The 57,534-nt window shown below is 67.9% G+C and carries 51 protein-coding genes (1 of these 51 only partly in view); 36 read left to right on the forward strand and 15 right to left on the reverse strand.

The features are described from left to right. The 16 genes from AUL34_RS12080 to AUL34_RS12155 form a co-directional block, all read left to right on the forward strand. Positions 1-202 (forward strand): phage BR0599 family protein (locus tag AUL34_RS12080; RefSeq protein ID WP_192845742.1); only part of this gene is annotated, 202 nt, incomplete at its 5' end. Further along, positions 199-642, forward strand: a complete 444-nt coding sequence (locus AUL34_RS12085; protein WP_061934121.1) for an NlpC/P60 family protein — start codon at positions 199-201, stop codon at positions 640-642. The genes AUL34_RS12080 and AUL34_RS12085, both read left to right, overlap by 4 nt. Positions 643-645: 3 nt before the next feature. Then, complete coding sequence (locus AUL34_RS12090; RefSeq protein WP_061934123.1) at positions 646-4,527, forward strand: glycoside hydrolase/phage tail family protein; 3,882 nt, start codon at positions 646-648, stop codon at positions 4,525-4,527. 24 nt (positions 4,528-4,551) lie between these two features. Next, entirely contained in the window at positions 4,552-4,758 is a 207-nt protein-coding gene (locus tag AUL34_RS12095) for a hypothetical protein (RefSeq protein WP_061934125.1), read from the forward strand. A gap of 88 nt (positions 4,759-4,846) precedes the next feature. Further along, the gene (locus AUL34_RS12100) at positions 4,847-5,167 is read left to right on the forward strand and encodes a hypothetical protein (protein WP_061934127.1); all 321 of its coding nucleotides are present in this window, start codon (positions 4,847-4,849) and stop codon (positions 5,165-5,167) included. Between the two features lie 42 nt (positions 5,168-5,209). Next, positions 5,210-5,872 carry a response regulator transcription factor gene (locus AUL34_RS12105; protein WP_061934129.1) on the forward strand — a complete coding sequence of 221 codons (663 nt, stop codon included), beginning with the start codon at positions 5,210-5,212 and terminating at the stop codon, positions 5,870-5,872. 98 nt (positions 5,873-5,970) lie between these two features. Then, positions 5,971-7,311 carry an ATP-binding protein gene (locus tag AUL34_RS12110; RefSeq protein WP_061934256.1) on the forward strand — a complete coding sequence of 447 codons (1,341 nt, stop codon included), beginning with the start codon at positions 5,971-5,973 and terminating at the stop codon, positions 7,309-7,311. Between the two features lie 50 nt (positions 7,312-7,361). Continuing rightward, positions 7,362-7,760 carry a hypothetical protein gene (locus AUL34_RS12115; protein ID WP_061934132.1) on the forward strand — a complete coding sequence of 133 codons (399 nt, stop codon included), beginning with the start codon at positions 7,362-7,364 and terminating at the stop codon, positions 7,758-7,760. Positions 7,761-7,948: 188 nt separating this feature from the next. Next, positions 7,949-9,097: a c-type cytochrome biogenesis protein CcmI gene (gene ccmI / locus AUL34_RS12120; RefSeq protein WP_061934134.1), complete on the forward strand. Its 1,149-nt coding sequence runs from the start codon at positions 7,949-7,951 to the stop codon at positions 9,095-9,097. After that, complete coding sequence (ccmE, locus tag AUL34_RS12125; protein WP_061934136.1) at positions 9,094-9,573, forward strand: cytochrome c maturation protein CcmE; 480 nt, start codon at positions 9,094-9,096, stop codon at positions 9,571-9,573. The genes ccmI and ccmE overlap by 4 nt, the downstream gene beginning before the upstream one ends. Further along, positions 9,570-11,543, forward strand: coding sequence for a heme lyase CcmF/NrfE family subunit (locus AUL34_RS12130; RefSeq protein WP_061934138.1), 1,974 nt, complete (start codon positions 9,570-9,572; stop codon positions 11,541-11,543). The genes ccmE and AUL34_RS12130 overlap by 4 nt, the downstream gene beginning before the upstream one ends. 1 nt (position 11,544) lies before the next feature. Then, positions 11,545-12,036 carry a cytochrome c-type biogenesis protein gene (locus tag AUL34_RS12135; protein ID WP_061934140.1) on the forward strand — a complete coding sequence of 164 codons (492 nt, stop codon included), beginning with the start codon at positions 11,545-11,547 and terminating at the stop codon, positions 12,034-12,036. A 128-nt stretch (positions 12,037-12,164) separates the two neighbouring features. Further along, positions 12,165-13,679, forward strand: coding sequence for a Do family serine endopeptidase (locus tag AUL34_RS12140; protein WP_061934141.1), 1,515 nt, complete (start codon positions 12,165-12,167; stop codon positions 13,677-13,679). 76 nt (positions 13,680-13,755) lie between these two features. Then, positions 13,756-14,469, forward strand: a complete 714-nt coding sequence (locus tag AUL34_RS12145) for a response regulator transcription factor (protein WP_082653331.1) — start codon at positions 13,756-13,758, stop codon at positions 14,467-14,469. A 42-nt stretch (positions 14,470-14,511) separates the two neighbouring features. Then, positions 14,512-15,912: a HAMP domain-containing sensor histidine kinase gene (locus tag AUL34_RS12150; RefSeq protein WP_156420906.1), complete on the forward strand. Its 1,401-nt coding sequence runs from the start codon at positions 14,512-14,514 to the stop codon at positions 15,910-15,912. Then, positions 15,890-18,853, forward strand: coding sequence for a bifunctional [glutamine synthetase] adenylyltransferase/[glutamine synthetase]-adenylyl-L-tyrosine phosphorylase (locus AUL34_RS12155; protein WP_082653332.1), 2,964 nt, complete (start codon positions 15,890-15,892; stop codon positions 18,851-18,853). The genes AUL34_RS12150 and AUL34_RS12155 overlap by 23 nt, the downstream gene beginning before the upstream one ends. A gap of 6 nt (positions 18,854-18,859) precedes the next feature. On the opposite strand, the gene AUL34_RS12160 is transcribed toward AUL34_RS12155, so the two are convergent. Together AUL34_RS12160 and pepN are read right to left on the reverse strand one after the other, a co-directional pair. Beyond that, positions 18,860-21,151, reverse strand: coding sequence for a PAS domain-containing sensor histidine kinase (locus AUL34_RS12160; RefSeq protein WP_244492544.1), 2,292 nt, complete (start codon positions 21,149-21,151; stop codon positions 18,860-18,862). 279 nt (positions 21,152-21,430) lie between these two features. Then, positions 21,431-24,067, reverse strand: a complete 2,637-nt coding sequence (pepN, locus tag AUL34_RS12165) for an aminopeptidase N (protein WP_192845743.1) — start codon at positions 24,065-24,067, stop codon at positions 21,431-21,433. A 254-nt stretch (positions 24,068-24,321) separates the two neighbouring features. Here pepN and AUL34_RS12170 point away from each other — a divergent pair, with 254 nt between their 5' ends. Further along, on the forward strand, positions 24,322-25,272 hold the full coding sequence (locus AUL34_RS12170; RefSeq protein ID WP_061934145.1) for a DMT family transporter: 951 nt from the start codon (positions 24,322-24,324) through the stop codon (positions 25,270-25,272). Positions 25,273-25,338: 66 nt separating this feature from the next. Here AUL34_RS12170 and AUL34_RS12175 read toward each other — a convergent pair whose 3' ends face one another. Continuing rightward, positions 25,339-25,650, reverse strand: coding sequence for a hypothetical protein (locus AUL34_RS12175; protein ID WP_061934147.1), 312 nt, complete (start codon positions 25,648-25,650; stop codon positions 25,339-25,341). A gap of 138 nt (positions 25,651-25,788) precedes the next feature. After that, a complete protein-coding gene (locus AUL34_RS12180; protein WP_061934149.1) occupies positions 25,789-26,646 on the reverse strand; it encodes a uracil-DNA glycosylase in 858 nt (285 codons plus the stop codon). A 159-nt stretch (positions 26,647-26,805) separates the two neighbouring features. Between AUL34_RS12180 and AUL34_RS12185 the strand changes: the two genes are divergently transcribed. Continuing rightward, a complete protein-coding gene (locus AUL34_RS12185) occupies positions 26,806-28,464 on the forward strand; it encodes an electron transfer flavoprotein-ubiquinone oxidoreductase (RefSeq protein ID WP_061934150.1) in 1,659 nt (552 codons plus the stop codon). Between the two features lie 18 nt (positions 28,465-28,482). On the opposite strand, the gene AUL34_RS12190 is transcribed toward AUL34_RS12185, so the two are convergent. From AUL34_RS12190 to AUL34_RS22275, 3 genes are read right to left on the reverse strand one after another with little or no spacing between them, the layout of a single operon-like run. Then, positions 28,483-29,439 (reverse strand): endonuclease/exonuclease/phosphatase family protein, encoded by a 957-nt coding sequence (locus AUL34_RS12190; RefSeq protein ID WP_061934153.1) that lies wholly within the window; start codon positions 29,437-29,439, stop codon positions 28,483-28,485. Positions 29,440-29,483: 44 nt separating this feature from the next. Next, positions 29,484-30,983: an AMP nucleosidase gene (locus tag AUL34_RS12195; RefSeq protein WP_061934155.1), complete on the reverse strand. Its 1,500-nt coding sequence runs from the start codon at positions 30,981-30,983 to the stop codon at positions 29,484-29,486. A 41-nt stretch (positions 30,984-31,024) separates the two neighbouring features. Next, positions 31,025-31,174 (reverse strand): hypothetical protein, encoded by a 150-nt coding sequence (locus tag AUL34_RS22275; protein ID WP_156420904.1) that lies wholly within the window; start codon positions 31,172-31,174, stop codon positions 31,025-31,027. A gap of 182 nt (positions 31,175-31,356) precedes the next feature. Between AUL34_RS22275 and AUL34_RS12200 the strand changes: the two genes are divergently transcribed. Further along, positions 31,357-32,064: a glutathione S-transferase family protein gene (locus AUL34_RS12200; protein ID WP_061934157.1), complete on the forward strand. Its 708-nt coding sequence runs from the start codon at positions 31,357-31,359 to the stop codon at positions 32,062-32,064. Positions 32,065-32,068: 4 nt separating this feature from the next. Here the strand turns inward: AUL34_RS12200 and AUL34_RS12205 are convergent, their stop codons facing one another. From AUL34_RS12205 to AUL34_RS12220, 4 genes are all read right to left on the reverse strand, one after another. Beyond that, the gene (locus AUL34_RS12205) at positions 32,069-33,205 is read right to left on the reverse strand and encodes an acyltransferase (RefSeq protein ID WP_061934159.1); all 1,137 of its coding nucleotides are present in this window, start codon (positions 33,203-33,205) and stop codon (positions 32,069-32,071) included. Continuing rightward, entirely contained in the window at positions 33,205-33,555 is a 351-nt protein-coding gene (locus AUL34_RS12210) for a DUF2147 domain-containing protein (RefSeq protein WP_061934161.1), read from the reverse strand. The genes AUL34_RS12205 and AUL34_RS12210 overlap by 1 nt, the downstream gene beginning before the upstream one ends. A 115-nt stretch (positions 33,556-33,670) precedes the next feature. After that, positions 33,671-34,792 (reverse strand): acyltransferase, encoded by a 1,122-nt coding sequence (locus AUL34_RS12215; RefSeq protein WP_061934163.1) that lies wholly within the window; start codon positions 34,790-34,792, stop codon positions 33,671-33,673. Positions 34,793-35,188: 396 nt separating this feature from the next. Continuing rightward, the gene (locus tag AUL34_RS12220; RefSeq protein WP_244492545.1) at positions 35,189-35,524 is read right to left on the reverse strand and encodes a DUF2147 domain-containing protein; all 336 of its coding nucleotides are present in this window, start codon (positions 35,522-35,524) and stop codon (positions 35,189-35,191) included. Positions 35,525-35,866: 342 nt separating this feature from the next. Here AUL34_RS12220 and AUL34_RS12225 point away from each other — a divergent pair, with 342 nt between their 5' ends. Beyond that, entirely contained in the window at positions 35,867-36,139 is a 273-nt protein-coding gene (locus tag AUL34_RS12225; protein WP_061934167.1) for a hypothetical protein, read from the forward strand. A 9-nt stretch (positions 36,140-36,148) separates the two neighbouring features. On the opposite strand, the gene AUL34_RS12230 is transcribed toward AUL34_RS12225, so the two are convergent. Beyond that, positions 36,149-37,246: a pyridoxal phosphate-dependent aminotransferase gene (locus AUL34_RS12230; RefSeq protein WP_061934169.1), complete on the reverse strand. Its 1,098-nt coding sequence runs from the start codon at positions 37,244-37,246 to the stop codon at positions 36,149-36,151. 181 nt (positions 37,247-37,427) lie between these two features. Here AUL34_RS12230 and AUL34_RS12235 point away from each other — a divergent pair, with 181 nt between their 5' ends. From AUL34_RS12235 to AUL34_RS12245, 3 genes are all read left to right on the forward strand, one after another. Next, positions 37,428-38,552, forward strand: a complete 1,125-nt coding sequence (locus AUL34_RS12235) for a metallophosphoesterase (RefSeq protein ID WP_061934171.1) — start codon at positions 37,428-37,430, stop codon at positions 38,550-38,552. Between the two features lie 4 nt (positions 38,553-38,556). Beyond that, entirely contained in the window at positions 38,557-41,184 is a 2,628-nt protein-coding gene (locus tag AUL34_RS21905; RefSeq protein ID WP_192845744.1) for an AAA family ATPase, read from the forward strand. 391 nt (positions 41,185-41,575) lie between these two features. Next, positions 41,576-42,817, forward strand: a complete 1,242-nt coding sequence (locus tag AUL34_RS12245; protein WP_061934174.1) for a porin — start codon at positions 41,576-41,578, stop codon at positions 42,815-42,817. Positions 42,818-43,347: 530 nt separating this feature from the next. On the opposite strand, the gene AUL34_RS12250 is transcribed toward AUL34_RS12245, so the two are convergent. Then, the gene (locus tag AUL34_RS12250) at positions 43,348-45,549 is read right to left on the reverse strand and encodes a lytic transglycosylase domain-containing protein (protein WP_061934176.1); all 2,202 of its coding nucleotides are present in this window, start codon (positions 45,547-45,549) and stop codon (positions 43,348-43,350) included. A gap of 287 nt (positions 45,550-45,836) precedes the next feature. Between AUL34_RS12250 and dapA the strand changes: the two genes are divergently transcribed. The 4 genes from dapA to AUL34_RS12270 all read left to right on the forward strand — a co-directional run bounded on the left by dapA (position 45,837) and on the right by AUL34_RS12270 (position 48,768). Next, positions 45,837-46,721, forward strand: a complete 885-nt coding sequence (gene dapA / locus AUL34_RS12255; RefSeq protein ID WP_061934178.1) for a 4-hydroxy-tetrahydrodipicolinate synthase — start codon at positions 45,837-45,839, stop codon at positions 46,719-46,721. A 79-nt stretch (positions 46,722-46,800) separates the two neighbouring features. Then, positions 46,801-47,280, forward strand: a complete 480-nt coding sequence (gene smpB / locus AUL34_RS12260; RefSeq protein WP_061934180.1) for an SsrA-binding protein SmpB — start codon at positions 46,801-46,803, stop codon at positions 47,278-47,280. A gap of 62 nt (positions 47,281-47,342) precedes the next feature. Continuing rightward, entirely contained in the window at positions 47,343-47,930 is a 588-nt protein-coding gene (locus AUL34_RS12265; protein ID WP_061934182.1) for a peroxiredoxin, read from the forward strand. Positions 47,931-48,084: 154 nt separating this feature from the next. After that, positions 48,085-48,768 carry a CHASE3 domain-containing protein gene (locus AUL34_RS12270; RefSeq protein WP_061934184.1) on the forward strand — a complete coding sequence of 228 codons (684 nt, stop codon included), beginning with the start codon at positions 48,085-48,087 and terminating at the stop codon, positions 48,766-48,768. A 9-nt stretch (positions 48,769-48,777) separates the two neighbouring features. On the opposite strand, the gene AUL34_RS12275 is transcribed toward AUL34_RS12270, so the two are convergent. Then, positions 48,778-49,452, reverse strand: a complete 675-nt coding sequence (locus tag AUL34_RS12275; protein WP_061934186.1) for a uracil-DNA glycosylase — start codon at positions 49,450-49,452, stop codon at positions 48,778-48,780. After that, the gene (locus AUL34_RS12280; RefSeq protein WP_061934188.1) at positions 49,449-50,045 is read right to left on the reverse strand and encodes an NYN domain-containing protein; all 597 of its coding nucleotides are present in this window, start codon (positions 50,043-50,045) and stop codon (positions 49,449-49,451) included. The genes AUL34_RS12275 and AUL34_RS12280 overlap by 4 nt, the downstream gene beginning before the upstream one ends. Before the next feature lie 219 nt (positions 50,046-50,264). Between AUL34_RS12280 and rpoZ the strand changes: the two genes are divergently transcribed. The 9 genes from rpoZ to recO all read left to right on the forward strand — a co-directional run. Next, complete coding sequence (gene rpoZ / locus AUL34_RS12285; protein WP_061934190.1) at positions 50,265-50,681, forward strand: DNA-directed RNA polymerase subunit omega; 417 nt, start codon at positions 50,265-50,267, stop codon at positions 50,679-50,681. A 115-nt stretch (positions 50,682-50,796) separates the two neighbouring features. Next, positions 50,797-52,992, forward strand: a complete 2,196-nt coding sequence (locus AUL34_RS12290; protein ID WP_061934192.1) for a bifunctional (p)ppGpp synthetase/guanosine-3',5'-bis(diphosphate) 3'-pyrophosphohydrolase — start codon at positions 50,797-50,799, stop codon at positions 52,990-52,992. 38 nt (positions 52,993-53,030) lie between these two features. After that, complete coding sequence (pyrE, locus tag AUL34_RS12295; RefSeq protein ID WP_061934194.1) at positions 53,031-53,609, forward strand: orotate phosphoribosyltransferase; 579 nt, start codon at positions 53,031-53,033, stop codon at positions 53,607-53,609. Positions 53,610-53,687: 78 nt separating this feature from the next. Then, positions 53,688-54,251, forward strand: coding sequence for a DUF2062 domain-containing protein (locus AUL34_RS12300; RefSeq protein WP_061934196.1), 564 nt, complete (start codon positions 53,688-53,690; stop codon positions 54,249-54,251). Beyond that, entirely contained in the window at positions 54,248-54,652 is a 405-nt protein-coding gene (gene acpS, locus AUL34_RS12305) for a holo-ACP synthase (RefSeq protein WP_061934198.1), read from the forward strand. Before AUL34_RS12300 ends, acpS begins: the two co-directional genes overlap by 4 nt. A gap of 90 nt (positions 54,653-54,742) precedes the next feature. Beyond that, a complete protein-coding gene (gene lepB, locus AUL34_RS12310) occupies positions 54,743-55,477 on the forward strand; it encodes a signal peptidase I (RefSeq protein ID WP_061934200.1) in 735 nt (244 codons plus the stop codon). Continuing rightward, on the forward strand, positions 55,465-56,178 hold the full coding sequence (gene rnc, locus AUL34_RS12315) for a ribonuclease III (RefSeq protein ID WP_061934202.1): 714 nt from the start codon (positions 55,465-55,467) through the stop codon (positions 56,176-56,178). The genes lepB and rnc overlap by 13 nt, the downstream gene beginning before the upstream one ends. Positions 56,179-56,254: 76 nt before the next feature. Continuing rightward, complete coding sequence (gene era / locus AUL34_RS12320; protein WP_061934267.1) at positions 56,255-57,187, forward strand: GTPase Era; 933 nt, start codon at positions 56,255-56,257, stop codon at positions 57,185-57,187. Positions 57,188-57,258: 71 nt separating this feature from the next. Beyond that, positions 57,259-57,534, forward strand: partial view of a DNA repair protein RecO gene (gene recO, locus AUL34_RS12325; RefSeq protein WP_061934204.1) — the 5' end (the start) only. The gene runs 474 nt beyond the window's last position; only the first 276 of its 750 coding nucleotides appear in the window; it begins with the start codon at positions 57,259-57,261; its stop codon lies beyond the right edge, outside the window.

Genomic DNA, 57,534 nt, shown 5'->3' on the forward strand with positions numbered 1-57,534 from the left:
CCTCGAGCCGCTGCCGCCGGGTTGGGCGGCGGGCGACGAGGCGCGGCTGACGGCGGGGTGTGACCGAAGCTTCGCCACCTGCCGCGAGCGGTTCGCGAACGGCCTGAACTTCCGGGGGTTTCCGCATATCCCGGGAGCGGACGCGGCGCTGGCGGTGGCCAAGAGCGACGGGTTGCACGACGGATCGGCGGTGGTGCCGTGAGCGCGCGCGTACGGGCGCTCCACGCCGCGCGCGCATTTCTCGGCACGCCATACCGCCATCAGGGCCATCGCCGGGGGATCGGCTGCGACTGTCTCGGCCTCGTGCGCGGCGTGTGGCGCGAGCTCTATGGCGGAGAGCCGGAGGTGCCGGGGCCCTATTCGGCGGATTGGGCGGAGACGGGAGGCGGCGATCCTTTGCTCGAAGCCGCGCGTCGGCACTTTCTGACCGTCTCGCAGGGCGGCGGTCTGCCGGGCGATCTCGTGCTGTTTCGCTGGCGCGATGTCGGCCCCGCACGCCACTGCGGCATTTTGGACGAACCCGGCGAGGCGGGCCCGAGATTGATCCATGCCTACGAGAGAGCTGCGGTGGTTTCTTCGCCGCTGACGCCCGGCTGGGCTGGACGGATCGCCGCCGCGTTTCGATTTCCCGACGAGGTCTGAGCCATGGCGACCATTCTTCTGCAGGCGGCTGGCGGGGCGCTTGGCGGGCTGATCGGCGGTCCGTTCGGAGCCGTGGCCGGCCGGGCGATCGGCGCGCTGGGCGGCTACGCGATCGATAACCGGCTGATGGCCGGCGGCGCGCGACGCGACAGCGGGCGCTTGCGCACGAGCCGTGTGATGGAGGCCGACGAGGGAGCGGGCGTTGCCCGCGTCTACGGCACCGCGAGGGTGGCGGGCCAGGTGATCTGGACGACGCGCTTCGAAGAGGCGAGCCGGACGGAGCGCCAGGGCGGCAAGGGCGGCGCGCCGCAGGGCACGTCGACGACGACATACAGCTATTTCGGCAATGTCGCGGTGGCGCTCTGCGAGGGGCCGATCGCCTGCGTGCGCCGCATCTGGGCCGACGGGGAGGAACTCGACCTCGCCGCCATCCAGTGGCGCCTCCACCACGGCGATGAGAGGCAGGCGCCCGATCCGCTGATCGAGGCGAAGCAGGGTTTGGGACAGGCACCGGCCTACCGCGGGCTGGCCTATCTCGTGTTCGAACGGCTGCCGCTGGAACGCTGGGGCAACCGGATCCCGCAGATATCCTGCGAGGTCGTTCGCCCGGTTGGTGACTTGGAGAAGCGCATCCGGGCGATCACGATCATTCCTGGCGCGACGGAGCATGGGCTCGATCCGATCGTGGTGCGAGAGCGCGTCGGAGCGGGACAGGATCGGCTGCTGAACCGCAACGTCCTGCATGGAGCCAGCGATTTCGCGGCCTCGCTGGACGAGCTGACGGCGCTATGTCCGAGGCTCGAGCGGGCGGCGCTGGTCGTGTCCTGGTTTGCCGACGATCTCCGGGCGGGGCGTGCGACCTGCCGCCCCGGTGTCGAAACCAACGCGCGCGACGAAACCGAGGTCTGGAGCGTCGGCGGGCTGGCGCGCGCGAACGCAAGGGCGGTGAGCGAGGTCGAGGGTGGACCGGCCTATGGCGGCACGCCATCGGATGCGGGGGTGCGCCGGTCGATCCAGGCGCTGCATGCAAAAGGGTTAAAGGTCACCTTCTATCCCTTCCTTCTGATGGACGTTCCGCCGGGGAACGGGCTGGCCGATCCTTATGGCGGAACAGCTCAGGCACCTTTTCCCTGGCGCGGGCGGATGACGCTGGACGTGGCCGAAACGCGTGCCGGAACCACCGACCGGACACCGGATGCGCGGGCGGAGATCGGGCGCTTCGTCGGGGCGGCTGCGGTGTCGGACTTTTCCGTCGATGCGCAAGGCGTGCGTTACGCGGGACTCGCGGAATGGTCGTATCGCCGGATGATCCTGCAGCAGGCTCACCTCGCCCGATCGGCCGGCGGCGTGGACGCCTTCGTGATCGGCTCGGAGATGCGCGGCCTGACCCGACTGCGCGACGAGGCAGGACGCTTTCCGTTCGTCGAGGCGCTGATGGTGCTGGCGCGGGACGTGAAGGCGATCCTGCCGGATGCGCTCGTGACCTACGCGGCGGACTGGAGCGAGTACTTCGGCTACCAGCCCGAGGACGGCAGCGGCGACGTCTTCTACAATCTCGATCCGATCTGGGCCGATCCGGCAGTTGGGGCTGTCGGCATCGACAACTACCTACCGCTCTCGGACTGGCGGGACGACGAGGCGACGGAGTCGCGCGACGGGATGGTCTCGCCCTACGACCTCGACGGGCTCGTCCGAGCCATCACGGGCGGCGAGCACGCCGATTGGTTCTACCCGAGCGAGGGCGCTCGGCGCGTTGGCGAGCGCAGCAGCATCACGGATGGGTTGGGCAAGCCGTGGGTCTTCCGCGCGAAGGACATCCTGTCGTGGTGGTGCGAGCCGCATGTCGAACGGCGGGGCGGGGTCGAGGCGTTGACGCCCACGGCGTGGATGCCCCGATCGAAGCCGGTCTGGTTCACCGAACTCGGCTGCCCGGCGATCGACAAGGGCGCGAACCAGCCCAACGTCTTCGTGGACCCGAAGTCGGCCGAGAGTGCGTTTCCGCATTTCTCGACTGGGACGCGGGACGATCTCATGCAGCGGCGTTTCCTGGAGGCGCACCAGCGGCATTGGGACGACGAGGCCGCAGGCTTCGACGCGGCGCGCAATCCGGTCTCGCCGATCTATGGCGGGCGCATGGTGCCGGCGAACGCCATTCACCTCTGGACCTGGGACGTGCGGCCCTTTCCGGCCTTCCCGGAACGCGCCTCGCTCTGGCGCGATGGCGACAACTGGCAGCGCGGCCACTGGCTGAACGGGCGCCTCGGACGTGCCTCGATGGACGCGCTGATCGCGGCCCTCCTGCGCGACCGCGGGTTCGAACGCTTCGACGTTTCGGCCGTCGACGGGCTCGTCGGTGGCTTCGTCGTGTCGGGTCCGGGAACGGCGCGTGGGGAACTGGAAGAGCTGATGCGGCTGACCGGGATCGAGGCTTTCGCGAGCGGGGGTGTGCTCCGGTTCCGTTCGGTCGCACGGCGGAGCGAACGTCGAGAGGCCATGGCTCTCGTGGACCCGTCGGACGAGGCGCCGTTCGAGGTGCGCCGCGTCGAGGACGGCGAAGCGCCGGGCGAGGTCGTGGTCGGCTTCAGTGACGGGGACCGCGCCTATCGCTCGACGGCCGCCGAGGCGACACTTCCCGGCCGGTCGCAGCCGGGCCAGGCAACAGTGGAACTGCCCGTGGTGCTGACGGAGGGCGAGGCGCGGGGACTGGCGCGGGGTCTCCTCGAACGGGAAACGAGTGAGCGGGAAGCGGCGCGCTTCGCGCTTTCGCCGTCCGAGATCGAGGTGGGCGTGGGCGACCTCCTGACGCTCGCGGATCGGCCTGGGCTCTGGCAGGTGGAGCGGATCGAGGATGGTTCGTCCCGCCGGGTGGAGGCGCGGCGGGTGGGCCACCGCAGCGGAGCGCAAGCCGTCGGCGCGCCTGCCTTTGCCGCCCAACCGACAGGCCCAATGTTCGCCTCGCGCCCGCTGGTCGCGCTTCTCGATCTGCCGAAGCTCGGCGCTGGCGGCGGCGGCGCGCTCGTGGCCGTCTCGGCGAGGCCGTGGATGCCCTATGTCGTCACGGCTTCCGCCTCGGTCTCGGGGCATGCGGTTCGAACGGTTGCCGCAGCCTGCGCGACGGTGGGGCATCTGGTGGTGCCGCTCGAACCGGGCCGGGAGGAGATCCTCGATCGCACGCACACGATCGTGGTGGATCTGGCGACCGGCAGCCTCGCCTCGCTCGATCCCGCGCTGGTCGATGCCGGCGCGAACACGGCGGCGGTGCGCGCCGGCAATGGCGCATGGGAAGTGGTGCGGTTTCGCGAGGCCGAGGAGATCGGTCCCGCGCGCTATCGCTTGCGTGGACTTCAGCGAGGCATCGGGGGGACCGGGGAGGAAGCCGGCTCGGGAGCGCCGGCGGGTGCGCCCTTCGTGCTTCTGGACCAGGCGGTCTCGCAAGTGCCGCTCGAAGAGGACGAGGCGGGCGTGCCGATCGACTGGCGGACGGTTCCGGCCGGGCGGGCGCTCGACGACGGGGCGGCGGACAGGCGTACGGCGGCGCTCGGCCGGCGCGTCCTGCGGCCGTTGTCCCCGGTCCATCTTCGCGGCCGCTACGATTCGGGCGGACTTGCGCTCGCCTGGATCCGGCGGACGCGATCGGTCGATCCGGCCTGGGAGGGAACGGATGTGCCGCTGGACGAGGAGGGCGAAACCTACCGCGTTAGCGTGAGTGGCGGCGAACACCGACCTTGGACCGAGACGGTCGGGGTGTCCGGATTGCAATTGTCTGCCGATGACCTCGGCGGCCGGATGGGTGGGCTGCCGGGGGAACTCGTCGTGCACGTCGCACAGGTCAGCCAGAGCTATGGGGCAGGGGCCGCGGCGCGGCTGTGCCTGACCCGGCGCTGATATCTCTCAACGAAAGGAACGGACATGGACGAGATCAAGAACTGGTACGAATCGCGCTCGGTCTGGGGCGGCGTCCTGGCGCTGGCGGCTTCGCTGACAGGGTTGTTCGGGGTCGAGGTGGTCGGGCTGGCGAGCGACGAGGCCGTGACCGCGCTGACGGCGGCAGCGGGCGCGATCGGTGCGGCGGTGGCCATCTTCGGCCGCTTCGACGCCCGCACCCGCATCCGGTGAGCGGGCGGGCGCCCGTCCACGGGCGCCCGTTCATTCGACATTCAGCACGCGGTCTCTAGTGTTGCGGACAACAGACCCTGGATGAGACATGATCCGACCTGCCCTACGCCGCATCGCTGCGTCCTCGCTTCTCGGTTTCGCTCTGATCGGCTCGGCCGCCGCGGCCATGCCGATGCGCCCGACCGGGAGGGCCGCGATTCCGACGACGGACGCATCCAAGGAAGTTCGTCTGGCGCAAAGGGGCGGATGCTCGTCCGCCGCCGCGCAGGCCGCTGCTCAGACGGGTGGGCAGGTCCTGTCCGTTCGCATGTCGCAGCAAGGCGACCGGACCGTCTGCGTCGTGACCGTGTTGATCCCGGCGAGCGATGGAAACCGCCCCCGCCGTCAGACGATCACGATCGAGCAGTAAGCGCATGCGCAGGGCAAAACGAGAAGCCGGGACGAGACTGCCATGCGCATCCTGATCGTCGAGGACGACACGAACCTCCGGCGGCAGCTGATGGAGGCTCTGACCGGGGCGGGCTATGTCGTGGACCAGGCTTCCGACGGCGAGGACGGACATTTCCTCGGCGACACGGAGAGCTACGACGCGGTGATCCTCGACGTCGGCCTGCCCAAGATGGACGGAATCAGCGTCCTGGAGCGCTGGCGGCGGGAAGGGCGGGCGATGCCGGTGCTGCTCCTGACCGCGCGCGACCGCTGGAGCGACAAGGTGGCGGGGATCGATGCCGGCGCGGACGACTACGTCGCCAAGCCCTTCCACATGGAGGAGGTGCTGGCGCGGGTGCGCGCCCTGATCCGCCGCGCTGCGGGACACGCTTCCTCGGAGATCCACTGCGGGCCGCTGCGTCTGGATACGAAGGCCTCCAAGGCGAGCCTCGACGGGACTCCGCTCAAGCTGACCTCGCACGAGTTTCGCCTCCTGTCCTACCTGATGCATCACCAGGATGAGCTGGTCTCGCGGACCGAGCTGATCGAGCACATGTACGATCAGGACTTCGACAGGGATTCCAATACGATCGAGGTCTTCGTCGGCCGGCTCCGCCGCAAGATCGGCGTCGACATGATCGAGACGGTGCGCGGTCTCGGCTACCGCATGCGGCACGGCGGCTAACCTTGAACGGAGCCGACGCAGAGGCATCGGAGGAAAGGCCGCCGGCCGAGGCGAACCGGCCGCGGCTGACGGAGAGCCTGACCTTTCGGGTGGTTTCTTTGTCGAGCGTCTGGGTCGTCGCGGCGTTTCTTGTGGTCGCCGGTCTGATCTCCGGTCTCTACGAGCGCACCGCGCAGTCGGGCTTCGAAGCCGTCGTGCGGGCGCAGCTCTACAACCTCATCAATTCTGTGACGGTGGACGAGACGGGGACCTTGTCCGGGGTCCCGAACCTCGGGGACCTGCGCTATTCGCAGCCGCTTTCCGGCTGGTACTGGGAGGTGCTTCCCGCCAGTGCCAACACGCAAGGGCGGCTGGCCTCGTTCTCCCTGGGGCCGCGCAAGATCGCGGACGAGCCGACCGAGCTTGCGCCCTTCGACATGCAGTATCGCCGCGACTATCGAACGGAGGGGCTCGACGGCGAGACGCTCTACGTCGAGGAGGCGGAAGTCGTCCTGGACCAGGACAACCACGCCGCACGCTTCCGCGTGATGGGCAATGCCAGCGTGGTGGAATCCGACATCGACGCCTTCGACCGCAAGATGGCGCTCTATCTCGGCTTCTTCGGTCTCGGCTCGATCGTCGTCAATGCGCTGGCCATCCTCTACGGCCTGCGTCCGCTGGCGGGCGTGCGCCGCGCGCTGGCCGACGTGCGTGCCGGACGCGCCGAGCGCTTGAAGGGCAACCTTCCCGCCGAGATCCGACCGCTGGCGCTGGAGATGAACGCGCTGATCGACAGCAACCGCCGCATCGTGGAGCGGGCGCGCACGCAAGTCGGAAATCTCGCCCATGCGCTGAAGACGCCGGTTGCCGTGCTCCTGAACGAGGCTTCGGCGATCGGTGGTCAGAAGGGGCGGATCGTCGGCGAGCAGAGCGAGATCATGCGCCGTCAGGTCCAGCATTATCTCGATCGCGCACGGGTAGCCGCCACCGACGGCGCCATCGTGCGCACGCCGGTCGTGCCCGTTCTGGACCGGCTTCTGAAGGTTCTGCGACGGCTCGACCCCAACACCACGTTCGAACAGCATCGGTCGGAGGATGCGGCCGGCATCGTCTTCGCCGGCGAGCAGCAGGACCTCGAGGAGACAATCGGCAATCTTCTCGAGAACGCCTCGAAGTATGGCCGGGGCCGCGTCGCGCTTTCGCTCGAGGCGAGCGGCGCGGAGAGCTTGCGGATCGTGGTCGAGGACAACGGGCCGGGGTTGTCGGAAGAGGACATGGCGGAGGCGCTGAAGCGGGGCCGGCGCTTCGACGAGCAGCGTGCCGGCAGCGGGCTCGGACTGTCGATCGTCGCTGATACCGTTTTGCAATACCGCGGATCTTTTCGGCTCGCGCGCTCCGAAATCGGAGGATTGCGTGCGGAGGTGATCTTGCCTCGTGCCCCCGGCGCGCCGATGTCCTGACACGACAACTTGTTGTGGCCGCATGGGCCGCTCGAGCGGCGGACGGACGAATGCCGAAAATCTGGACCACCTGCCTCGTCGCCGCGGCCCTGCCTTTTCTGTCGGGTTGCCTGACCAGCGCCGCGCGCAACGCGCCGGAGCCGCTGTCCGACCGGGCCGCAGCGCTGCGCGGCAGCATCACCCCGACGAACAGCGTGAAGCTCAGCCCAACCGCCGAGCAGCGCGCCTTGCTGGCGCAGTATCAGGCGCTGCAATTCGGAAGCGTCGGGCAAGCCGTGCCCTGGGAGTCGGACGGTTTCAAGGGCGAGATCACGCCGACGCAGCTCTATCGCATCGGCTCGCAGGACTGTCGCGGCTACACGCATGTGATCACGCGCGGCTCCTCGAAAGTTCGGCAGGTCGGAAGCGCGTGCCGCACCGGCGCCGACCTGTGGACCCCCGTCGCCTGACCTCGTCGACGGTCCTGATGCCGATTTGAATGGGCTTTCCGGCGCGGGGTTGTTAGAGCAATTCCAGACCGGAGACGGGGCGGTTCCGCGTTGCTCGCGCCCAGCGGGGGAGCGATGGCGCACGACGCTCGCCGTTCTCCCCATGTGCCTCGATCGGCGGCGCGAGCCGCCGTCCCCCGGGATCCTTGATGCTGTTCTGGCTCATCGCCTTCGTCCTTGCCGCCACCGCGACGCTCGTGATCGTCCTGCCGCTCCTGGTGCGCCCGGCGCGAACCGCAGTCGCCCGCGAGACCTATGACGAAGAGGTCTACCGCGCCCAGCTGAACGAGTTGCGCGAGGACGAGGCGAGGGGCAGCATCGGATCGGAGGAGGCGACAGCCTCTCGCGCGGAGATCGGACGGCGCTTGCTCCGCGCGCGCGAGGCCGCCGAGGCGGCACCCGACGCCCGCCCGCAGGCGCGATCCGCCGTCGTGGCAGGGCTGGCCGTGGCGCTGTTGCTGCCGATCGGAACGTTTCTCTTCTACGACCGGTGGGGATCGCCGGACGCACCGGATCAGCCGCTGGCCTCCCGGGAAGCAGCCGGCGACACGTTGGACGTCGACGCCGCGGTCGCCGAAATCGAGCGGCGTCTTGCCGCCCAGCCCGACGACGCCGCGGGCTGGAACGTCGTCGCTCCCGTCTATCTCCGACTGGGGCAGGGCGAGAAGGCCGTGACGGCGTTTCGCAACGTGCTGCGTCTTTCGCCTCCCACAGCGCAAACGGTTTCGGGGCTCGGCGAAGCTCTCGTCCAAGCGGCGGACGGAAAGGTCACGCCGGAAGCGGAAACCGAATTTCGTCGCGCCCTGTCGCTCGACGCGCAATGGGTGCCCGCGCGGTTCTTCCTGGCTCTCTCGCTCTCGCAGCAGGGACGGGCTCCGGAGGCGGCCGAGGCCTGGAGCGAACTCCTGCGGACGGGCCCGCCGGATGGTCCGTGGCGTCCGGTGGCGGAAGCGGCCCTCGCCGATGCGCGCTCCGGTGCGGGCGTCGCATCCACGCCGCAGGCTCCCGGACCGACGGCGGACGACATCAGGAACGCCGAAACCCTGTCCGACACGGATCGGCTGGCGATGGTTCAGGGAATGGTCTCGGGCCTTGCGGAGCGGCTACGCGTTCAGCCGAAGGATGCGGAGGGGTGGAAGCGGCTCCTGCGCTCCTACCTCGTTCTAAAGCAGCCTGACGAGGCGCTTGCGGCATTGCGGCAGGTGCGGGCCGTATTCCCGGAAGCCTCACCGGAGCTTATGGATATCATGAGCTTCGCACGAGAGCTCGGACTGCAGCCGGATACCGCAACACCATGACGCGTAAGCAGAAGCGCCTTGCCAGCCTGTTCGGCATCCTGGCCGTCGTCGCGACGGCCGCGGGGCTCGTGCTGACGGCGCTGTCGGACAGTGTCGCCTTCTTCAATTCCCCGACCGACCTGGCTGCCCGCGCCCCTAGCGACGAGCAGCGCATCCGCCTGGGCGGGATCGTCGAGGCGGGTACCGTGCACCGCGACGGCGCGCAGCGGGTCTCGTTCCGCGTGACGGACACGGTGGAAAGCGTGCCGGTCACCTATGCCGGCCTGCTGCCCGATCTGTTCCGCGAGGGGCAGGGGGTGGTGGCGGAGGGGCATCTGGGCAATGACCGGGTGTTCGTCGCGGACACGGTTCTGGCCAAGCACGACGAGACCTACATGCCGAAGGAAGTCGTCGACGACCTCAAGGCGCGCGGCCTCTGGAAGGACGGCGCCATCGTCTCGGCCACGGAAACACAGCCTGCGGGAGCCGGCTTGTGATCGTCGAACTCGGGCATTTCGCGCTGGTGCTGGCGCTTGGCACGGCGCTCGTTCAATCCGTGCTTCCGCTCCTGGGCGCGCGCACCGGCGACGCGCGGCTGATGGAAGCCGGGTCGGCGACGTCCGTGACAGGACTCGCGCTGCTTGCCCTGGCGTTCGGGGCGTTGACGGCAGCCTACGCGACCTCGGACTTCTCCGTGCTCAATGTCGTGGAGAATTCCCACTCCGCCAAGCCGATGATCTACAAGATCACGGGCGTCTGGGGGAACCACGAGGGGTCGATGCTCCTGTGGGTGCTGATCCTATCGCTGTTCGGAGCGCTGGTGGCTCTGTTCGGCCGCGACCTTCCGCCGAGCCTGAAGGCGACGGTGCTCTCGGTCCAGGGCTGGATTCTGACCGCCTTCCTGCTGTTCATCCTCCTGACCTCGAACCCGTTCACGCGCGTGATCCCGGCGCCGTTCGAGGGCAACGATCTCAATCCGATCCTTCAGGACATCGGCCTCGCGATCCATCCGCCGCTCCTCTATCTCGGCTATGTCGGCTTCTCGATCGCCTTCTCGTTCGCGGTGGCCGCCCTGATCGAGGGGCAGATCGATGCTGCCTGGGCGCGCTGGGTGCGCCCCTGGACGCTGCTCGCGTGGCTGTTCCTCACCGGAGGGATCGCGATGGGCTCGTACTGGGCCTACTACGAACTCGGCTGGGGCGGCTGGTGGTTCTGGGACCCGGTGGAGAACGCCTCCTTCATGCCGTGGCTCTCGGGCACGGCGCTCCTTCATTCGGCCGCCGTAATGGAGAAGCGTTCCGCGTTGAAGGTCTGGACGGTGCTGCTGGCCATCTTGACCTTCTCGCTTTCGCTGCTCGGAACCTTCCTGGTTCGCTCGGGGGTCCTGACCTCGGTTCACGCCTTCGCTGTCGATCCGGAACGCGGCGTCTTCATCCTGGCGATCCTGTGCATCTTCATCGGCGGCTCGCTGGCGCTCTTCGCCTTCCGGGCGAGCGAGCTGGAGAGCGGTGGGCTCTTTGCGCCGATCTCTCGCGAAGGCGCGCTGGTCTTCAACAACCTGTTCCTCACCACGGCAACGGCCACGGTGCTCGTGGGAACGCTGTACCCCTTGTTTCTGGAAGTGTTCACCGGCACGAAGATTTCGGTCGGCGCGCCCTTCTTCGACCTGACCTTCGGGCCGCTGATGGTGCCGCTTCTGTTTGCGGTGCCGTTCGGTCCCCTGCTCGCATGGAAGCGGGGGGACCTCCTGGGTGCAGCCCAGCGGCTCTACGCAGCGGTGGGCGCCGCCCTGTTCGTGACGATCGTGGTGCTCGCGGTGAACGAGGGAACCAAGATCCTGGCGTCCCTCGGCATCGGCCTTGCGGTCTGGGTGATGGTCGGCGCGCTCGTGGATCTGGCGGGACGGGCAGGCCTGCCGAAAGCCGGATTGCGCATCGCCTTCGCCCGACTGGTGGGGCTACCCCGATCGGCCTTCGGCACGGCTCTCGCCCATTTCGGGGTCGGCGTGACGCTGCTCGGCGTCGTGTGCGTCAGCACCTTCGATACCGAGACCGTCACCACGATGCAGCCGGGGCAGACGGTGGCGGTCGGCGGGTTCGATTTGCGTTACGACGGGCAGACGTTCCGGCAGGGACCGAACTATCGTGAGGACGTCGGTCGTTTCACGCTGCTTGATGGCGGCAACGAAACGGGGGTCATCGACAGCGCCAAGCGCTTCTATCCGGCACGCCAGATGCCGACGACCGAAGCGGGCATCCACACGCTGGTGTTCAGCCAGATCTATGTTTCTCTGGGAGATGCGACGGCCAACGACGGGTCGATCGTGGTTCGCATCTGGTGGAAGCCGCTGGTGACGCTCATCTGGCTCGGCGCCGTCGCGATGGCGATCGGGGGCGCGGTCTCCCTCAGCGACCGTCGTCTTCGGGTCGGAGCGCCGGCAAGGCGTCGCGCCGCCAGGGTGGCCTGATATGGTGCGTCGATCACGAACGCGAGCGATCGCCTTGGTGTGCCTCATGGGCTGGGCCTTTCCGGCGCTGGCGGTGCAGCCGGACGAGGTCCTGCCGAACGCGTCGCTCGAGCAGCGGGCCCGCGACCTGTCGGCGGGGCTTCGCTGCATGGTGTGCCAGAACCAGTCGATCGACGATTCCGACGCGCCTCTGGCGCGCGACCTCCGGCTCCTGGTACGCGAGCGCATCACGGCCGGCGATAGCGACGAGGACGTCATCGACTATTTGGTATCGCGCTACGGCGACTTCGTGCTGCTGCGTCCCCGCGTGCGCTGGGATACGGCACTTCTGTGGGGCGCGCCGATCCTGCTTCTGGGTATCGGCATCGTCGTGCTGCGGCGGTCGGGTCGACCGGCCGTTCAGTTTCCTCCCGCAGGCGACCTTTCGGCGGCGGAAGAGGCGCAACTGGCGCAGATCCTGGACGACGGACCCGGCCGGGGCGATGGGCGCTAACTGCCCGACCTTACGAAGCTTTCATCCTCGCGAAAACTTGCCGTAACGTTGCGACCCCTACTTTCCCACCATCGGACGGGCCAAATGGCTCCCGTCGGCGGATCGGGAATTCAACGAGGGTCCTTCGCATGAACACGAACTTCAACAAGACAACACGTCGCCTTTCCACCGCGGTCTTGGCGGCGGGCGTCGCAGGCGTCGTCCTCGCGGGCGGCGTCGTTTCCAACGTGGTGCCGAGCTTCGCCCAGGCAGTGGCGGTTCAGCCGACGGGTGAGAACCCGGGCTTCGCCGACGTGGTTGAAAAGGTCTCCCCCGCGGTCGTCTCCGTGCGCGTGAAGGAGCAGGTGCGGCCGGCGAGCGACGACGGCAATGCCGAGTCGCCCTTCGACAACCTGCCGGAAAATCACCCGCTCCGGCGCTTCTTCGAGTTCGGCAATCCCGGCATGCCGGGTTCGCCCGATGGCCGTCAGGCGCCGCGCCGCAGCCCGCGCCAGGGCATGGCGCAGGGGTCCGGCTTCTTCATCTCGGACGACGGCTACCTTGTGACCAACAATCACGTGGTCGAGGGCGGCAGCGACTACACGGTCGTTCTGGACGACGGCACGGAGCTGAAGGCGGAACTGATCGGCACCGACTCGCGCACCGACCTCGCGCTGCTGAAGGTGGACGGTGGTCAGCGCAAGTTCACCTATGTCGATTTCGCGGACGACTCCAAGGTCCGGGTCGGCGAGTGGGTGGTGGCTGTCGGCAATCCGTTCGGTCTCGGCGGCTCGGTGACGGCGGGCATCGTCTCGGCGCGCGGCCGCGATATCGGCGCCGGCCCCTACGACGACTTCATCCAGATCGACGCGGCGGTGAACCGCGGAAACTCGGGCGGCCCCGCCTTCAACCTCGAAGGTCAGGTGATCGGCGTCAACACTGCGATCTTCTCGCCATCGGGCGGCAATGTCGGCATCGCCTTCGCCATTCCGGCTTCGACGGCCAAGAGTGTCGTGCAGTCCCTGCGCGAGAACGGCAACGTCCAGCGCGGCTGGCTCGGCGTGCAGATCGCGCCGGTGACGCAAGATATCGCCGAGGCGCTGGGGCTGAACGCGGAAGAGGGCGCCATCGTCACGCTGCCCGATACCGACACCCCGGCGGTGAAGGCGGGCATCCAGACCGGTGACGTGATCACGGCGGTGAACGGGCAAACGGTCAAGGGTCCGCGCGAATTGGCTCGCAAGGTCGCCGAATATCGTCCCGGTGCGACCATCGACGTCAAGATCTGGCGCAACGGCGAGGCGCGCGACATCAAGGTCGAGCTCGGCAACCTGTCCAGCCTCGACGAAGCGTCGAACACCAGCGGCAACAGCAACGTGCCGGTCAATCCGTCCTCGCTGCGCGGCTACGGCCTGACGCTCACTCCGTCGGACCAGGGTGACGGCGTCGTCATCACCGAGGTCGACCCCGACTCCGAGGCCGCCAACCGCGGCGTCTCGGCGGGCGACACGATCGTGGCGGTGAACGGCAGCTCGGTGAAGTCGCAGCGCGAGGTCGAGGACGCGATCAAGAAGGCCGCGACCTCGGGCCGGAAGGCGGCGCTGTTCCAGCTTCGCAGCGGCGATCAGAACCGCTTCGTGGCCCTGCCGATCAGCGGAAGCTGATCGCGATCCACTCGCCGGAAATCCGGGGGCGGCGTCCGCCGCCCCTGTTCGCCCGCTTCATCGAAGGATATTCACGATGACGATGTCCGCGCCGTCCTCTAAATCGGATCACATGCGCATCCTCATCATCGAAGACGACCGGGAGGCCGCCTCCTACCTTGCGAAGGCCCTGCGGGAGTCCGGCCATGTGCCGGACCATGCGGCGGACGGCGAGATGGGATTGCACATGGCGCTGACGCAGGCCTACGACGTTCTCGTCGTGGACCGCATGTTGCCGCAGCGCGACGGCCTGTCGGTCGTCTCCGCGCTGCGCGAGAAAGGCAATGCCACGCCGATCCTCATCTTGTCCGCGCTGGGCCAGGTGGACGACCGGGTGAAGGGCCTTCGTGCCGGCGGCGACGACTATCTCCCCAAGCCCTACGCCTTCTCCGAGCTTCTGGCCCGCATCGAGATCTTGGGCCGGCGACGCGGGACCAAGGACGTCGAGACGGTGTATCGCGTCGGCGATCTGGAGCTCGACCGCCTGTCGCACGAGGTGCGTCGCGCCGGCAAACCGATCACCCTTCAGCCGCGCGAGTTCCGCCTCCTGGAATATCTGATGAAGCATGCCGGCCAGGTTGTGACGCGAACCATGCTTCTCGAGAATGTCTGGGACTACCATTTCGACCCACAGACCAACGTGATCGACGTTCATATCTCGCGCCTCCGCTCGAAGATCGAGCGCGAGTTCGGCGAGCCCCTCCTGCATACGGTTCGCGGGTCCGGATACATCATCCGCGCCGGGGACTGAGGGTCCTTGCGCCGGCCGACGATCCTGCGCGTTCGCGAGCTGATGCGTGTCACCGCCGTGCGGCTTTCGGCGGTCTATCTCGCGCTCTTCGCGCTCTTTGCCGCGATCCTTCTCGTCTACGTGACGGAAACGGCGTCTTCCATCCTGCAGTCGCAGAGCCAGGATGCGATCGACGACGAGATCGAGGTTCTCGACCGCATCTACCAGACCACGGGCATCTCGGGCATCGTGCGCGCGATCGACCGCCGCGCGCGCCAGCCGGGCGCGCCGCTCTATCTCGTGACCGACGGGACCGGCCTGATCCTCGCTGGCAACGTGCAGAGTCTCGAAGCGGGCGTCCTGGACGAGCCGGGCTTCAAGACCAAGCCCTTCCGCTACGCGCGCTTCACCGAGACCGACCAGGATCGTTATCACACGGCCGTCGCCGAGGTCGTGCAGCTTCCCAACGGGATGCGGCTCCTCGTGGGGCGAGATCAGAGCGATCAGGAACGGATCCGGTTGATCGTCCGCAACGCCCTGATCCTGGCGCTGCTCCTGATGAGCTTCGGGGCACTCCTCGCCTGGTTCCTGGTCGGCCGCACCGCGTTGCATCGGCTCGACCGCATGTCCGCGGCGACCGCCCGCATCATGGGAGGTGACCTGTCCGAGCGGCTACCCGTGACCGGGACCGGCGACGAGTTCGATCGACTGTCCGAGAAGCTGAACGTGCTTCTCGCGCGCATCGCTCTGCTGCAGGAAGGGCTCCGGCAAGTGTCGGACAACATCGCCCACGATTTGAAGACGCCGTTGACGCGGTTGCGCAACCGTGTGGAGGCCGCGCTCGGGGACGCCGATCCCGAGCGCAACGGACGAAACGCGCTGGAGGCTGTGCTCGCGGAAGCCGATGGGATGATCCGCACCTTCGACGCGCTGCTGATGATCAGCCGCGTCGAGGCGGGCTCCCACCCCGCGTTGAAGAGCGAGGTCGACCTGTCCTCGATCGTCTCGGATGTCGCAGAACTCTACGAGCCCTTGGCCGAGGATGCCGGCGGGCGGCTCGTCCTCGAGGCGCCCGAGCCCGTCGTCGCGCCGGTCAGCCGCGAGCTGATCTCCCAGGCCGTTTCCAACCTTCTGGACAACGCGCTGAAATACGGTCTGTCCGAGCGGCCGCTGGAGATCCGCGTCGTCGTCGAACGGCGGGGCGACCATTGCCTCGTCTCGGTCGCCGACAACGGAAGCGGCGTGCCGGCCGACAAGCGCGAGCGCGTGCTGGAGCGCTTCTACCGGTTGGACGAGAGCCGCTCGAAGCCCGGCTCGGGCCTCGGTCTTTCCCTGGTCCAGGCCGTCGCCACCATCCACGGCGGCACACTCTCGCTTGACGATGCGGCGCCGGGCCTCAAAGTCACGCTGGAGATTCCTCTGGAAAGGGTTGTTCAGCCGCATGACGGAGCCCGCGCGCCTTGAGCTGAAGATCGGCGGGACCGCCACGCTGCACCCCTACGATGATCAGGAGTTCGCCAAGCGCCGTCAGGAGCTCGCCGCGCGCGCGCGCGATGCGGGCATGGACCGTCTGGCCGGATGGCTCGAGACCGAAGGCTGCTCCGACGCCGGGCGGCTGATCGCGGCGTTTTCCCTCTCGCCACATCTGGCCACCGTCGCGGAACGGTCCCCAAGTTGGATCGACCGCCTGTTCGACGAGGACGCCGGGGAGCGCGTTCGCTCGATCATCGACGAACTCGGGCAGGGCATACCGGCCGACGTCTCGGAGGCGTCGGAAATGGCGTTCCTGCGGCAGGCCAAGGCCGAAGCGTCGCTGCTGATCGCCCTGCGCGATCTGTTCGGCGCCGCTGACGCGAAACGGACGACGGCCGACCTGTCGGACCTTGCCGAGGCCGCCATCCGCCGGGCGCTTCGCTTCTGCCTCGCGGACCTGCAACGGCGCGGCCAGCTGGCGCTTCCGGACCCCGCCGATCCCGAAACCGGATGCGGGCTGACGGTGCTGGGCATGGGCAAGCTCGGGGGTCGCGAGCTGAACTACTCCAGCGACATCGACATCATCCTGTTCTTCGAACCCGAGACATCAGCCATCCTCGACCAGAGCGAGAGCGTCGAGATGTTCTCGCGCCTCGGCCGGCGACTGGTTCGGATGATCGGGGAGCGCACGCGCGACGGATATGTCTTCCGCACCGACCTGCGGCTGCGCCCGGACCCCTCCGCCATGCCGCTCGCGATCCCGATCCCGTCCGCGCTGATCTACTACGAGGGTGCGGGGCGGGACTGGGAGCGGGCCGCGATGATCAAGGCGCGACCGGTTGCCGGCGACCCGGCGGTCGGCGCCGGTTTCCAGCGCGAGATCGCCCCGTTCGTCTGGCGCCGTTATCTCGACTTCGTGGCCATCGCCGACATCCAGGCGATGAAGTCCAAGATCGACCGCCATCGCGGATTCGAGGGAATCGCCACGGCCGGGCACAACGTCAAGCTCGGGCAGGGCGGTATCCGCGAGGTGGAGTTTTTCGCGCAGGCGCAGCAGCTCATCGCCGGCGGCCGTTTGCCCCAGTTGCGGACCCGGCGGACCGACGAGGCACTGGAGCGGTTGGCGGCGGAAGGCTGGGTCGCGCCGGGCGTCGCGGCCGAGCTGACGGAAGCCTACTGGTTCCTGCGCCGGGTCGAGCATGCGATCCAGATGGTCGCCGACGAGCAGAGCCACACGCTCCCGACCGCGAGGGAGGACCTCGTGCGGATCGCACGGCTTTGCAACTTCGAGGGCCTGGAGGATTTCGAAGCCGCGCTCCTTCGGCGTCTGCGGAGCGTTCAGGCGCGGTTCTCGGCCCTGTTCTCCGACGGCCGCGCCGCGCGTGACGACGAGACCGGCGTCGATGCCCTCCTGGAGGACGAAGCCGACGCGGCGGCGCTCGGCTGGCTTGCGGAGCGTGGCTACAACCGGCCGGCCGACATCGGACGGATCGTCCACCGCTGGGGATCGGGACGCTATCGCGCCATGCGCTCGGAGGCCGCGCGCGAGCAGTTCGTCGCCGTTCTGCCGTCCCTGCTCCAGGCCTTCGCCGGCGGTGCCGACCCGGACGGTGCGCTCGCCGCATTCGACCGCTTTCTGGAAGGCCTTCCGTCGGGCCTCCAGTTCTTCTCGCTCATCGCTTCCAACCCGCGGCTACTGGAACTCCTGGCGCGCATCATCACCGCCTCTCCGCGCCTCGCCGACACGATCGCTCGCCGTCCGCACGTCTTCGACGCCCTTCTCGATCCCGCCTTCTTTTCGGAACTCCCGACGCGCGATCTCATCCGCGAGCGGCTCACCGCCTTCCTTGCCGACGCTCGTTTCTTCGAGGAGCGGCTCGACCGTCTGCGCATCTTCGCATCGGAGCAGCGCTTTCTCGTCGGCGTGCGGCTTCTCTCGGGCGCCCTGGAAGGGGAAGCGGCGGGGCTCGCCTTCTCCGATCTCGCGGAGGCGGTGCTGGGCGAAGTGCTGGGTGCGGTCGAAGGTGAGTTCGTGCGCACCCATGGGCGGGTCGCGGGCGGCCGGATCGCGGTTCTTGGTCTGGGGCGTCTCGGCTCGCGCGAGCTGACGGCCACGTCCGACATCGACCTGATGCTGCTCTACGACCACGATGCGGAGGCGGAAAGCTCGGACGGCACCCGGCCGCTGCCGGTTTCGACCTACTACGCCCGCCTGACGCAGCGCCTGATCTCGGCCTTGACCTCGCCGACGGCGGAAGGGGTGCTCTACGAAGTCGACTTCCGTCTGCGCCCGTCGGGAAACAAGGGGCCGCTGGCCACCCAGATCGGCGCGTTCCGCAAGTACCAGGCCGAGGCCTGGACCTGGGAGCGAATGGCGCTGACGCGCTCGCGCCCGATGGCGGGGGACGAGCGACTGTGCGACGAGATCCGCGAGGCCGTGCACGAGGCGATCCGTTCGCACGAGGCCGATCCGCTCCTGTCCGACGACGTCGCCGATATGCGCGCCCGGCTGGATGGCCAGAAGCCCGCGCGCGGAGCGCTCGATCTGAAGCGCATCGCCGGCGGGCTGACCGACCTCGAGTTCCTGGCGCAATGGAGCATCCTGACCGGGATCGTGCCGCTCGACTTCATCGGCGAGCCGACCGGCACGGTGATCGAGGTTCTGCGTCAACGGCTGCGCGATCGCGACGTCACCGGCGATCATCTTCCCAAGGCGATGCGCGAGATGACGCGCGTCATGCAGATCCTGCGCCTCGGTGGAGACCGCGCGTTCAATGTCGCGGACGTGCCGGGACCGCTGGCCGATCGTATCGCCGCCTCGCTCGATCTCGCCGACCGGTCCGGCATCGAGCCGCAGATCGCTCAAGCCGCGCGGGAGGTCCGCCATGTCTTCGAGGCGACGATCCCCTATCGCGGCGCCACCGGCGCCTGATCGCGTTCAGGCCGCGCGCGGCAGAACGGCAGGCTTCTCGCCCGCGGCCTCGGCGCAGCCGGGGCAGGGCAGGCGGAAGCTGACGGCGGTGCCGCGGCCCGGCCGCGAGGTGATCGACATCGTGCCGCCTTGCAGCTCGATGAGAGAGCGCGCGATGGCAAGCCCGAGGCCGGTGCCCTTGTGGGTACGGGTCAATTCGTTCTCGACCTGCTCGAACGGCTTGCCGAGGCTCTTGAGCGCCTCGCGCGGGATGCCGATGCCGTTGTCGACGATCGTGATGACCGCGTGCGTGCCGCGCAGGCGGGTGCGCACCCGCACGTCGCCGCCGGGCGCCGTGAACTTCACCGCGTTGGCGAGAAGGTTGAGAAGGATCTGCTTGGTGGCGCGGCGGTCGCCGCTCAGCGGGAGCACGCCCGGCATCTCCACGCCGATGCGCAGCGATTTCGAGTTCGCCGGAACCTGCACGATGCGCACCGCCTCGTCGAGGATCGACGCGAGGTCGATATCCTCGTGGGCCAGCGCGAGGCGGCCGGCTTCGATCTTGGACATGTCAAGGATGTCGTTGATCAGCTTCAGGAGATAGTGGCCGCTCTGGTGGATGTCGGCGGCGTACTCCGTGTACTTGCCGTTGCCGATGGGACCGAAGCTTTCCTCGCGCATGATCTCGGAGAAACCGATGATGGCGTTCAGCGGCGTGCGCAGCTCGTGGCTCATGTTGGCGAGGAAGGTGGTCTTCGCCTGGTTGGCGCTCTCGGCCCGCTCCTTCTCGATCATGTAGTTGCGATTGAGCTCGGCGAGCTGCTTGGCCTTCGCCTCCGCGTCGCGGCGTGCGGTCGACAGGTCGTTGATGGTCGCCATGAGGCGGCGCTCGGAATCGGACAGGCGCTCCTGGTGCACCTTCAACTGCGTCACGTCCGTGCCGATCGACACGTGGCTTCCGTCGCCCGTCACGCGCTCGGAGACCTGAAGCCAGCGTCCGTCGGCGAGCAGTGTCTCGGTGGCGCGCTCGCCGTAGACGAAGCTCGGGCTGGTCAGCTTGCGCTCCTCGATGGGCCGGCGCGCCTTGGCGCGCACGGTCTCGAACGGCGTGCCGGGACGCACGTCCTGATCCGAAAGGCCGAAGACCTCCTGATACTTGGTGTTGCACAGGACGAGGCGATGGTCGGCGTCCCACAGGACGAACGTCTCGGAGATGTTCTCCACCGCGTTCTGCAGCCGCAGGTTGGCCTCGTCGGTCATCTGCGCGAGGAGATGGTTCTCGCTGATGTCCACGGCGACGCCGATCAGGTGGATGTCGTTGTCCGGGTTGCGCACGATCTCGGCGCGGGCGCGCAGCCAGAGGTACTGGCCGTCGACGTGACGCATGCGGAACGAGCGTTCGATGTTGCCGACGCTTCCCGAAGCGATCTGGCGGGCGAACTCGAAGAAGGATCCGTCATCCGGGTGCAGGAGGTTGGAGACCTCCGCGAAGGACAGGACGCCGTCGCGCGGCGGCAGGCCGAGCATCTCGTACATGGAGCGCGACCAGAACATGCGCCCGCGCGACAGGTCCCAGTCCCACAATCCGCAGCGCCCGCGCGACAGCGCCGTCTCGACCCGGTGGTGTTGTTCGTTGAGCAGCCGGTCGGCCGCGACGGCGCGCGTCGCCTGACGGAAATAGGCGACGAGGATGGCCAGAAGCACGAGCGCGGTCACGCAGAACAGCGTGACGCTGAGCGAGACCGACCGGCGCCAGTCGGCGAAGACATGCGCGTCCTCGCGCAGGAGCACGACGCTGCCGAGCGGCCCGGACAGGAGGGCGGACGAGGCCATCGCGTCGTTTGCGCCCCAGTGGACGTCGAGAACGCCCGCGCGTTCCCCGAACACGAGAAGCGGCTGGCCGCCGTCGATCAGCGTATCGATTTCGTGGCCGAGAGCGACCTCGTGCCCCGGCGTCGTGGCAACCACGCGTCCGGTCTTGTCGGTCACCATCGCGATCAGCCCGTTCGCCTTGACGTAAAGGGGCAGGGCGCTGTTCACGAGGATCTGGGCGCGCGTGGCCGGGTCGTCGGTGCGAGCGTCGAGCGCCGCGTCCTCGGCGCGCAGAAGGCTGGATGCGATCTGGAGGTCTTCGCTGGCGCGCTGCTCCATCGCATCGCGCTCCTCGATCAGCGCGGCGAGCCGCACCGCGGCGATGAGCACCAGGAAGCCGACGACGAAGACGGGAATCGATCGGCGAAGCACGGGTTCCAGTTCGGCGATCCGATCGAGGCTCGTCTGTGGAATACGGCGGCGCGCGCGCTCAATGAAGGTCGTCAACTTCTCCGGAGCAAGGGATGAGTCATTCCCTGCCGGAGCGCTTGTCGCGTCCGAACCCATTGATCCATCCCTCGTCGCTGCATGCGATCCGGGCGCCGCAAGCCCGAATCCCACAAGCAATGAATCAGACGGGGACTCGCTTGTCCAGAAGCGCGGGGCGAACGGCGAGGCGCTGTGCAATCCTGATTTCTCATTGTTGCACAGGATCAACAGGGCTTTTCCGCAGCTTTCGCCAGCTGTGGTTAACGAGACATTTTTGCGGAAATTTTCATCGCGGCGTCACGTCAGTGTGCGGTCGAGGATGTCGCTGAGATCGCGCGAGAGACCGGGGCGACCGGCAAGGTCCGCCAGTGCCAGGCGGGCTTGTTCCCGGCGTCCGGGCTCGAACGAGCGCCAGGAGCGGAACGAGGTGGCCAGCCGCGCTGCGGTCTGCGGGTTCAGCCGGTCCAGCTCTTCCAGACGCTCCGCGGTCCACCGGTATCCCTCGCCGTCGGCTCGGTGGAAGACGCGCTGGTTGCCCGTGGCGAAGCCGCCGATCAGCGCACGGGCCCGATTGGGGTTGGCGAGCGTGAATTTCGGGTGGCGGGCGAGCTCGCGCACCGTGTCGAGGGTCGCCGGGTGCGGCACGGTCGCCTGCAGGGTGAACCACTTGTCGAGGACGAGCGGGTCGGCCTCGAAGGCGCGGTAGAAGCGATCGAGCGCCTCCGCCGTTTCCGGCGCATCCGGGAAACGATGGGCGAGGATCGTCGCCGCCGCCATCCGGTCGGTCATGTTGTCCGCAGCGAGGAAGGCCTCGAAGGTCGAGGCGGGATCCTCGTCGGCGGCGCTGAGGAACATCAGGAGCGCGTTGCGCAGGGCGCGCCTTCCGGCGCTTGCGGCATCCGCGCCGAAGGTCTCGCCCGGCCGTGCCAGCGCGTCGCGCACCGCACGGAACGCTCGCTCGCCTGCCTTCGCGACGCAACGGATCGCGTCCTCCCTCGCACCGTGCACGGCTTCCGGATCGACGTTCGTGCCGACCAGCCGTCCGATCTCGGATTCTCCGGGGACAGCGATCATCTGCGCGCGGAGCGCGGGCTCGAGCGCCTCTTCCGCCGCGCAATCAACCAGCGCCTCGACGAGGCGCGGGTCGAGCGGAGCGGAGCTGCCCGCGACGGACGCGTCGCGCAGGGCTTCGCCCAGGAGGTCGGTCAGTGCACGCCAGCGCCCGAACCCGTTGGGGTCGAGCCGCGCCAGCGCCAGACGGTCCTCGCGGCTCTGCTCGTGGCGAAGGGTGACGGGGGCCGAGAAGTCCCGGAGGATCGACAGGCGAGGGCGCTCGGACAGACCCGCGAACACGACGTCCGCCTCGGCGGTGACGAGATGGATCACGTCGCCCTCGACCTCGGCAGCGCCGGCGAGAGGGTTCGCATCCATGTCCGCGCCGTTGCCGCCGACCAGCCCGAAGCGGATCGGGATGTGCATCGGCTCCGTGCCCGTCCCCGCCGCACCCTTCGCAAGGTTCTGACGCAGCGACACGGTCAAGCGCCCGTCCGCATAGCTTTCGCGCACCTCGAGGTCCGGCGTGCCGGCCTGCTCGTACCAGAGCGCGAACTGCTGGAGGTCGGTGTCCGTCGCGTCGGCGAAGCAGCGCAGGAAGTCCTCGATCGTCGCCGCATCGCCGTCGTGCCGCGCGAAGTAGAGGTCCATTCCGGCGCGAAAACCGTTCTCGCCGAGGATCGTCGCCAGCATGCGGACGAGCTCGGCGCCTTTCTCGTAGATCGTCGCCGTGTAGAAGTTGTTGATCTCGCGGTATTGCGTCGGGCGCACGGGGTGCTGCAGCGGTCCCTGGTCTTCGGGAAACTGCTGCGCTTTGAGGCCGTGGACGGAGGCGATGCGCTTGACGGTCCGCGAGCGCTCGTCGGCACTGAACTCCTGGTCGCGGTAGACCGTCAGCCCTTCCTTGAGGCACAGCTGGAACCAGTCGCGGCAGGTGATGCGATTGCCCGTCCAGTTGTGGAAGTATTCGTGGGCGATCACGGTCTCGACGCCCGCATAGTCGCCGTCCGTCGCGGTGTCGGGCGCGAGCAGAACATACTTGTGGTTGAAGACGTTGAGGCCCTTGTTCTCCATCGCGCCCATGTTGAAGTCCGAGATCGCGACGATGTTGAAGACGTCGAGGTCGTATTCGCACCCGAAGCGGCGCTCGTCCCAGACCATCGAGCGCTTGAGGGCGTCCATCGCGTAGGCCGCGCGATCGGCGAGGCCGGGCTCGGTGTAGATCGCAAGGTCGACCGGGCGCCCGCTCGCCGTCCGGAACGTGTCCTCCAGGACGTCGAGACGCCCCGCCACAAGGGCGAAGAGATAGGACGGCTTGGGGTGCGGGTCGTCCCAGACCGCGAAATGCCGTCCGCCGCCGAGATCGCCGCTTTCCCCCGGGTTGCCGTTCGACAGGAGGATCGGCGCCGCGTCCCGGTCGGCCTCCAGGCGCACGCGGTAGGTCGCCAGCACGTCCGGCCGGTCGAGGAAGTAGGTGATGCGGCGAAAGCCCTCCGCCTCGCACTGGGTGCACCAGATGCCGTTGGAGCGGTAGAGCCCCATGAGTTCGGTGTTCTTCTCCGGCTCGAGCCGGGTCGAGATCCGCAACGCGAAGGGGACGGCGGGCAGATCGCGCACCGTCAGGCGATCAGGGGAGACCTCGAAGCGGGCGGGGTCGACCGCGGCATCGTCGAGGTGGAGCGAGACCAGGCGCAACGCGTCGCCGTCGAGGACCAGCGGCTCGGCCGGATCGGCACCCTCGGCGCGCTCGGCATGGATCGTGGTCTCGACGTCGGCGTGCCCGTCGTGGAGCGCGATCCGCATCTCGACGTGCCGGATCCGGAAGGCGGGCGGACGGTAGTCCGAAAGGCGGATCACTTGGCCGTCGTCGGTGCGCAGCATGGCGGAGGCGTCTCCCATATCGATCGCAACGGGATAATCGTCGCCGGTGCGCTTGCCAACGGCAATCCGCGCTCACGTATCGGCAGCCGCCGTCGCGAAAGGTGAGGCGGAGCGACGGTTTCCCGCCTCGACGCTCGGAAGGAGGCAGCCTAAAGAGGACCCTGGCGCTCGCCCGAGTCCGCCGGCCGGTGGCTGCGTCGCATTCCGTCCGAAGGCGTGGCCGCGCCGTCCTCAGCCGAAGCCGATCCGCCGTCATGAATGCCTCGCCTCCCCATGCGCTCGCCCTCAGGCCCATGCTCGGCATCGGCCTCAAGGTCGTGTCCGTCACCGTGTTCGTGGGCATGCAGACCACGCTGAAGGCACTCGGTCCGGAGATCCCGGCCGGCCAGCTCGTGTTCTTCCGCTCCTTCTTCGCGCTCGTGCCGGTGCTCGCCTACCTCTGCTGGTTGGGAACGCTTCGCACCGCCTTCCATACGCGCGACATCGGCGGCCACTTCATCCGCGGCGCGATCGGCGTCACGTCCATGGCGTTCGGGTTCTATGCGATCGGGCGGCTGCCCTACCCCGAGTGGATCACGATCTCCTACGCATCGCCGCTCCTGACGGTGGTGTTCGCCGCGATCTTCCTGCGCGAACACGTCGGGCGCTTCCGCTGGACGGCGGTGCTGGTCGGTCTGTGCGGCATCGTCGTCGTGATCGCGCCCAACCTGTCGCTCGACGTCGGCACGCTCTCCGGGGCCCAGCGCCTCGGCATGATCGCCTCGCTCGCCGGCGCCGCCTTCGCGGCGGTAGCCATGATCCAGGTGCGCCGTCTCGTGCGCACGGAGCCGACCACGACGATCGTCGTCTACTTCTCCATCTGTTGCAGCGTGATCGCCCTTGTGAGCCTACCCTTCGGATGGGTTTGGCCCAGCCCGTGGCAGGCCTCGCTTCTGGTGCTCGCCGGCATCTTCGGCGGGATCGGGCAGTTGCTTCTCACGGCCTGTTATCGCTACGCGGAAGCGTCCACCATCGCGCCCTTCGAATACACGTCCATGCTCATGGCGGTGGCGATCGGCGCGGCACTGTTCGGCGAGGTGGCGAGCCCGACCACGCTTCTCGGCGGCGCCATCGTGGTGTCGGCGGGTGTGTTCATCATCTTGCGCGAGCATCGGCTCGGTATCGAACGCAAGCGGGCGCGAAGCGTCTCCCCGCCCCAGAACTGAAGAGGGGCGCGGACCCCAGTCGGTCCACGCCCCATCTTTGGTTCGTTTCGGCGATCAGCCGAAGGCTCAGTCCTTCGGCGGGGTGTAGTTGTAGAACGCCGCCCCGGAACCGGGGACGCCGAACGACGACGGTGCCGCTTCCTCCTGCGCCCGCTCGCGACCGAATGTCTGGCGATTGGGTGCGCCGAACGTCGCGCTCTCGGTCGTGCGGCCGTGGTTCAGGCGCTGGTCGTTCCAGGCCTTCTCCTGCTGATCGTGATGGTAGCGAACGGTCTTTTCCTGACCCGTCAGCGCCGGTCTCGTCTGCTGCGCCAGCGCTGCGGTTCCAAAGCCCGTGGAGGCGATCAGGGCTGCTGCGATCATGGTCTTGGTCTTCATGATCGAAACTCCTCATCCTGGGATCGGGCGCCGCTCACCCCGTCCGGTGGTCGACTTCACCCGTGTTTCGTCCTCCTAACGCCCCTTCGGCGATCCGGTTTCATCGACTTAGTAAGTTTCTCTTATTGGTTGGCGGCGTCAGGCAGTCTCGCCCAGCCGCTCCCGCAGCGACTGGAAGTCGCGCCACGCGAGGCGCTTTTGCGCCGGCTGGCGAAGCAGGAACGCCGGGTGGAGCATCGGCATCGCCGCGATGTCCATGCCGCCGGGTGTCGTCAGCGAAAGCCATCGCCCCCGCAGTCGCGTAATGCCTTCGTCCGAGCGCAGGAGCGCCCGGCACGACGAGGAACCGACGCAAACCAGAACGCGGGGCCGGACCAGCTCGATATGCCGGAGCGTGAACGGCAGGCAGGCTTCGGTCTCGGCGGGCGTCGGAGCGCGGTTCCCCGGTGGGCGCCAGGGCACGGTGTTGGTGACGCGCACCGCATCGCGCTCGATCCCGATCGCGGCGAGCATCCGGTTGAGGAGCTGGCCCGACTTGCCGACGAAAGGCTCGCCGGCCAGATCCTCGTCGCGGCCCGGCGCCTCGCCGACGAACATGACGTCGGCATCCTCCGCGCCGTTTCCGAACACGAGATGCTTGGCCGTCTGGCGCAGGCCACATCCGGTGAAGGCGGCGAGCATGTCGCGAAGCTCGGCAAGGGACGCGGCCTGCGCCGCCTTCGCGCGCGCGTCCGCCGCCGAGGTCGCATCGGCATCCGGCGGGATCGCTGCCGGCCGAGCCACGACGGTGGCCGGTTTGGGCGCGGGCGTGCTGGACTTCGCTTCCGCGGGACGCGGCGTCGTCGTCGGCGCACGGCGTCGGCCTGCCTCCGCTTCCGTCTCCGCGAAGCGATCGCGCGGCGTCTCACCGACGAAGGTCGAAACACCCGCCAGCTCATACCAGGCGAGCAAGGCGGTCCATTCTTCCGGGAAGGTTGTCGCGTCGGTTATAGACATGCTCCCTCATACCGGTCATCCGATCGAAACGCACGTTCGCACGGATGCCGATGACGTTTACGTAAGAACAGCGAGTGTCACCGCTCGGAAAATTCCTATATGAGCGGCACTTACGATTTGGACCCGTTCCAGACTGAACAAAGACGGAGGAACTTGCCCGTGTCAGAGACAGCCGCCATCCGCGAGTCGATGGAATTCGACGTCGTGATCGTGGGAGCGGGGCCGGCGGGCCTGTCGGCGGCGATACGTCTGAAGCAAGTGAACCCCGATCTCTCCGTCGTGGTGCTGGAGAAGGGCTCCGAAGTCGGCGCCCATATCCTGTCCGGCTGCGTACTCGACCCGTCCTCGCTGGACGTGCTCCTGCCGGAATGGCGCTCCGAGGAAACGCCGATCCGCCAGCGCGTGACGGGCGACAAGTTCTACGTCTATGGGCCCCACGGCTCGGTTCGCCTGCCGAACTTCGGTCTGCCGAAGCTCATGGACAATCACGACAACTACGTCGTGTCGCTCGGCCTCGTCTGCAAATGGCTGGCCGAGAAGGCGGAAGCGCTCGGCGTCGAGATCTATCCGGGCTTCGCCGCCACCGAACTTCTGTTCGACGCGGCCGGTGCGCTGCGGGGCGTCGCCACCGGCGACATGGGCATCGAGCGCTCGGGCGAGCCGGGGCCGAACTACCAGCCGGGTATGGAACTGATCGGCAAGTACGTGCTGATCGGGGAAGGCGTGCGCGGCTCGCTCGCCAAGGACCTGATCGGCCGCTTCGGTCTCGCCAAGGACGCCGATGCACCGAAGTTCGGCATCGGCATCAAGGAACTGTGGCAGGTCGACCCGGCCAAGGCGAAGCCCGGCCTGATCCAGCATTCCTTCGGCTGGCCGCTCGACATGAAGACCGGTGGCGGCTCGTTCCTGTATCACCTGGAAAACAATCAGGTTTACGTCGGCTTCGTCGTTCACCTGAACTACGCCAACCCGTATCTCAACCCGTTCGAGGAGTTCCAGCGCTTCAAGACGCATCCCGACATCGCCGAACTCCTTCAGGGGGCGAAGCGGCTGTCTTATGGCGCGCGGGCGATCTCGGAAGGCGGCTATCAGTCGGTACCGAAGCTCGTGTTCCCGGGCGGCGCGCTGATCGGCTGCTCGGCGGGCTTCGTCAACGTGCCGCGCATCAAGGGCGTGCACAACGCGATCTCTTCGGGCATGCAGGCCGCGGAAGCCGCCGCCGACGCCATCGCCGCCGGCCGGGCGCAGGACGAACTCGCGCCCTACGAGGCCGGCTGGCGTGCCTCGCCGATCGGCCGCGACCTGTTCCGCGTGCGCAACGTCAAGCCGCTCTGGTCGAAGTACGGTACGGCCCTCGGCGTCGTGCTCGGCGGCCTCGACATGTGGGCGCATCAGGTGATCGGCCGCTCGCTGATCGGCACGCTGCGCCACGGCAAGACCGACGCCGCCTCGACCGAGCCTGCCGCCAAGCACAAGCCGATCGCCTATCCGAAGGCGGACGGGGTGCTCACGTTCGACAAGACGTCGTCGGTGTTCCTGTCGAACACGAACCATGAGGAAGACCAGCCGGTCCATCTCAAGGTGAAGGACATGAGCCTCCAGAAGACGTCGGAGCACGACGTCTATGCCGGGCTGTCGCAGCGTTACTGCCCGGCCGGCGTCTACGAATGGATCGAGGAAGGTGCGGACGCGCCGCGCTACCAGATCAACGCGCAGAACTGCGTCCACTGCAAGACCTGCGACATCAAGGACCCCAACGGCAATATCACCTGGGTCCCGCCCCAGGGCGCCGAGGGGCCGGTCTACGGAACGATGTGACGAAGCCTGCCGCGTGCGCTACCCGCGCGCGGCGACCGCCGTCTGCGGCTCCCGCTCCGGAGGCGCGACGGTGAAGCGCACGAGCACCGGCAGGTGGTCCGAATCCGTCGCCGGCAGCCGCTCGATGCTCTGGATCGTGATGGCGGGCGAGGCGAGGATGTTGTCGATGCCGAGCCCGAAGAACCGTGCCGCCTCCGTCGGCCATCGCTCCAGGATCCAAGTTGCCCCGACACCGCGCACGACGCGCGTACCGGTCGCCTTCGCGTAGGCGCCGAGGAATGCGCTCCAGCCGACCGCGTTGAAGTCACCGGCGAGAAGCAGCGGCGCGGGCAGGGCGGCGAGCTTATCCCGGACGCTCGCGAAACGACGCCATTGACCGCGCGGCCACGGCCAGAGCTGGTGGTGCGCGGCCACCGTCACCGCCACGCCGTTCAGATCGATCCGCGCGACGGCGAGCGAGTCGGCGACGTCGCATCGCGGCTCCGAGCCCTGAACGAAGGGCCGACGCGACAGAAGGGCGGAGTCGCCGTGGTATCCGTCGGCTTCCAGGCAGATCGCCTGATAGGGGTAGGTGGCTTCGAGCGCCTGAAGCGACGCGCGCCATTCACCCGTCAGTTCCTGTACCGTCACGATGTCGGGCCGGGTATCGGCGATGCGGCGGATCGTTTCCGTGTGGTCCCCGGCATTCCAGAGGAGGTTCATCTGGAGCAGCGTGTAGCTCGGCGCTCCGGGAACCACGTCGGGCTTCATCGGCACGATGAACGGCGCCACCGTATAGAGCGCCACGCCCACCACGATCGCACCCATCGCGCCGCTCGACCAGTGGCCGAGGAACAGCGCCAGTCCCGCCAGGACGAGAAGGCCGACCGCCAGATGTGCCCGGAAATGCGACAGGGCGTCGAGCGGCTCCGACCAGCGGCCGCCGAAGCCCAGCACCAGTGGGAGAGCGATCAGGAGGATCAGCGCGGTCAGCATGCGGTGCCTCCGATGCGGAAACGAGCGATCGGTCATCGAAGGTGCTACTGGAACGCCGTCTCGAAGAAGGAGCGCAGCTTGCGGGAATGAAGGCGCTCGACCGGCATGTCGGCGAGACTCTGCATCGCGCGGATGCCGATCTCCAGATGCTGCGCCACCTGCCGCTTGTAGAACTCCGTCGCCATGCCGGGCAGCTTCAGCTCGCCGTGCAGCGGCTTGTCGGATACGCAAAGGAGGGTGCCGTAGGGCACGCGCAGCCGGTATCCGTTGGCCGCGATCGTGGCCGACTCCATGTCGAGCGCGACCGCACGCGATTTCGACAGGCGCTCCACCGGCTCTGTCTGGTCGCGTAGCTCCCAGTTGCGGTTGTCGATGGTCGCCACCGTTCCGGTCCGCATGATGCGTTTGAGATCGTAGCCTTCGAGGCCCGTCACGTCCGCCACCGCCTGCTCAAGCGCCACCTGCACCTCGGCGAGCGGCGGGATCGGCACCCAGGCCGGCAGATCGGCGTCGAGCACGTGGTCCTCGCGCACATAGGCATGCGCCAGCACGTAATCGCCGAGCGCCTGCGTGTTGCGCAGCCCGGCGCAGTGGCCGAGCATCAGCCAAGCGTGCGGGCGCAGGACGGCCACATGATCGGTGATCGTCTTGGCGTTGGACGGGCCAACGCCGATATTGACCATGGTGATGCCGTTCGAGCCGGCCCGGGTCAGGTGATAGGCCGGCATCTGTGGCAGGCGCGGGGGCGCAAGGCCCCGCTCGGGCTTGCTGTCGCCGGCACGGGTGACGACGTTGCCCGGCTCGACGAAACTCTCGTAGCCCCGCCCGCCGTCTTCCATCAGCAGACGGGCCATGGCGCAGAACTCGTCCACGTAGAACTGGTAGTTCGTGAAGAGCACGAAGTTCTGGAAATGCTGCGGGCTCGTCGCCGTGTAGTGCGCGAGGCGCAGGAGCGAGTAGTCGACGCGCTGGGCGGTGAACGGCGCCAGCGGCAGCGGCTCGCCGGGCTTGGGCACGTAGTTGCCGTTGACGATGCGATCGTCCGTCGCCTCGAGGTCCGGCACGTCGAAGATGTCGCGCAGCGGCTTGTTCAGCTTCTCCGCCCGCGCGCCGTCGACATGGGTGCCTTCGGGAAGGGCGAAGTGCAGCGGGATCGGCGTCTTCGACACGCCGACCTCGATGGGTTGCCCGTGGTTCTTCAGGAGCTGCTCGAACTGTTGGACGAGGTAGCCGCCGAAGAGTTCGGGCCGGGTGATCGTGGTGGCGTAGTGGCCAGGGCCCGGCACGAAGCCGAAGGACAGGCGCGAATCGACGCGGGCATGGCCCGCCGTGCGGATCGCGACCTGCGGATAGAAGGCCCGATAGCGTCGCGACGTGTCGCTCGTCTCCAGCACTTCGTCGAAGCTGTCGCACAGGAAGTCGGCCGAAGCGGCATAGATCCGCTTCAGCGCCTCGACCGCAGCCTCAGCATCGGTGAAGGCCTGCGTCGCGATGGGCGCGGGTGTCAGGGGTTCGGAAGCGGGATGCGCGAAACGGTCGGTCATGAACCCTGTTTAGCGGAGGTCCGTGACGGGCGAAATGGGCTCTAGCGAACGCAGACCGCGCCCCGGTCGTAGCAGCCCTGCGTGGCCGTCGCGAGCGGACCGTGGGACTGGCGATCCTGCTCCACCAGCGTGGAGAAGCTGATCGCGAAGAGGGCCATGAGCGATGTGACGATGGACAGGCGGACGATCACGGCGGTCTCCTCTTCTCTCGTTCCCGATCATTGCTGACGGAAGCTGAATTCGGGCTGGAGCCGTCGTTCAGCCTGCGTTCACGCAGCGTTCGCCGATCGCGGCTCGTTTCGGCTGCCTCGCGCCGCTGCCAGTCGACCCGCGTCGCACTAGTTTGAAGCCCAACGCAGCGCTCGGAGGCAGCATGGCCGATCAGACGAAGCCCATCGAATTGCACTACTGGCCGACGCCGAACGGCTGGAAGGTCTCGATCCTTCTGGAGGAACTGGGCGTCCCATACGACCTGAAGCTCGTCAACATCGGCGCCGGCGACCAGTTCAAGCCGGAGTTCCTGGCGATCTCGCCCAACAACCGCATGCCCGCCATCGTTGATCCCGAAGGACCGGGCGGCCAGCCGATCTCGGTCTTCGAGTCGGGCGCCATCCTGCAATATCTCGCCCGCAAGTTCGGCCGCTTCTATCCCGCCGACGAGCGCAAGCGCGTCGCAGTCGACGAGTGGCTGTTCTGGCAGGTCGGTGGCCTCGGGCCGATGGCCGGCCAGGCCCACCATTTCCGCCAGTACGCGCCGGAGAAGATCTCCTACGGCATCGACCGATACACCAACGAGGTCAACCGTTTGTACGGGGTCATGAACAAGCGGCTTCAGGGGCGCGACTTCCTGGCCGACGAATACTCGATCGCCGACATGGCCTGCGTCGGCTGGATCGTGCCGCACAAGAACCAGGGGCAGGACCTCGACGACTTCCCCCATCTCAAGCGCTGGTTCGAGACGCTGAACGCGCGGCCTGCCGTGGAGCGGGGCCTGGCGGTGGGCAAGGAGGAGCGCGAGAAGCTCAACCTCGCCCAGGACAAGAACGCCCAGAGCGTCCTGTTCGGCCAAAGGGCGCGCTAAGTCCTCAGTCCTTGAACAGGAAGATCACCGCGACGATCGCGTAGACGCCGACATAGATCCACGCCCAGCGGCGGAAGCTCTCGGGCGTGGATCGGTCCGACCGCTTGCGCAGCCAGGCATAGAGCCGCAGATCCAGGATGCCGAGCGGGATCGAGAGCAGGACTGCCCCGACGACGGCCGTTGTCCAGGCGGCTGCGCCGGTGAGCGGCAGGTGGTTGTAGACGAACGAGACCACCGGCATGTGGCAGAGGTAGAGCGCATAGCTCCAGTCGCCGAGCTTCGTGGCGGCGCGCTCCATCGTCGAATGGTCCGACCGGCGCGCCTCGAACGAGACGGCGAGGCCGACGAGGATCACGGCTGCGACGGCCGCGAGGAGCCGGCCCGCGCCGACCGAACTCGTGCCGGGAATGGCGATCGCGGCAGCCACGGCGAGCCCCGCGAACGCCGGATGGAAGAGGTTCCGGCGCACCAGCCAGGGAATGAGCAGCCCGCCCGCGAAGGCCGCGGTCGCCGACATGATGGGGATTTCGAGGAAACTCACCGCGATGCGGGCCTGCCCGTCGGGGGCGATCAGCGTGCCGGCGATCGACAGGAGGAGGGCGACGACGGCGACGGCCTCCAGGCGCCGCGCCAGCCCCACAGCCGCCACGAGGAAAAGCGCGACGTAGAAGAAGAGCTCGAAGACGAGCGTCCACTCCACCATCAGTCGGTAGTTGCCGTTCTGGCCGATCGCCACGAGCGAGAGCGCCCGCATGTCCACTCCGGGGTCGCCGAAGAGGACGACGGGAAGCACCAGCGAGGCGACGATGAAGATCGGATAGATGCGCAGGATGCGGTGGATCAGGAAGTTCGGTGCCGGCGTCGTCTTCAGGATATCCGCCATCAGCGCACCGGAGATGGCGAAGAAGATCGCGACACCGAGGATGCCGAACCGATGGTTGAAGACGGCTGCGAAGCGCTCGTCGCCGAACTCGGCCGCCAGATGGCCGGACGCGTGGTAGAACACGACGAACAGCGCAGCCACCGCCCGCAGCCATTGGAGGTTGCGGTTGCGCGAGCGTCGCTGGAACACCGGCTCGTGGACGGCCTCGACGGAGCGAGGCGCTATGTGCGCGGTCTCGGCCGTGCTGGCGCCGGCCATCAGCCGGACTTTCCGGCGCGCGTCCATGTCTGCGACCGGCAGAACACCTTCGCGACGCAGCCGGTCAGGACCAGCTTGTCGCCGGTGATCTCGACGCGCCCGTCGTAGCTCTTGTCGCTGCTGGGATCGACCACGGTCCCGGTGTAGCGGGTGCCGCTACCCTCGACCGTGCCCACCGTCTTGCCCTTGTAGGCCCCGGAATTGACGGTGGAGCAGAACTTCGCGCCGCAGGGTTTGTAGTCGACCGTCTCGCCGTTCGTGAGGCGCCAGGTGCCGACGATCGGCTCGGCCGCAAGGGCCGGCGTGCAGAGGACGGCCAGAAGGGTCGCGGCGGCGAACGGTTTGAACATGGGTCGGCTCCCGGTTGTGCGAGCGCGAGCGATCCCCCGAAACCGCTCGTCGCGTCAAGACGGCTGTGCTCTCACCCGCGCCCCAACGCCGCGCAGCGACGACCGATACAGGGCGTCAGCTCTTGAAGATGAAGACGAACGCCATGATCAGATAGACGCAGACATAGATCCAGGCCCAGCGCCGGATGGTTTGGGGGTTGGCCCCGTTGGAGCGTCGCCGGAGCCATCCGTAGAGGCGGATATCGATCATGCCGAGCGGAATGGCGACCAGGATCGCGGCACCCATCGCCAGGATCCATTCGACGACAGGCGGTGCCGATATCGACGTGAAGACGAATGTCAGCACCGACATGTGGCAGAGGTAGATCGCGTAGCTCCAGTCGCCGAGCTTCGTGGCGGCGCGACACAGGAGGTTGGCGTCGTCCGCATGCTGGTCGTGGGAGATCACGATGCCGACGACGAGAACCGCCGACAGCGCTCCGAGCAGGCGACAGACACCGATATCGTCGATCGTCGAGGCCAGCATGGCGCAGGCCATGGCGACGCCGGTAAGCCCGGGCTGGAAAGCCTTCATCTCGATCAGCCTCGGGATCAGCAGTCCTCCCGCGAAGGCAGCCGTCGCCGACAGCAGCGGAATCTCGTAAATCTTGACGAAGATCGCCCCCTGGATTTCGGGGCGAACGATCACGCCGATCACCGTCAGCACGATGGCGCCGACCGCGATCGCTTCGAGCTTGCGGACGTATCCGAGGATCGAGACGAAGAAGATCACCACGTAGAAGAAGAGCTCGAAGATCAGCGTCCATTCGACGGTGCCGAGGCGGAAGTTCCCCTTGTCGCCGATCGGCACCAGCGACAGCGCCCGCAGGTCGATCCCGTAAATGCCGAAGAAGACCACCGGCAAGACGATCGAACAGACGATGAGAAGCGGATAGATCCGAATGATGCGGTGGATCAGGAACTCGTAGGGCGACGTCGTCTTGATGATGTCGGCCATCAGGGCGCCGGAGATCGCGAAGAAGACCGCGACGCCGAGGACCGCGAACCCGTGGTTGAACGACCGGGTGAGGGCCGGAAAGTCGAACAGGAACGACGCCTGGTGCGACGCGTGCGAGAGCAGCACGAACAGGGCTGCGGCACCGCGGAGCCACTGCAGGTTGCGGTTGCGTGCGCGCCGCTGGAAGACCGATTGGTGGATCACCGGCTCGGCGACGTCGGGGGCGCTCATCACCGCCATGCTTGTTTTCCTCGGTTCATCGGACCCATCGGCCCATCGGGCGGGCGCGCGGCACGCCGAACGGCCGCAAGGGCTTGCCTGGCGTTGGGGCCTGGTTGGATCGGTCACACTCGATGAGGGTTGCATGAGCCTGGTCCACCTTCCGGCCAACCCACATCACGCCCCCGACGCTTCGCCGACCGCAGCCCGCGACTCCCCCGACGTCCTGCCCATACACACGCCGAAGTGGCAGGTCGAGAGGACCCACGGCGCGGAGCGAAGAAGGACGGGCAACCGATCAGGAGATCCGAGCCCGCGAACGTCGTGGCAAGATGCGGGTCCGCAACACGGCGGCTCTGTGCCTCACGCGTCGAGGCGGACGCGCTGGAACGGTCGATCGGACCGCGGCTACCGCGCCTAGAGGCGTGTCAGGGACTGCGACCGGCAGATCAGTCCGCCGAGGACGCAGCCGGAGACCGACAGCGTGTCCCCGGTGAGCTTGCCCTTGCCGGAATACTCCTTGCCGCCCTTGGTATAGTCGGTGACGGTTCCCTGGTAGGCGCCCGCGCCCGACGGCGTCATCTTGCCGAAGGTCTTGCCCTTGTTCGGACCGTTCACGTAGGTCAGGCAGAAGTCGCCCCCGCAGGGAGCGATCCGCGCGTCGTTGCCGGACGGCATCCGCCACGTTCCCTCGATCGGGTCTGCTGCCGCCGCGCTGGTCAGCGCCGCCAGCGCCAGGAATGTCAAAGCCAATCGTTTCATCAGGTCCTCCCGGCCGCCCCGTCTTGCTCGCGGGCCTTGCGGCTTACGCAAACGTAAACGGGAAGGCGCGCATCGCCAAGAGCACGAGTTTCGGATGCGATCGCGAGACATGCTGAACGGATGGCAAGGAAAGATGCTGAAGCAAGTTTGAACCGAATCGCCGCAAAGCCCTGAATGCAGGGGGTTCGCGGGATAAGACATCAAGACTTGCCGACAGATGAATCCTGAATTCAACTTCAATTAGGCAAGCATTTTAAGCACCGGTTCAACGGCCGCTGGCAATCTCGTCTCAGGCACCCCGATGGGGCGCAACGGGGATAGAGGACAGGAATCATGGCACGCTTCGACCTTCAGGATGGGGACTTCGGCACCGCGCTCGGGCTTGCGGCGCCGATCGGCGAGACGCTTTTCGCGATGGGCCTGCGCTACGCGTCGGGCCGCGAGGGCGAGACGGACCTCGTGTCGGCACACATGTACTTCAACCTTGCCGACCAGATGGGCTCCGACGACGCGGCGTCGCACCGCCAGGACCTCGCGGCCATGATGACCAAGGCCGAGATCGGCCGCGCGCTGCGCCTTGCCCGCGAATGGCTCGCCCGCAACTGAGCCGTGCCGTCAGCCTTCGGCTCGGCTCAGAGACGCGTCCAGAGCGAGCGCGAAGCGGTCGAGTTCGTCGTCCCGGCCGACCGTCACGCGGATGGTGCGATCCAGCGGCGCCACGCCCGGCATGCGGATGAAGACTTGGTGCTCGAGCACGCCTTCGAGGATCCGCCGCGCATAGGTGCCGTCCCGGCCGCAGTCGATGGCCACGAAATTGGTAGCCGAGGGCAGGGCGCGCAGACCTGCGGTCGCCGCGATCTCTTCCAGGCGCGAGCGGGCCCGCACGATCCGTCCCACGACGTCGGCGAGATAAGCCTGATCCCCGAGCGCGGCGAGCGCGCCCGCCTGGGCCATGCGCGATACCCCGAAGTGATTGCGCACCTTGTGGAAATGCGCGACCGTTTCGGCGGCACCGAACACGAATGCCACGCGTACGCCCGCCATGCCGTAGGCTTTGGAGAAGGTGCGAAAGCGCAGGACGTTCGGCCGGATCTCGGACGCCGCCGGCAGCGCCGACGCCGGCGCGAGATCGCTATAGGCCTCGTCCAGCACCAGAAGCGTTCCCTCCGGCACGGCGTCCATCAGGCGCCGAACGGCGTCCGCCTCGTGCCAGCTTCCCGTCGGATTGTCCGGATTGGCGAAGTAGACGAGCTTCGGGCGCACCTCCCGCATCCGTTCGATCAGCGCGTCGATGTCCTCGCGATCGTCGCGGTACGGCACGAAATCGAGCGTGCCGCCGTGTCCGGTGACATGGTAGTTGAAGGTCGGATAGGCACCCAGCGACGTGACGACGCGGTCGCCCGGCTCGAGCACGATCTGCGTCAGCAGGCCGAACAGGCCGTCGATCCCCTCTCCGACCACCACCTCCTCGAAGCGGATGCCGACATGCGCCGCGATGGCTTCGCGCAGGGCGTGATGCTCCGGGTCGCCATAGGCCCAGCTGTCCCGCGCCGCACGGCTCATTGCCTCGACCACGAGCGGCGAGGGGCCGAAGGTGCTTTCGTTGGCGCCGAGCCGCGCCAGGAACGGGCGACCGAGCCGGCGCTCCAGGGCTTCGGGGCCGACAAATGGGATCGTGGCGGGAAGGGCCAGGGTACGCGCGTTGAACGGCATTCGGGATCTCGCAGCGGGTCGGTCCTGCCGTTTTAGAGACTCAGGCGTCTGCTGGACAGATGTCTTGCCGTTGCGCCAAAAACCCGTTGATAAACGAAGGCTTGCGGCTGCCCGTCCTTGAAACCGACCGGGCGCCCGCCCACGCTTCGGTCATGCGCGCGCAGTTTGATTTCCCCGTCCGATGATCCGCTTCCTCCACACGGCCGACTGGCAGATCGGCAAGCCCTTCGGCGGCTATCCCGAGGAAACACGGGCCGAACTGCGCGCCGAGCGCTTCAACGCCGTGCGCCGCGTGGCGGCACTGGCCGAGGCACGTGGCGCCGCGTTCGCGGTCGTGGCGGGCGACGCCTTCGACGGCAACACGGTGTCCGACCGCGACATCCAGCGCACACTGGACGCCATGTCCGGCTTCACCGGCACCTGGATCATGCTCCCGGGCAACCACGATCCCGCGGTCAGCGTCTCGGTCTGGTCGCGGCTTGCCCGCTTCGATACCCGCGCGCGCGTCATCGTCGCCGACCGGCCGGAGCCGATCGAACTTTGCGAGGGGCGTGCCGTGGTCCTGCCGGCGCCGCTGCTGCGCCATCACGAAGGCGCCGATCTCACCGAGTGGTTCGACGCGGCCGTCTCTTCGTCGCATGTCGTGCGCGTCGGCCTGGCGCACGGGGCCGTCGCCAACCGGCTGCCGGCGGCGGCCGAAAGCGGCAATCCCATCGCAGACGACCGTGCGGACCGTGCCCGCCTCGACTATCTGGCGCTGGGAGACTGGCACGGTTTCCTCGAGATCGCGCCGCGCACATTCTATAGCGGCACGCCCGAGGCCGATCGCTATCCCGCCAACGAGCCGGGTTTCGCGGCCCTTGTTGATATCGACGGGCCGGGCGCGTCCCCCCGGGTCGAAAGGGTGCGCACCGCGCGCTTCGAATGGTGCGCCATGGCGATCGACATCCATGGCGATGCCGGCGCGCTCGACCATGCCCTCGCGGCGCTTCCTGCACCGGGCGAGACGCTGGTCGACCTCACGCTGCGCGGAACGCTCTCCCTGCGCGAGCGGATCGCTCTCGACGAAGCGCTCGCGAACTGGCAACCGCGCCTCTTCGACCTGCGTCTTCGCGACGACGGTCTTCTGGACGAGCCGGACGAGGAGGACCTCGACCGCATCGACGCGGCCGGCTTCGTGCGCACCGCGGTGGACCGGCTCCGCGCCAAGGCCGCCAGCCGCGAGGACCCCGAGCGTGCCGCCGCCGCGCTCGCGCTTCGCATGATGTTTGCCGAGCACGCCCGTCTCGGGCGGCGGGAGGGCTGAAACCGTGTATCTGCGCACCCTGACGCTCCGCGAGTTCGCCGGCGTGTCGTCCCTCGCCCTCGACCGGTTCGAGGACGGGCTGAACGTGATCGTGGGCGACAACGAGGCCGGCAAGTCCACCGTTCTCACAGCGCTGCGGGCTGCCTTCTTCCAGAAGCATCGGTCCACCGGAGAAGCGACGCGGGCTCTGGTGCCCTATGGCCGGCAGGTCCGTCCGGAGATCGAGATCGCCTTCTCGCTCGGCGGCACGGACTATGAGCTGCGCAAGGCCTTCCTGCAGAAGCCGGAGGCCGAACTCAGCTGGCCCGGCGGCCGGCTTCAAGGCGACGCGGTGGAGGAGCGGCTCGCCGAACTCCTGCGCTTCACCCATTCGGGCGCGCGCAAGCCGAAGGACGGTGACTTCGTCGGCACGTTCGGCCTGCTTTGGGTCGACCAGGGACGCTCCACCGAGGGCCTGGATCTCGGCGCGGGGCGCGACGCCGTCACCGCGTCGCTGGAGGGCGAGGTCAGTCAGGTCCTCGGCGGCGAACGGGGGCGGGCCCTGATCGCGGCCTCTCGCGCCCGGCAGGACCGGTTCTTCACCGAGACCCTGCGGGTCAAGGCGAACTCGCCGCTCCGCGAGGCCGAGGACACGCTGGAGCGGCTGCGCGAGGCTCTGGGTCAGCGTCGCGCGGCCCTTGCCGACTATCGCACCAAGCTGCAGCGCCTGTCCGACCGGCGCTCGGTGCTACGCTCCTATGAGAAGGACGATGCGGTCGGCGTGGCCGCCGCCGGTCTCGCCCGCGCCGAGGCGCAGCAAAGGGCGCTCGGGGATCTTCGGCGCGACTGCACCGAGGCCGAGCGCGACCTCAGACACGCGCTGACGGCCCGCGAGCACGCGGGCGAGCGCTTGCGCGTTCGCGAGGCGCTGCTGGCCGCCGCCGCCAAGGCCGTGGGGCAGGAGGAAGAAGAACGCCTTCGCCTTGCCGAGCACCGCGAGGCAGCCGAGCGGGAACGCCGGCACCTGTCCGAACTCGAAGGCGCTCTCGTGGCGGCTCGTGCCGCGCTGGAGGAGGCCGAGCGCCGCGCCGAGACCGCTCGCATCGCCGGCGAACGCGCCCGTCTCGCCCGGGAGATCGAGCGGCTCGATGCGCAGTTGACCGAGGGCCGCCGTCTGGCCGCCGCGCTCGACGCCCTGTCCGGCGCGGTCGCGCAACGCACCGCGACCCGCCGCGACATCGGGGAGCTGGAGGAGATCGAGCGGGCGTGCCGCGAGGCGGAGATCCGCCTGTCGGCCGCCTCGCCGACCGTGACGTTCGCGCCGGAAACGGCGGGGGGCGCCGTGCTTGTCGACGGCAAGCCCCTGACGAACGTGTCGGGCCACACGGTTTCGGCGCGAACCGCGTTTCACCTGCCGGGCTTCGGCACGGTCACGATCGAGCCGGGGGGCGGATCGGCGTCGCTTGCCGACGAGGCCGCTCGCAGTCGGGCCCGATTGGCGGCGCGACTCGCCGAACTCGGAGGGCCAAGCGTGGAGGAGGTGCGGCGCTCGGTGCGGGCCGGTGAGGAGCGGGCGATCGAGACGAAGCGGCTCCGCGAACTTCTCGCCGCGAGGCTGCCGTCGGGCCTTCAGGCCGCCGAAGTCGAGTTGCGGGCCCTGCGCGAAGCGGCAGCCGCGCTGCCGCCGGAGGATGGTCGATCCGACGTCGGCGATCTCGCGGCCGTCCGCGCCGAAGCACAGGCCGCGCGCGAACGCGTGTCGCGCGCCGAAGGCAGCCTCGACGCGGCAAGGCGTGATCTGCGTGCGGCCGAATCGGACCTTGTGGGCCGCGAGGCCCGGGCCGCTCATCTGCTCGCGGAGGCCCGGCGGCTGCGGACGGAGGCGGACGACGCCGAAGCGGCGCGCGCGATGGCGGCGCTGCGCGAGGACATGGCCGCCGCCGAGCTGGAGCGTGCCGCGCGCGAGGCGGTGTACGACGCGCGGCGCCGGGCGCTTGCGGAAGGCGATCCCGAAACCGTGGAGCGGACGGTGGCCGCCAAGCGTCGCGCGCGCGACGAGATCGAACGCACGCTGGTCGCGCTCCGAGGCGAGGTCGCCAGTCTCGAGGGAGAGTTGCGCGTTCAGGGCGCGAACGCGCTCGACGAGGAGATCGCAAGGCTCGAAGGCGAGGTGGAGCACGCCGAGCGCCTTCGCACCCGGCTGGCCCTGGAGGCGGAGGCCTCGCGGCTTCTCCATCAGACGCTGCTGCAGGCCCAGCGCGAGGCCCACGAGTCGTGGCTTGCCCCGATCAAGTCTCACGTCGCGCCCTATCTCCGGCTGATCCATCCCGATTCCGACATCGCGCTCGACGAGGCGACGCTGGAACTCACCGGGCTTCGCCGCCGGGGCGTGGACGAAGACTTCCGCCGTCTCTCTGCTGGTGCGCGCGAACAAGTGGCCGTGGTCACGCGTCTGGCGCTTGCCGAAGTGATCAAGAAAGGCGGGCATCCCGCCACGGTGATACTGGACGATGCTCTGGTGAATACCGACGAGCGGCGGCTGGAGCGCATGCACCATGTGTTGCGCAAGGCGGCCGAAGGACTCCAGGTTATCATCCTGACCTGCCGCGAACGCGACTTCCGCGACATCGGAGCGCCCATCTTTCGCCTCTGACGCGGCGGCGATGCGGCGCCGCGTCCGACCGCAGAACGAACCCGAAGGCCGGTTCGGCCCGGGTTGCGGCCCGGCCTTGGGCGTTGCCCGAAGCTGGCAAAGTGTTGCGGCACAGCGGTTTGGTCAGGTTTGCGCAGGCTTCGGCGCGAAACGGCCGCAATCCTTAACAGGGCGTCAACGAGATCGTGGCGCGTGTGCAACAGCAGTGTGGCCAACACGCCTTGGAGGCGGTGGCATGGCGTTTCCGTGATTGCATCCAAAGCGAGCCTGACTATTCTCACGATCAGAAGAGCGGGGGACGACCCGGACTTCTACAGGGGATGGGGCAGGGAAGGCTGTCCTTCGAAACAAAAGCCCAACCCTAACCTATAACTTGACTGGAGGTCAGGACATGAACATCAAGAGCCTTCTTCTCGGCTCCGCTGCCGCCCTCGTGGCAGTTTCCGGCGCTCGCGCCGCCGACGCCATCGTTGCCGTCGAGCCCGAGCCGGTCGACTACGTCCGCGTTTGCGACGTCTACGGCAAGGGCTTCTACTACATCCCGGGCACCGAGACCTGCCTTTCGGTCGGCGGTTACGTCCGCTTCCAGGTGAACGTCGCCGGTGACCCGGCCCAGAACCTCGAAGGCGACGACTACGACCTGCGCAGCCGCGTCCGCGCCCGTCTGAACTTCGACGCCCGCGAAGAGACCGAACTCGGCACCTTGCGCGCCTTCGTCCGTCTCCAGGCGACCAACCTGTCGGGCGCCAACAACGGCGTTGCGGTCGACCAGGCCTACGCTCAACTCGGCGGCCTGCTCGTTGGTTACCGCGACTCCATGTGGTCGTCGGACATCGGCGGTCTCGAGGACGGCCTTCTGACCGACACCGACCTCATCGTCGGTGACTTCAACACCAACCAGATCTCCTACACCTTCGCCGCGGGCGGCTTCTCGGCCTCGATCGGCCTCGAAGACGACGGCACCGGCGACGTGGTTCCGGACATCCACGGCAAGCTGGTCTATTCCGGCGCCTGGGGCGGTGCCTTCCTGTCGGCCGTCTACGACGAGACCTTCAACCTGGAAGACGTCAACGACCTGTTCGACAACGACGGTCTCTTCACGCTGAGCGGCAACTACCCGACGCTCCTCGAAGACGGCAACAACGGCGCCTTCGCTCTGAAGGGCGGCGTGCTGCTGAAGGACCTCATCGCGCCTGAGTCGCAGCTGAAGATCGAGGGTCACTACGCCTTCGACCCGACCGTCTACGCTGTCACCGACGGTCTGACCACGGCCGGTACCTTCGCCGCCAACAACCCGAACATCCTGAACCCGGTCCCGGGCTCGGTTCCGATCGTCCTCGAGTGGGCCGCCGGTGCGGGCTACGCCCAGGCGTTCGGCAAGGTCGGCGTCGCGGTGTCGGGCCAGTACGGCGAGACCTTCGACACGCGCTTCTTCGTGCGGAACGCTGCAGGTCAGATCCTGCCGCTCGTCTCCTCGGGCGACTACTACGCGCTCGTCGGCAACGTCGGCTACCAGATCACGAACAACTTCGCGACGCTGGCCGAAGTCTCCTACCGGAACGTCGACTTCGGCGGCCCGATCGGCGACACCGATCAGGTCTCGGGCTTCCTGCGCTTCCAGCGCAACTTCTAATCCGAATTCTCGGATCGATAACGAAAGGCCCGGCGCAAGCCGGGCCTTTTGCGTTGGGGGAAGGGCTGCGACGGTGACAGAGGGCTATCGCGGCAATGCGAGGCTCGAAAGCTTCTGTAGCGGTTCCCAGCAAGTCCCCGAGCGCTTACGCCGCGGGAGCCCGCAGACATTTCACGGCCTGGGGAGACCTAACGAGCGTTGCCCCCACAGTTTGTGGCTGCCATGACCGAAAGCTCGCGTTCAGCAGGCTAAAGCGCTCGGCGGTCCTTCCAGGGTATCGCGGTTCGAGATACTCGCGTTCGCCTTTGGCATTGCCCCGGGATCGACGCATTCCAGAGCGCCGGCATCGCCGACCCCTTGAGCCGCGGCCCTCGAAACCAAGTCTCCAAGGCTCCGCACATCGCGTCTGGAGATCAGACCGCCCGCCTTCGATCCGCCGAACAGCCAATCCGTGCCCCATACGAAAATGCCCCGGCGCCTTGGGAGCCGGGGCATTCGATGGAGAATCCGAAGAGGTGAAGCCCCGAGGTTCAGCCTCGGCGGCCGAGGGTCAGGTCGCGCTCGATGTCGAAGCCGGCACCGAGCCGCATCTTGTAGACCTGATAGTTCTCCATCACGCGCTGCACGTAGTTGCGGGTCTCGGTGAAGGGGATCAGTTCGACCCAGTCCACCACTTCGTCGATCGACTTGCGGCGCGGGTCGCCGAACCGGTCGATCCATTCGCGCGCCCGGCGAGGGCCGGCGTTGTAGGCCGCGAAGGTCAGGATGTACGATCCGTCGAAGTTCGAGATCTGCTGGCCGAGATACTGCGTGCCGAGCAGGGTGTTGAACGACACGTCGTTCTGCAGCTTGGTGTCGGAATAGGACAGGCCCGCGTTCTTGGCCAGGCTCCGTCCCGTTGCCGGCATGACCTGGAGTAGACCGAGTGCGCCGACCGGCGACTTGGCGGTCGGGTTGAACGCGCTTTCCTGACGCGCGATCGCATAGGCCAGCGCCTTGCCGGACGCCGAGATGTTGGCGCTCGCCGGGATGACACCGACGGGGAAGGCGAGGGCCGGGGCATCGACGCCGCGCGCATAGGCCGCCTTGCCGACGCCGAGCGCCAGGCTGTGGTCGCCCCGCCTCTCCGCCATCGAGGCGAGGATGGCCAGTTCGCCGGGGCTGTTGAGCTCGTCGGCAAGGGCACGGTAGAGGCTGTCGGCGCGCCAGGCGGAGCCGATCGATTCCAGCCGCTTGATCGCTTGCACCGCCTCGCGGTTCTCGAAGGAACGGCGCTCGCCGGCCGAGGGGCTGGGATAGTTGATTTCGCCCGGTGCGCGGCCGAGCTTGGCTGCGGCGAGCTGTCCGTAATAGGTCGCTCCAAAGCGTGCGGCCCGCCCGTAATATTCGCGCGCGCTGCCCGCGCCGCCGGCTTCCGCCGCCCGGCCCATCCAGTAGAAGGCGCGGGACTGGGTGAGGGGCCGGGAGGAAATCTGGCTGATGCGGGAGAAATGCTTGGAAGCGGTCGCCGCGTCGTTGAGATAGCGGAGCGCGTACCAGCCCGAATGGAACTCGGCTTCCACGGCCTCGGTCACGCCCTCCGCGGAGTGCGCGGCGACGAGGCGATAGGCCGCCTTGCGTTCGCCCTTCTCCAGAAGCATGCGCGAGACGATGCGGCGCTCGTTCCACCAGGCGTCGGGATCCACCAGCGCGTTGCGATCGCGCGGCGCCTTTTCCATGATCGCGGCCGCCTCGAGGATGCGGTCCTTCTTGCGCAGGTTCTCGGCCGCCGTGAACAGGTAGCTCGGGTCCGACTTGAGGCTCGGGTGAACGTTGGCGAGAAGCTGGTCGGCGTTGCCCGCTCCTTGAATGGAGGCGGCGCGCGCCTTGAACAGCGATTCCGCGCCCGCCATCGTCGCGACGCGCGAGGCATCGCCCACCCGGTCGGCGTAGAGCAGCTTGTCCATGCGGAACTTGTGGTCGGCCCGGGTCAGGAGCGCGCCGAAGGTCGAGAGCATGCGGCTCTCCAGCGACTTGTCGAGACGGTCGTTGCGCCAGGAGCGCACGATCAGCTCCTTCGCCTTTACGGCCTGGCCGAGCGCCAGATAGGCCTGCGCCAGCGCCATGGCGCCTTCCGGCGTGCGCGGCGCGTCGCCCGCGAAGGCGGCGACGACGTCGCGCGCCGGCATCGGATCGCGCAGGAGCGCGCGCTCCAGGTTGGCGCGGATGGTGGACATGCCCGGCCAGGCGCGCAGTTCGAGCGCGGTATGGGCGATCTCGGCGGCCGGCACGTCGCTCGTGCCGCGCAGTGCGATCGCCCAGGACAGGATGTGCCGGTCGAGCGAGCCGGGCGCCATGCCCTCGCGGATGGCGAGCGCGCGCCGGATGTCGCGATGCGTGGCGTCGAGCCCGGCCTGAAGGTCGCCCCGGATCGGCGTGACGCTGGAGCTGCGCGATCCCATTGCGGCAATCGACGAGGTGAAGGCCATCGCGTCGGACGGCGGCGCGCCGGCGGGCGCGGCCGGGGCGGGCGCGCGGCGCGCCAGCGGGTTGGCCGAGGGTGCCGGGGCGGGAGGCGCGCCGAAACGGCCGGGATCGGGCTGCGCTTCCTTGCGGCCGAAGAGCTTCGGCATCATGATCTCGGGCAGGCCGAGGCGCGGCATCTCGAACGAATTCACCGGCGCCGTGCCCGTCAGGAGCACCGACAGGAGGACGGGCGCGAGCAACACCTTGGCGCGGGTCGAATGTGTCATCTGGCCTCCTGCTGCAATGCTGCCACACGCGCGTGGGTTCGGCGCGCATGGTTGATCAAAGCTTGCCTCAACGCGGTGAAGAAGGCGTAAACCCTCATCCGATCCCGTCATGCCCTTCGCTTGTTTCGGCGTGATGGCTTCTTTATGGTGCGCCCGTCCGCGCGGACGATCGGCCACATCGCCCGGCCGTCCGGCGAGCGGCGGGGGACGCTCGAACCCACCGCCCGACCCGAGCACGCCCGCCGTCGCTTCGGCACCATCATCCGCACGTCGACGGGAGTGACGACATGACCTTCAAGGGTTCGATGACGGCCCTGGTAACGCCGTTCGCCGAGGACGGCAGCCTCGACGAGGCCGGCTTTCGCGCCCTGGTCGAATGGCAGATCGCCGAGGGAACGCACGGCCTCGTTCCCGTCGGCACCACGGGCGAGAGCCCGACGCTGACCCATGCCGAACACAAGCGCATCGTCGAAATCTGCATCGAGACGGCGGCCGGTCGCGTTCCGGTGATCGCGGGCGCGGGTTCCAACAACACGGTGGAGGCGATCGACCTCGCGAGATCCGCCGAAAAGGCCGGCGCCGACGGCGTTCTGGTGGTGACGCCCTACTACAACCGGCCGACGCAGCGCGGGCTCTACGAGCATTACGCCGCGATCGCCCGCTCGGTCCGCACGCCCATCATCATCTACAATATTCCGCCGCGCTCCGTGGTCGACATGACGCCGGAGACGATGGGGCGCCTCGCGCACGACTTCCCCAACATCGTCGGGGTCAAGGATGCGACGGCCAAGCTCGATCGCGTGCCGGAGCAGCGGATCACCTGCGGCAAGGACTTCGTGCAGCTTTCCGGAGAGGACGCGACGGCACTCGGCCACATCGCCCACGGCGGGCGCGGCTGCATCTCGGTGACGGCGAATGTCGCCCCGCGCCTGTGCGCCGAATTCCAGGAAGCGTGCCTTGCCGGCGATTTCGCCAAGGGTTTGGACTATCTCGACCGCCTGATGCCGCTCCACAAGGCGATCTTCACGGAGCCCGGCGTATCGGGCACGAAATACGCGCTCTCGCGCATCGGCAAGGGGCGCAACGTCATGCGCCTGCCGCTGGTGCCGGTGGAGGCCTCGACGCAAGCGCTGATCGACGATGCGCTCCGGCATGCCGGCCTTCTGAATTGATCGAGGGGTCGTCCCGACCCATCTAGGGGATGCGGCGGTCCCGCCGTGTCCTCCTCCTGTCTCCGAGCTTTTCCGTTTCATGGCCAAGCCGCCCAAATCCAAATCCAACATCGCCGCGGAAAACCGCAAGGCGCGCTTCCACTATGAGATCGTCGACACGCTGGAGGCCGGCCTCGTCCTGACCGGTACGGAGGTGAAGTCCCTTCGTCTCGGCAAGGCGACGATCGCCGAGTCCTACGCGACGGAGGAGGACGGCGAAATCTGGCTGATCAACTCCTATGTGCCGGAGTATCTCCAGGCCAACCGCTTCAACCACGAGCCCAAGCGCCGTCGGAAGCTGCTCGTGCACAAGACGCAGCGCAACCGGCTGGCCGGCGCGGTGCAGCGCGACGGCATGACCCTCGTGCCGCTGAAGCTCTACTTCAACGAACAGGGCCGCGCGAAGCTGGAACTTGCCGTCGCCCGGGGCAAGAACGCGCCGGACAAGCGGGAATCCATGAAGGAACGCGACTGGAACCGCCAGAAGCAGCGTGTGATGAAGGAAGCCGGGCGCGACTGACGCCGCCTCTTGGCGCTTGCGCCCTTGCGGTCTAACCTCTCCCGAAAAGGGAGGGCCGCTCGATGACCGATCTCACCACCCTGCCGGAAGGCTTGGAGCCGCCGATAGACGACGGCGCGGCCTCCCATCTCACGGGGCGCCGTCTTCCCTCGCTCGCCCTCGCGTCGACGGCGGGAGGGCATGTGGATCTCTCGCAGATCAGGGGGCTCTGCGTCGTCTACGCCTATCCGATGACCGGCCGTCCCGGTGCGCCGCTGCCCGGCGGGTGGAACGAGATCCCCGGCGCCCGCGGCTGCACCCCACAGGCCTGTTCCTTCCGCGACCACTGGCAGGAGTTGCGCGACCTCGGCGTCGCGGCCGTCTATGGGGTTTCCACTCAGACCACGGCCTACCAGCGCGAGGCGGCCGAGCGGCTGAAGCTGCCGTTTCCGCTTCTGTCCGACGCGGCGCTCGAGCTTCAGGAGATGCTGGAACTGCCGACCTTCGAGGTGGACGGCGACACGCTCCTGAAGCGGCTGACGATGATCGCCCGTGACGGCGAGATCGTCGCGGCCCTCTACCCCGTCTTCCCGCCCGATCGCAGTGCCGCCGATGTGGTGGACTGGCTGCGGCGCGCGGCTGCCGGTGCAAGGCACCGCACGGCTCACTAGCGGATCGCAAGGCGGGCGGTCCGCGCATGGGGCCGACGGCTCACATGGCACCGGCTCGCCCACCGCAGGAACTGCCGGCGATCCCTTGCTTGCACGTCCGGTCGCCCATGTATCCCCTGCGCCATCCAGGCATCGCAGCAGGAGGTCGAGGGACATGGCTCACCCGTCTTGGGCGCGTATCAGACCGCGGTGGCTGACGCGCGCGCTGATCCTGCGGTCGGTGCCGGTCGGCATCGTGATCCTTGCCGGTGTCGTGGCGACGACATGGACGCACGCGCTCCTCGACGATCATCGCGATCTCGTCGTCCATACCTATCAGGTGATCGACGCCACCAAGGACGTTCTGATCGCGCTCGACGATGCCGAAACGGGCGAGCGCGGCTACCTGATCAGCGGCGATCGCCGGTTCCTCGACCCTTACGAGAAGGCTCTCGGGCGGCTGCAGCCGACGCGGGGTCAACTGCGCGCCCTCATCTCCGACAATCCCGATCAGATCGCGCGGACCGATCGTCTCGACCAGCTGATCGACACCAAGCTCGGCGAGATCGCGGAGTCCGTGGTGCTGTATGATCGCGATGGGTTTCCGGCGGCCCGGGCGCAGGCCGTCGCCATGATGGAACGCGCGACCATGGACGAGATCCGCCGGGTCGTCGGCGAGATCACCGAGACGGAAAAGTCGCTGCTTGCGAGGCGCGACGCACTGGTGGACCGCGACGAGAACCGTGTGAGGATCGTCGCGCTGTGCATCGCGCTGGCCTCGCTCGTGGTGCGCACGGCGGTCGAGGTGCATCTCGCCCGGCGGGAGCGCCGCATGCGCCGGGCGGCGGAGCTCACCTGAGGCAACGGGTCAGCCGAGGTGGTCGCGCACCTTGCGGAAGACGTCCTCGAACATCGGCGTCGTGAGAACGCCGGTGTTCGTGTTGTAGCGCGAGCAGTGATAGCTGGACACGACACGCAGTCCCCCAAGATCGTGCTCGCCGCCGTGCCGGAAGGGGGCGTCCTTCAGCCGGACGCCGAGCGCCCGCAGCGTCGAGTCGTGCGCGATGCGGCCGAGCGTCACAAGCGCGCGCAGGTGCGGCAGCGCCGTCAGCGTCGGGGCGAGGAAGCGGCGGCAGGTGTTGATCTCGGGGCCGGTCGGCTTGTTCTCGGGCGGCACGCAACGCACGGCGTTGGTGATCGCCGCGCCGACGAGCTGAAGGCTGTCGTCCGGCCGCGCCTCGAATTCGCCGGCGGCAAAGCCGAACTTCTTGAGCGTGGCGTAGAGGAGGTCGCCGGCGTAGTCGCCCGTGAACGGACGGCCCGTCCGGTTGGCGCCGCGCACACCGGGCGCGAGACCGACGACGAGGAGTTCCACCGTCTCCGCGCCGGCCCGCGGCAGGAACGTGTCCACCGGCGCGTTGTACCAGCCGGGCTCCTTGGCACGCCACTCGTGCCGGAAGGCGGCAAGCCTCGGGCAGAGCGGGCAGTCCTCCGGCGGCGTGGCGTCCGGAAGGGGCGGGGAGTGCTTGGGGGCCGAGCTCACGCCTCGTTCTCGTCCGGCGCGTCGGTCTCGGCCTCCGCACGCCGCGCGAGGCGCGCGTCGCGCTCGGCCTGGCTGCGGCCGATCTCCGGCTGCAGCGTGCGCAGGTCGATGAAGTGGTCGGCCTGGCGGCGCAGGTCGTCGGCGATCATCGGCGGCTGCGTGGACAGCGTCGAAACGACGGAAACCTTGCGTCCCTTCCGCTGCAGCGCCTCGACCAGCGAGCGGAAGTCGCCGTCGCCCGAGAAGAGCACGAAATGGTCCACTGTGTCGGCAAGCTCCAGCGCATCGACCGCGAGCTCGATGTCCATGTTGCCCTTGATCCGACGGCGGCCGAGCTGGTCGGTGAACTCCTTGGCGGGCTTGGTCACGACCCGGTAGCCGTTGTAGTCGAGCCAATCGACGAGCGGGCGGATGGACGAGTATTCCTGATCCTCGATCAAGGCCGTGTAGTAGTAGGCGCGCAGGAGATAACCCCGCTTCCCGAAGGCCGCGAGCAGCTTCTTGTAGTCGATGTCGAAGGCGAGGGCTCGGGAGGCGGCGTAGAGATTGGCGCCGTCGATGAAGAGGGCGATCTTCTCGCGGGTATCGAACATGGGAAACCTTCGGGGCGTGAGGCGAGGGCCGGGCCGCAAGGGGCCTTCCTGCGGGGGGATCATAGGCCCGCAGCGGATCGAAGGCCAGTTTCGACACCTTGCCCGGCGGCGCGCGAACGGTGGATCGCAGCGTCAAGCGCGGCTGCCCCCTTGTGCTGTCTATGTCAAGGGGTTACACGGACGCTTCAGCTTACTGCGTCCGTTCCCAAGGAGACAGGCATGGCCCGCGTCACCGTAGAAGATTGCGTCGATAAGGTCGAGAACCGGTTCGAGCTCGTCCTGCTCGCCAGCCACCGGGCCCGCCAGATCGCGCAGGGCCAGCCGATCACGGTGGACCGCGACAACGACAAGAATCCCGTCGTCGCGCTTCGCGAGATCGCCGACGAGACCCTGTCGCCCGACGACCTGAAGGAAGACCTCATCCATTCGCTGCAGAAGCATGTCGAGGTGGACGAGCCCGAGCCGCAGGCGCCCGTCGCCGGCGCGATCACCGAGACGGCCGCGGACGGCACGAGCGCCGCCGCGCCGACGGCCTCGGACGACGACGACAACATCGCCTTCGACCGCATGTCGGAGGACGACCTCCTGGCCGGCATCGAGGGACTTATCCCGCCGGAAAAGAACGACGATTTCTGATCCGGGCGACGCGTTGGGCCTTTCGGTTCTACCGCATTGCAACCTATATTGAAGGGGCGCCCGACGGATCGTCGGGCGCCCTTTTTCCTTGTGCGCACGGACCAGGCATTCAGGCATGATGCGACAGTATGAACTCGTCGAGCGGGTCGCGGCCTACAAGCCGAACCTCGATGAAGGTCTTCTGAACCGCGCTTATGTCTATGCGATGCAGAAGCACGGCGCGCAGAAGCGCGTGAACGGCGACCCATACTTCTCGCATCCGCTGGAAGTCGCCGCGATCCTGACGGAGCTGCATCTCGACGAGGCGACGATCGCCACCGCCCTCCTGCACGACACGATCGAGGACACGGACGCCACCCGCAAGGAACTCGACCATCTCTTCGGCCAGAAGATCGGCGCGCTCGTAGAGGGCCTGACCAAGATCCGACGCCTCGACCTCGTGTCGCGCAAGACGGCGCAGGCCGAGAACCTGCGCAAGCTCCTGCTCGCCATCGCCGACGACATCCGCGTTCTCCTCGTCAAGCTCGCAGATCGCCTGCACAACATGCGCACGCTTCAGCACATGAAGCCGGAGAAGCGGGCGCGCATCGCCGAGGAGACGATGGAGATCTATGCGCCGCTCGCCGGGCGCATGGGCATGCACGACATGCGCGAGGAGCTGGAGACGCTGTCGTTCCAGTATCTCAACGCCGAGGCTTTCGCCACCGTCACCGAGCGCCTTGCCGAGCTGCGCGAGCGGCACGCCGACACGATCGCCCAGATCGAGGAGACGCTGACCGCGCGGCTGAAGGACAAGGGGATCGTCGCGACCGTTTCCGGGCGGCAGAAGAAGCCCTATTCGGTCTTCAACAAGATGCAGCGCAAGGCGCTCTCGCTGGAGCAGCTGTCCGACATCTTCGGCTTCCGCGTGATCGTGGCCGACGAGGAGGACTGCTACCGCACGCTCGGCATCGTCCATCGAACCTGGCCGCTCGTTCCGGGGCGCTTCAAGGACTACGTCTCGATCCCCAAGCAGAACGGCTACCGTTCGATCCACACCACGATCGTCGGCCCGTCGCGCCAGCGTGTCGAACTCCAGATCCGCACGCGCTCAATGCATCAGGTCAACGAGTACGGCATCGCGGCGCACGAGCTCTACAAGGACGGGCAGGTCGCCCTGTCGACGGAGTCGGAGGCCTATTCCTGGCTTCGGCGCACGATCGAGATGCTCTCGGAAGGCGACACGCCGGAGGAGTTCCTCGAGAACACCAAGCTCGAACTCTTCCAGGACCAGGTCTTCTGCTTCACGCCGAAGGGCCGGCTGATCGCCCTGCCGCGCGGGGCGACGCCGATCGATTTCGCCTACGCCGTCCACACCGATGTCGGCGACACCTGCGTCGGCTGCAAGATCGACGGGCGCATCATGCCGGTGGTGACGGAGCTCACCAACGGCGACGAGGTGGAGATCATCCGCTCCAAGGCCGCGACACCCCCGCCGGCCTGGGAAAGCGTCGCGGTCACCGGCAAGGCCCGCTCGGCGATCCGGCGCGCCGCGCGCAATGCCATCCGCAAGCAGTATTGCGGCCTCGGCCAGCAGATCCTCGAGCGCACCTTCCACCGCGCCGGCAAGACCTTCACGCGCGACGGGCTGAAGCCTTACTTGAGCAAGGTCGGCTTCCGCGAACTCGAGGACGCGCTGGCGGCGGTCGGGCGCGGCGAGCTGTCCTCGGCCGACGTCTTCCGTGCCGTGCATCCCGACTTCCAGGACAGTCGCGCCGCCAAGGGCGCGCTTCACGCCGAAAAGGACGGGTGGTTCAACATCCGCTCGGCCATCGGCCTCGTGTTCCGCGTGCCGGAGGAGATCGGCGACGACGCGAGCCTGGTGCAGCTTCCCATCCGGGGCGCGGTGGGCGACCTGCCGGTGCGCTTCGGTCCGGACGGCGCCGTGCCGGGCGACCGGATCGTCGGCATCTTCGAAGCGGGCCGGGGCATCACGATCTATCCGATCCAGTCGCCCGCGCTGACCGCCTTCGACGATTCGCCGAACCGCTGGATCGACGTGCGCTGGGATCTCGACGCCGAGATGACGACGCGTTTTCCCGCCAAGATCCAGGTCGCGGCGTTGAACGAGCCGGGAACGCTGGCCGAGATCGCCGAGACGATCGCGCTCAACGACGCCAATATCCACAACCTTTCCATGACCTCGACCGCACCGGACGTGACCACGATGGTGCTGGATCTGGAGGTCTGGGATCTCCAGCACCTCACGCGCACGCTCAATCAGTTGCGTGCGAAGTCTTGCGTCACCGATGTCATTCGTGTGAACGGCTGATCTCCGAAGGCCAACGCTTGCGGCAGGAACCGTCGGACATGCAGACCGAAGACGTCATCGAGATCTTTCGCAAGGCCGGCGCCTATCTCGAGGGGCACTTCATCCTGACCTCCGGACGCCGCAGCCCGGTCTTCCTGCAGAAGGCCCGCGTCTTCATGTATCCGGCCTATACCGAGACGCTCTGCAAGGCGCTGGCCGAGAAGCTGCGGGCGGCGATCGAGGGGCCCATCGACTACATCGTCGGTCCCGCCGTCGGCGGTCTGATCCCCTCCTACGAAACCTCGCGCCATCTCGGCGCGCCGGCGATCTATGTCGAGCGCGAGAACGGCACGTTTCGCCTTCGCCGCTTCGAGATCCCACGCGGCGCGCGCGTCGTGATCGTCGAGGACATCGTCACCACGGGCCTCTCGATCCGCGAGACGATCGAGTGTCTGCGGGAACTCGGCGCCGAGGTGCTGGCCGCCGGTTGCGTCGTGGACCGCTCGGCAGGAAAGGTCGATGTCGGCGTGCCGCTGGTGTCCCTGGCGCAATACGAGGTGCCGAGCTACGCGCCGGACGAGCTGCCCCCCGAGCTTGCCGCAATTGCGCCCATCAAGCCGGGTAGCCGCTCGCTCTAGCATCGTCTCAGCAGGGCGGAGCCTGGGAGAACCCACCCGGCTCGCCTCGCGTTCGCCGCACCCAGGAACCGCAGGTCCATGCTCTTCAGGCGTCGCCAGCCCGAAACCCTAGCGCAGAAGCTGCGGGCGGCGCTTTGGCCACGCCGCTCCTGGCGGCGCTCGCTCCTCTACATGAAAAAACGGGTCCTGCGCCTTCGCGCGACGCCCCATGCGATCGCGGCCGGCGTCGCGGCCGGCGTCTTCGCCACCTTCACGCCGCTCATCGGCTTCCACTTCATCATGGCCTTCGTGATCGCCTACCTGATCCGCGGCAGCCTGCCGGCGGCAGCGCTCGGCTGCCTCATCGGCAATCCGTTGACCTATCCGTTGATCTGGGGCGCGACCTATGAAACGGGGCGCTTCCTCCTCGCCGCCGAAATCCCGGACGGGAAGGCGCCGGAAAGCCTCGGGGCGGCGCTCGCCCATGGCGACATCGCGGCGATCTGGGCGCCCTACCTCAAGCCCATGCTCGTCGGCTCGATCCCTCTCGGCCTCTTCTTCTCCCTCGTTTCCTACGCGCTGGTGCTCGTCGGGGTGCGCAGCTTCCAGGCCGCGCGGGCCCACAAGGCAGCCGGCGCCCCCGCCGTGGAGCCCGCCCCATGATCGTCGGCATCGGCAGCGACCTCATCGACATCCGGCGCATCGAAAAGACGCTCGAGCGGCACGGGACGCGCTTCCTCGACCGCGTCTATACGCCTGTCGAGCGCGCCAAGTCCGATCGCCGCAACCAGCGCGCGGCCTCCTACGCGAAGCGCTTCGCCGCCAAGGAAGCCTGCGCCAAGGCGCTCGGCACCGGTCTCTCGCAGGGCGTGTTCTGGCGCGACATGGGCGTCGTCAACCTGCCCGGCGGAAAGCCGACCATGGCGCTGACCAACGGCGCCGCCGAACGCCTTGCCGCCCTCGTACCCGCCGGCCACCGGCCGGTCGTGCACGTCACCATCACCGACGACTTTCCGCTGGCCCAGGCCTTCGTGATCATCGAAGCGCTGCCCGACGAGGGCTGACGGGCCGAGCCCGTTGCCCAAACCTGAACAAGACATTACTAGAGCCCAGTGCGGCCAAGGGCGCGCACGGCAATCGGGAACGAAAAGCGCATGGTCGATCGCGCCGTCAGCAAGGACAAGGGTGGCTTCGGGGAGACGGTGAAGGTCGTCGTCCAGGCGCTGCTGCTCGCGCTGGTCATCCGCACCTTCCTGTTCCAGCCCTTCTCGATCCCGTCGGGATCGATGATGCCGACGCTGCTGATCGGGGACTATCTCTTCGTCTCCAAGTGGTCCTACGGCTTCTCGAAATACTCGTTTCCGTTCTCGCCCGACCTCTACGACGGGCGCATCCTGGCTTCGAGCCCCGAGCGCGGCGACATCATCGTCTTCCGCAAGCCGAACGAGGTTCAGACCGACTACATCAAGCGCCTCGTCGGGCTGCCGGGCGACCGCGTCCAGATGCGCGACGGCGTCCTCTACATCAACGGCCAAGCCGTGCCGAAGGAGCCGGACGGCTTCTTCACGACCGAGTCGGGCGCCCAGATCCCGAAGTACCGCGAGACCCTGCCCAACGGCGTGACCTACGACACGCTCGACGCCGAGCCCAATTCCGTGGGCGACAACACGCGCGAGTTCGTGGTGCCGGCCGACCATTACTTCATGATGGGCGACAACCGGGACAACTCGCTCGATTCGCGCTTCGACGTCGGCTACGTGCCGTTCGAGAACCTCGTCGGCAAGGCGCAGGTGATCTTTTTCTCGATGGAGAACGACGCGTCGCCGCTCGAAGTCTGGGAGTGGCCGTCCAGCCTGCGGCCGAGCCGTATCCTCACATGGCTCGGGTAAAGGGCGGCACCGAGGCTCTGGTGCGGCTCGAGCTGCGGCTCGGCCTGAAGTTCACTGATCGCGCGCGCCTGGAGCGCGCGCTCACCCATTCCAGCCTGAAGCGCTCCGCGAGCGACGCCAGCTACGAGCGGCTGGAGTTTCTCGGCGATCGCGTGCTCGGTCTCGTGATCGCGCAGAAACTCTTCGAGACGCATCCGAAATCCGACGAGGGCGATCTGTCGCTGCGGCTGAACACGCTCGTCAGCGCCCAGACCTGCGCGGTGGTCGCCGACGAGATGGGCTTGCCCGAGTTCATCCGTCACGGCTCCGACCTCAAGCGCGCGGCGGCCGGCAAGAACCGCTCGATCCGTGCCGACGTCGTCGAGGCGCTGATCGCCGCGATCTACCTGGAACACGGGTTGGAGGTGGCGCGCGACTTCGTGCTCGAGCGGTGGGCGCCCCACCTGTCGGGTTCCCAGGTCGCGCGCCGCGACCCGAAGACCGAGCTGCAGGAATGGGCGCACAAGCGTGCGGGCGCACCGCCCGCCTACGAGCTGCTCGACCGTTCCGGACCCGACCACGAGCCTGTCTTCACGGTGCGTGCCGCGATCGAGGGCGTCGCACCCGCCGAAGGGCGAGGCCCTTCGAAACGCGTCGCCGAACAGCGGGCCGCCGAAGCGATTCTCGTGCGCGAGGGCGTGTGGGAGCCGGAAGAGGCATGACCCGCGCAGCGCACACCGTTATCCAGCGCGTATCCCCGCGCCCAGACCAGCGAGTTTCCCATTGACCGACAACGAGATGACGCCCGAGACCGAGGATCAGACGGCCGAACCCCAGGGGCCGACGCGGTCGGGCTTCGTCGCGCTGCTCGGCGCCCCCAATGCCGGCAAGTCGACGCTCGTCAACCAGCTCGTCGGCACGAAGGTCTCGATCGTCACCCACAAGGTGCAGACGACGCGCGCTCTCGTGCGCGGCATCGCCACGCGTGATCGCACGCAGATCGTCTTCGTCGACACGCCCGGCGTCTTCAACCCGAAGCGCCGGCTCGACCGCGCCATGGTGAAGACCGCCTGGGGCGGCGCCAAGGACGCCGACATCGTGCTGCCGATCATCGACGCCGACCGGGGCGTCAACGAGGAGGTCGAGGCGATTCTGGGTCGCCTCGCCGAGGTGACGCAGCCGAAGGTGCTCCTCCTCAACAAGGTGGATCGCATCAAGCGGGACAGGCTCCTTGGGCTGACGCAGGAGATCACCGCCAAGGCAGAGTTCGAGCGCGTCTTCATGATCTCGGCGCTGACCGGTTCGGGCTGCGACGACCTCATGGACTTCCTCGCCCAGAGGCTGCCGGAAGGCCCCTGGTACTACCCGGAGGACCAGATCTCCGACCTGCCGCTGCGCCAGCTCGCGGCCGAGATCACGCGCGAAAAGCTCTACCTGCGCCTCCACCAGGAGTTGCCCTATTCCTCCACCGTCGAGACCGAGCTCTGGGAGCAGAAGCCGGACGGGTCGGTGCGGATCGAGCAGACGATCTACGTCGAGCGCGACAGCCAGAAGGCCATCGTCCTCGGCCACAAGGGCGAGACGATCAAGGCGATCGGCTCGGCCGCCCGCAAGGAGATCACCGAGGCCGCCGAGCAGAAGGTGCATCTTTTCCTGTTCGTGAAGGTGCGCGAGAACTGGGGCGACGACCCCGAGCGCTATCGCGAGATGGGCCTCGACTTCCACAGCTGAAAGCGTGCGGACGAGCCGCCGCGTGCCTATATCAGGGGTCTGCCGCAACCCGAACGGACCCCTGGCTCTCCATGGAATGGCGTGAAGAAGGCATCGTCCTCGGCGTGCGCCGCCAGGGGGAGACGAGCGTCGTCGCCGAGGTGATGACGCGCAGCCGCGGCCGCCATCTCGGTCTCATTCGCGGTGGCCGCTCGCGCCGGCTTCAGCCCGTGCTCCAGCCCGGCAACACGATCGATGTGACGTGGCGGGCGCGGCTCGACGAGCATCTCGGCTTCATGACGGTGGAGCCCGTGGCGCTCCGCGCCGCGCGGCTGATGGAGAATGCCGTCGGCCTCTACGGCATCCAG

Origin of the sequence: Aureimonas sp. AU22 (genome assembly GCF_001463745.1) — a bacterium.
Classification (GTDB): domain Bacteria; phylum Pseudomonadota; class Alphaproteobacteria; order Rhizobiales; family Rhizobiaceae; genus Aureimonas.

Coding starts and splice junctions, on each gene's coding strand:
- AUL34_RS12090 (WP_061934123.1), top strand. CDS start 646: ATGGCGACCATTCTTCTGCAGGCGGCTGGCGGGGCGCTTGGCGGGCTG.
- AUL34_RS12095 (WP_061934125.1), top strand. CDS start 4,552: ATGGACGAGATCAAGAACTGGTACGAATCGCGCTCGGTCTGGGGCGGC.
- AUL34_RS12100 (WP_061934127.1), top strand. CDS start 4,847: ATGATCCGACCTGCCCTACGCCGCATCGCTGCGTCCTCGCTTCTCGGT.
- AUL34_RS12105 (WP_061934129.1), top strand. CDS start 5,210: ATGCGCATCCTGATCGTCGAGGACGACACGAACCTCCGGCGGCAGCTG.
- AUL34_RS12115 (WP_061934132.1), top strand. CDS start 7,362: ATGCCGAAAATCTGGACCACCTGCCTCGTCGCCGCGGCCCTGCCTTTT.
- ccmI (WP_061934134.1), top strand. CDS start 7,949: ATGCTGTTCTGGCTCATCGCCTTCGTCCTTGCCGCCACCGCGACGCTC.
- ccmE (WP_061934136.1), top strand. CDS start 9,094: ATGACGCGTAAGCAGAAGCGCCTTGCCAGCCTGTTCGGCATCCTGGCC.
- AUL34_RS12135 (WP_061934140.1), top strand. CDS start 11,545: ATGGTGCGTCGATCACGAACGCGAGCGATCGCCTTGGTGTGCCTCATG.
- AUL34_RS12140 (WP_061934141.1), top strand. CDS start 12,165: ATGAACACGAACTTCAACAAGACAACACGTCGCCTTTCCACCGCGGTC.
- AUL34_RS12145 (WP_082653331.1), top strand. CDS start 13,756: ATGACGATGTCCGCGCCGTCCTCTAAATCGGATCACATGCGCATCCTC.
- AUL34_RS12150 (WP_156420906.1), top strand. CDS start 14,512: ATGCGTGTCACCGCCGTGCGGCTTTCGGCGGTCTATCTCGCGCTCTTC.
- AUL34_RS12155 (WP_082653332.1), top strand. CDS start 15,890: ATGACGGAGCCCGCGCGCCTTGAGCTGAAGATCGGCGGGACCGCCACG.
- pepN (WP_192845743.1), bottom strand. CDS start 24,067: ATGCTGCGCACCGACGACGGCCAAGTGATCCGCCTTTCGGACTACCGT.
- AUL34_RS12170 (WP_061934145.1), top strand. CDS start 24,322: ATGAATGCCTCGCCTCCCCATGCGCTCGCCCTCAGGCCCATGCTCGGC.
- AUL34_RS12175 (WP_061934147.1), bottom strand. CDS start 25,650: ATGAAGACCAAGACCATGATCGCAGCAGCCCTGATCGCCTCCACGGGC.
- AUL34_RS12180 (WP_061934149.1), bottom strand. CDS start 26,646: ATGTCTATAACCGACGCGACAACCTTCCCGGAAGAATGGACCGCCTTG.
- AUL34_RS12190 (WP_061934153.1), bottom strand. CDS start 29,439: ATGCTGACCGCGCTGATCCTCCTGATCGCTCTCCCACTGGTGCTGGGC.
- AUL34_RS12195 (WP_061934155.1), bottom strand. CDS start 30,983: ATGACCGACCGTTTCGCGCATCCCGCTTCCGAACCCCTGACACCCGCG.
- AUL34_RS12200 (WP_061934157.1), top strand. CDS start 31,357: ATGGCCGATCAGACGAAGCCCATCGAATTGCACTACTGGCCGACGCCG.
- AUL34_RS12205 (WP_061934159.1), bottom strand. CDS start 33,205: ATGGCCGGCGCCAGCACGGCCGAGACCGCGCACATAGCGCCTCGCTCC.
- AUL34_RS12210 (WP_061934161.1), bottom strand. CDS start 33,555: ATGTTCAAACCGTTCGCCGCCGCGACCCTTCTGGCCGTCCTCTGCACG.
- AUL34_RS12215 (WP_061934163.1), bottom strand. CDS start 34,792: ATGGCGGTGATGAGCGCCCCCGACGTCGCCGAGCCGGTGATCCACCAA.
- AUL34_RS12225 (WP_061934167.1), top strand. CDS start 35,867: ATGGCACGCTTCGACCTTCAGGATGGGGACTTCGGCACCGCGCTCGGG.
- AUL34_RS12230 (WP_061934169.1), bottom strand. CDS start 37,246: ATGCCGTTCAACGCGCGTACCCTGGCCCTTCCCGCCACGATCCCATTT.
- AUL34_RS12235 (WP_061934171.1), top strand. CDS start 37,428: ATGATCCGCTTCCTCCACACGGCCGACTGGCAGATCGGCAAGCCCTTC.
- AUL34_RS12245 (WP_061934174.1), top strand. CDS start 41,576: ATGAACATCAAGAGCCTTCTTCTCGGCTCCGCTGCCGCCCTCGTGGCA.
- AUL34_RS12250 (WP_061934176.1), bottom strand. CDS start 45,549: ATGACACATTCGACCCGCGCCAAGGTGTTGCTCGCGCCCGTCCTCCTG.
- dapA (WP_061934178.1), top strand. CDS start 45,837: ATGACCTTCAAGGGTTCGATGACGGCCCTGGTAACGCCGTTCGCCGAG.
- smpB (WP_061934180.1), top strand. CDS start 46,801: ATGGCCAAGCCGCCCAAATCCAAATCCAACATCGCCGCGGAAAACCGC.
- AUL34_RS12265 (WP_061934182.1), top strand. CDS start 47,343: ATGACCGATCTCACCACCCTGCCGGAAGGCTTGGAGCCGCCGATAGAC.
- AUL34_RS12270 (WP_061934184.1), top strand. CDS start 48,085: ATGGCTCACCCGTCTTGGGCGCGTATCAGACCGCGGTGGCTGACGCGC.
- AUL34_RS12280 (WP_061934188.1), bottom strand. CDS start 50,045: ATGTTCGATACCCGCGAGAAGATCGCCCTCTTCATCGACGGCGCCAAT.
- rpoZ (WP_061934190.1), top strand. CDS start 50,265: ATGGCCCGCGTCACCGTAGAAGATTGCGTCGATAAGGTCGAGAACCGG.
- AUL34_RS12290 (WP_061934192.1), top strand. CDS start 50,797: ATGATGCGACAGTATGAACTCGTCGAGCGGGTCGCGGCCTACAAGCCG.
- pyrE (WP_061934194.1), top strand. CDS start 53,031: ATGCAGACCGAAGACGTCATCGAGATCTTTCGCAAGGCCGGCGCCTAT.
- AUL34_RS12300 (WP_061934196.1), top strand. CDS start 53,688: ATGCTCTTCAGGCGTCGCCAGCCCGAAACCCTAGCGCAGAAGCTGCGG.
- acpS (WP_061934198.1), top strand. CDS start 54,248: ATGATCGTCGGCATCGGCAGCGACCTCATCGACATCCGGCGCATCGAA.
- lepB (WP_061934200.1), top strand. CDS start 54,743: ATGGTCGATCGCGCCGTCAGCAAGGACAAGGGTGGCTTCGGGGAGACG.
- rnc (WP_061934202.1), top strand. CDS start 55,465: ATGGCTCGGGTAAAGGGCGGCACCGAGGCTCTGGTGCGGCTCGAGCTG.
- era (WP_061934267.1), top strand. CDS start 56,255: ATGACGCCCGAGACCGAGGATCAGACGGCCGAACCCCAGGGGCCGACG.